The organism is Leucobacter faecis (genome assembly GCF_054456635.2).
The window spans coordinates 1-55359 of the sequence record NZ_JBTJEP020000022.1 but is presented as its reverse complement, the minus strand read 5'-3'; the positions used below and the strand labels follow the sequence as shown (position 1 = coordinate 55359).

48 protein-coding genes are annotated in these 55359 nt (G+C 64.0%); 40 read left to right on the top strand and 8 right to left on the bottom strand.

The genetic code is table 11. The annotated features are described in order from the left end of the window. Positions 1-180 precede the first annotated feature (180 nt). The 6 genes from ACXR2T_RS14190 to mnhG are packed head-to-tail and all read left to right on the top strand — an operon-like array spanning position 181 to position 6504. Positions 181-3066 carry a Na+/H+ antiporter subunit A gene (locus ACXR2T_RS14190; protein WP_458839983.1) on the top strand — a complete coding sequence of 962 codons (2886 nt, stop codon included), beginning with the start codon at positions 181-183 and terminating at the stop codon, positions 3064-3066. Further along, positions 3063-3554 carry a Na(+)/H(+) antiporter subunit C gene (locus tag ACXR2T_RS14185; RefSeq protein ID WP_458815409.1) on the top strand — a complete coding sequence of 164 codons (492 nt, stop codon included), beginning with the start codon at positions 3063-3065 and terminating at the stop codon, positions 3552-3554. The genes ACXR2T_RS14190 and ACXR2T_RS14185 overlap by 4 nt, the downstream gene beginning before the upstream one ends. After that, complete coding sequence (locus tag ACXR2T_RS14180; protein WP_458815411.1) at positions 3551-5200, top strand: Na+/H+ antiporter subunit D; 1650 nt, start codon at positions 3551-3553, stop codon at positions 5198-5200. The genes ACXR2T_RS14185 and ACXR2T_RS14180 overlap by 4 nt, the downstream gene beginning before the upstream one ends. Then, a complete protein-coding gene (locus ACXR2T_RS14175) occupies positions 5197-5805 on the top strand; it encodes a Na+/H+ antiporter subunit E (RefSeq protein ID WP_458815413.1) in 609 nt (202 codons plus the stop codon). The genes ACXR2T_RS14180 and ACXR2T_RS14175 overlap by 4 nt, the downstream gene beginning before the upstream one ends. Further along, positions 5802-6110, top strand: a complete 309-nt coding sequence (locus ACXR2T_RS14170) for an MrpF/PhaF family protein (RefSeq protein ID WP_458815415.1) — start codon at positions 5802-5804, stop codon at positions 6108-6110. The genes ACXR2T_RS14175 and ACXR2T_RS14170 overlap by 4 nt, the downstream gene beginning before the upstream one ends. Then, positions 6103-6504: a monovalent cation/H(+) antiporter subunit G gene (gene mnhG, locus ACXR2T_RS14165; protein ID WP_458815417.1), complete on the top strand. Its 402-nt coding sequence runs from the start codon at positions 6103-6105 to the stop codon at positions 6502-6504. The genes ACXR2T_RS14170 and mnhG overlap by 8 nt, the downstream gene beginning before the upstream one ends. 118 nt (positions 6505-6622) lie before the next feature. On the opposite strand, the gene aceB is transcribed toward mnhG, so the two are convergent. After that, positions 6623-8275, bottom strand: coding sequence for a malate synthase A (aceB, locus tag ACXR2T_RS14160; RefSeq protein WP_458839985.1), 1653 nt, complete (start codon positions 8273-8275; stop codon positions 6623-6625). Between the two features lie 135 nt (positions 8276-8410). On the opposite strand from aceB, the gene ACXR2T_RS14155 reads away from it, so the two are divergent. The 4 genes from ACXR2T_RS14155 (at position 8411) to ACXR2T_RS14140 (ending at position 11881) form a co-directional block, all read left to right on the top strand. Then, the gene (locus ACXR2T_RS14155; RefSeq protein ID WP_458815421.1) at positions 8411-9877 is read left to right on the top strand and encodes a helix-turn-helix domain-containing protein; all 1467 of its coding nucleotides are present in this window, start codon (positions 8411-8413) and stop codon (positions 9875-9877) included. A 143-nt stretch (positions 9878-10020) separates the two neighbouring features. After that, positions 10021-10485, top strand: coding sequence for an FHA domain-containing protein (locus ACXR2T_RS14150; RefSeq protein WP_458815423.1), 465 nt, complete (start codon positions 10021-10023; stop codon positions 10483-10485). A gap of 1 nt (position 10486) precedes the next feature. Next, positions 10487-11161 (top strand): transcriptional regulator FtsR, encoded by a 675-nt coding sequence (gene ftsR, locus ACXR2T_RS14145; protein ID WP_458839987.1) that lies wholly within the window; start codon positions 10487-10489, stop codon positions 11159-11161. Between the two features lie 153 nt (positions 11162-11314). Further along, positions 11315-11881: a MerR family transcriptional regulator gene (locus tag ACXR2T_RS14140; RefSeq protein ID WP_458815427.1), complete on the top strand. Its 567-nt coding sequence runs from the start codon at positions 11315-11317 to the stop codon at positions 11879-11881. Between the two features lie 140 nt (positions 11882-12021). Here the strand turns inward: ACXR2T_RS14140 and ACXR2T_RS14135 are convergent, their stop codons facing one another. Then, positions 12022-12822: a ParA family protein gene (locus ACXR2T_RS14135; protein WP_458815429.1), complete on the bottom strand. Its 801-nt coding sequence runs from the start codon at positions 12820-12822 to the stop codon at positions 12022-12024. Between the two features lie 191 nt (positions 12823-13013). Here ACXR2T_RS14135 and ACXR2T_RS14130 point away from each other — a divergent pair, with 191 nt between their 5' ends. The 4 genes from ACXR2T_RS14130 (at position 13014) to ACXR2T_RS14115 (ending at position 19076) form a co-directional block, all read left to right on the top strand. Next, the gene (locus tag ACXR2T_RS14130) at positions 13014-16412 is read left to right on the top strand and encodes a pyruvate carboxylase (protein ID WP_458815431.1); all 3399 of its coding nucleotides are present in this window, start codon (positions 13014-13016) and stop codon (positions 16410-16412) included. An 18-nt stretch (positions 16413-16430) separates the two neighbouring features. Then, positions 16431-16922 (top strand): peptide deformylase, encoded by a 492-nt coding sequence (gene def, locus ACXR2T_RS14125; protein WP_458815433.1) that lies wholly within the window; start codon positions 16431-16433, stop codon positions 16920-16922. A 132-nt stretch (positions 16923-17054) separates the two neighbouring features. Next, positions 17055-18383 carry a sensor histidine kinase gene (locus tag ACXR2T_RS14120; protein WP_458839989.1) on the top strand — a complete coding sequence of 443 codons (1329 nt, stop codon included), beginning with the start codon at positions 17055-17057 and terminating at the stop codon, positions 18381-18383. A 42-nt stretch (positions 18384-18425) separates the two neighbouring features. Continuing rightward, the gene (locus ACXR2T_RS14115) at positions 18426-19076 is read left to right on the top strand and encodes a LuxR C-terminal-related transcriptional regulator (RefSeq protein WP_489945547.1); all 651 of its coding nucleotides are present in this window, start codon (positions 18426-18428) and stop codon (positions 19074-19076) included. A gap of 21 nt (positions 19077-19097) precedes the next feature. On the opposite strand, the gene ACXR2T_RS14110 is transcribed toward ACXR2T_RS14115, so the two are convergent. After that, positions 19098-20309: a winged helix DNA-binding domain-containing protein gene (locus ACXR2T_RS14110; RefSeq protein ID WP_458839992.1), complete on the bottom strand. Its 1212-nt coding sequence runs from the start codon at positions 20307-20309 to the stop codon at positions 19098-19100. A gap of 50 nt (positions 20310-20359) precedes the next feature. After that, positions 20360-20851, bottom strand: a complete 492-nt coding sequence (locus ACXR2T_RS14105) for a hypothetical protein (RefSeq protein WP_458839993.1) — start codon at positions 20849-20851, stop codon at positions 20360-20362. On the opposite strand from ACXR2T_RS14105, the gene ACXR2T_RS14100 reads away from it, so the two are divergent. Both ACXR2T_RS14100 and ACXR2T_RS14095 read left to right on the top strand, forming a co-directional pair. Further along, on the top strand, positions 20834-21919 hold the full coding sequence (locus tag ACXR2T_RS14100) for a sensor histidine kinase (RefSeq protein WP_458839995.1): 1086 nt from the start codon (positions 20834-20836) through the stop codon (positions 21917-21919). The genes ACXR2T_RS14105 and ACXR2T_RS14100 overlap by 18 nt on opposite strands. Next, complete coding sequence (locus ACXR2T_RS14095) at positions 21916-22536, top strand: response regulator (protein ID WP_458839996.1); 621 nt, start codon at positions 21916-21918, stop codon at positions 22534-22536. The genes ACXR2T_RS14100 and ACXR2T_RS14095 overlap by 4 nt, the downstream gene beginning before the upstream one ends. A 13-nt stretch (positions 22537-22549) precedes the next feature. Here the strand turns inward: ACXR2T_RS14095 and ACXR2T_RS14090 are convergent, their stop codons facing one another. Continuing rightward, complete coding sequence (locus tag ACXR2T_RS14090) at positions 22550-23140, bottom strand: hypothetical protein (RefSeq protein WP_458815441.1); 591 nt, start codon at positions 23138-23140, stop codon at positions 22550-22552. Between the two features lie 5 nt (positions 23141-23145). Next, on the bottom strand, positions 23146-24981 hold the full coding sequence (locus tag ACXR2T_RS14085) for an AMP-dependent synthetase/ligase (RefSeq protein ID WP_458839998.1): 1836 nt from the start codon (positions 24979-24981) through the stop codon (positions 23146-23148). A gap of 147 nt (positions 24982-25128) precedes the next feature. On the opposite strand from ACXR2T_RS14085, the gene ACXR2T_RS14080 reads away from it, so the two are divergent. Then, positions 25129-25812 carry a lysophospholipid acyltransferase family protein gene (locus tag ACXR2T_RS14080; RefSeq protein ID WP_458815445.1) on the top strand — a complete coding sequence of 228 codons (684 nt, stop codon included), beginning with the start codon at positions 25129-25131 and terminating at the stop codon, positions 25810-25812. Between the two features lie 71 nt (positions 25813-25883). After that, positions 25884-27248 (top strand): class II 3-deoxy-7-phosphoheptulonate synthase, encoded by a 1365-nt coding sequence (locus ACXR2T_RS14075; protein ID WP_458815447.1) that lies wholly within the window; start codon positions 25884-25886, stop codon positions 27246-27248. Positions 27249-27277: 29 nt separating this feature from the next. Here the strand turns inward: ACXR2T_RS14075 and pknB are convergent, their stop codons facing one another. After that, complete coding sequence (pknB, locus tag ACXR2T_RS14070; protein ID WP_458840028.1) at positions 27278-29191, bottom strand: Stk1 family PASTA domain-containing Ser/Thr kinase; 1914 nt, start codon at positions 29189-29191, stop codon at positions 27278-27280. Positions 29192-29345: 154 nt separating this feature from the next. On the opposite strand from pknB, the gene ACXR2T_RS14065 reads away from it, so the two are divergent. Continuing rightward, a complete protein-coding gene (locus ACXR2T_RS14065) occupies positions 29346-29693 on the top strand; it encodes an Rv2175c family DNA-binding protein (RefSeq protein WP_458840000.1) in 348 nt (115 codons plus the stop codon). A 467-nt stretch (positions 29694-30160) separates the two neighbouring features. Here ACXR2T_RS14065 and ACXR2T_RS14060 read toward each other — a convergent pair whose 3' ends face one another. Continuing rightward, entirely contained in the window at positions 30161-31258 is a 1098-nt protein-coding gene (locus ACXR2T_RS14060) for a polyprenyl synthetase family protein (RefSeq protein ID WP_458840002.1), read from the bottom strand. A gap of 72 nt (positions 31259-31330) precedes the next feature. On the opposite strand from ACXR2T_RS14060, the gene ACXR2T_RS14055 reads away from it, so the two are divergent. The 21 genes from ACXR2T_RS14055 to dnaE all read left to right on the top strand — a co-directional run bounded on the left by ACXR2T_RS14055 (position 31331) and on the right by dnaE (position 55155). Then, complete coding sequence (locus tag ACXR2T_RS14055) at positions 31331-31720, top strand: SCO2097 family morphological protein (protein WP_458815455.1); 390 nt, start codon at positions 31331-31333, stop codon at positions 31718-31720. Positions 31721-32036: 316 nt separating this feature from the next. Then, positions 32037-32468 (top strand): division/cell wall cluster transcriptional repressor MraZ, encoded by a 432-nt coding sequence (gene mraZ / locus ACXR2T_RS14050; protein ID WP_458840004.1) that lies wholly within the window; start codon positions 32037-32039, stop codon positions 32466-32468. Positions 32469-32479: 11 nt separating this feature from the next. After that, entirely contained in the window at positions 32480-33451 is a 972-nt protein-coding gene (rsmH, locus tag ACXR2T_RS14045) for a 16S rRNA (cytosine(1402)-N(4))-methyltransferase RsmH (RefSeq protein ID WP_458840005.1), read from the top strand. Further along, complete coding sequence (ftsL, locus tag ACXR2T_RS14040; protein WP_458840007.1) at positions 33448-34020, top strand: cell division protein FtsL; 573 nt, start codon at positions 33448-33450, stop codon at positions 34018-34020. Before rsmH ends, ftsL begins: the two co-directional genes overlap by 4 nt. A gap of 24 nt (positions 34021-34044) precedes the next feature. Beyond that, on the top strand, positions 34045-35838 hold the full coding sequence (locus tag ACXR2T_RS14035) for a peptidoglycan D,D-transpeptidase FtsI family protein (RefSeq protein WP_458840009.1): 1794 nt from the start codon (positions 34045-34047) through the stop codon (positions 35836-35838). 26 nt (positions 35839-35864) lie between these two features. Continuing rightward, on the top strand, positions 35865-37424 hold the full coding sequence (locus tag ACXR2T_RS14030) for a Mur ligase family protein (RefSeq protein ID WP_458840011.1): 1560 nt from the start codon (positions 35865-35867) through the stop codon (positions 37422-37424). Continuing rightward, positions 37421-38830 (top strand): UDP-N-acetylmuramoyl-tripeptide--D-alanyl-D-alanine ligase, encoded by a 1410-nt coding sequence (locus ACXR2T_RS14025; RefSeq protein WP_458840012.1) that lies wholly within the window; start codon positions 37421-37423, stop codon positions 38828-38830. The genes ACXR2T_RS14030 and ACXR2T_RS14025 overlap by 4 nt, the downstream gene beginning before the upstream one ends. Further along, a complete protein-coding gene (gene mraY, locus ACXR2T_RS14020; protein ID WP_458815469.1) occupies positions 38827-39912 on the top strand; it encodes a phospho-N-acetylmuramoyl-pentapeptide-transferase in 1086 nt (361 codons plus the stop codon). Before ACXR2T_RS14025 ends, mraY begins: the two co-directional genes overlap by 4 nt. A 56-nt stretch (positions 39913-39968) precedes the next feature. Further along, complete coding sequence (murD, locus tag ACXR2T_RS14015) at positions 39969-41459, top strand: UDP-N-acetylmuramoyl-L-alanine--D-glutamate ligase (RefSeq protein WP_458840014.1); 1491 nt, start codon at positions 39969-39971, stop codon at positions 41457-41459. Between the two features lie 5 nt (positions 41460-41464). Beyond that, positions 41465-42658: a putative lipid II flippase FtsW gene (gene ftsW / locus ACXR2T_RS14010; protein ID WP_458840016.1), complete on the top strand. Its 1194-nt coding sequence runs from the start codon at positions 41465-41467 to the stop codon at positions 42656-42658. A 3-nt stretch (positions 42659-42661) separates the two neighbouring features. Then, positions 42662-43735 (top strand): UDP-N-acetylglucosamine--N-acetylmuramyl-(pentapeptide) pyrophosphoryl-undecaprenol N-acetylglucosamine transferase, encoded by a 1074-nt coding sequence (locus ACXR2T_RS14005; protein ID WP_458840018.1) that lies wholly within the window; start codon positions 42662-42664, stop codon positions 43733-43735. Between the two features lie 113 nt (positions 43736-43848). After that, positions 43849-45285, top strand: coding sequence for a UDP-N-acetylmuramate--L-alanine ligase (gene murC, locus ACXR2T_RS14000; RefSeq protein WP_458840020.1), 1437 nt, complete (start codon positions 43849-43851; stop codon positions 45283-45285). Between the two features lie 74 nt (positions 45286-45359). Continuing rightward, on the top strand, positions 45360-46325 hold the full coding sequence (locus ACXR2T_RS13995) for a cell division protein FtsQ/DivIB (protein WP_458840022.1): 966 nt from the start codon (positions 45360-45362) through the stop codon (positions 46323-46325). Between the two features lie 148 nt (positions 46326-46473). Continuing rightward, positions 46474-47694, top strand: coding sequence for a cell division protein FtsZ (gene ftsZ / locus ACXR2T_RS13990; RefSeq protein WP_458815481.1), 1221 nt, complete (start codon positions 46474-46476; stop codon positions 47692-47694). 6 nt (positions 47695-47700) lie between these two features. Then, the gene (locus tag ACXR2T_RS13985; RefSeq protein ID WP_458840023.1) at positions 47701-48396 is read left to right on the top strand and encodes a YggS family pyridoxal phosphate-dependent enzyme; all 696 of its coding nucleotides are present in this window, start codon (positions 47701-47703) and stop codon (positions 48394-48396) included. A gap of 31 nt (positions 48397-48427) precedes the next feature. Next, the gene (locus tag ACXR2T_RS13980) at positions 48428-48937 is read left to right on the top strand and encodes a cell division protein SepF (protein WP_458815485.1); all 510 of its coding nucleotides are present in this window, start codon (positions 48428-48430) and stop codon (positions 48935-48937) included. 3 nt (positions 48938-48940) lie between these two features. Continuing rightward, positions 48941-49237, top strand: a complete 297-nt coding sequence (locus ACXR2T_RS13975) for a YggT family protein (RefSeq protein WP_458815487.1) — start codon at positions 48941-48943, stop codon at positions 49235-49237. An 82-nt stretch (positions 49238-49319) separates the two neighbouring features. Further along, a complete protein-coding gene (locus ACXR2T_RS13970; RefSeq protein ID WP_458840025.1) occupies positions 49320-50000 on the top strand; it encodes a DivIVA domain-containing protein in 681 nt (226 codons plus the stop codon). A gap of 8 nt (positions 50001-50008) precedes the next feature. Next, positions 50009-50611 (top strand): signal peptidase II, encoded by a 603-nt coding sequence (lspA, locus tag ACXR2T_RS13965; protein ID WP_458815491.1) that lies wholly within the window; start codon positions 50009-50011, stop codon positions 50609-50611. Further along, entirely contained in the window at positions 50598-51515 is a 918-nt protein-coding gene (locus ACXR2T_RS13960; RefSeq protein ID WP_458840026.1) for an RluA family pseudouridine synthase, read from the top strand. Before lspA ends, ACXR2T_RS13960 begins: the two co-directional genes overlap by 14 nt. A gap of 133 nt (positions 51516-51648) precedes the next feature. Further along, positions 51649-55155 (top strand): DNA polymerase III subunit alpha, encoded by a 3507-nt coding sequence (dnaE, locus tag ACXR2T_RS13955; protein WP_458840030.1) that lies wholly within the window; start codon positions 51649-51651, stop codon positions 55153-55155. The last annotated feature ends 204 nt before the right edge of the window (positions 55156-55359 follow it).

The following is a 55359-nucleotide window of genomic DNA, read 5'->3' as shown; positions in this document are numbered from 1 at the left end:
GTGTGGGAGAGTAGGTCACCGCCGGACATCTTTTAGTGGGGGTTGGTTCACAATTGTGTGAGCCAGCCCCCTTTTTTTTATGCCCAAAACCAGGGACATATACAGCCCCAGGAATCTGCCACGCGCTCCCCGATAGGATTGTGGCGGGCCATCTAGATACCTTAAGAAAGTAGGCAGTGCATGGGTGCAATGACCAGCATGCTGCTCGTCGTTGCGCTGTGCGCTATCTGCGTCCACCCTGTGGTGGCACGGCTCGGACCACGATCGTTCCTGCTCCTTGCCACCCTCATGGGCGGAATGTTCAGCTGGGTTTTGGTGCTGAGTATCCCGGTCTTCGGGGGAGACGTACTCACCGAGTATCACGAGTGGATCCCTCAGCTGTCTATGAGCCTCGGGTTCAGGCTAGATCCTGTCGCGGCCGTGTTCGCGCTCCTCGTCACAGGGGCGGGCGCGCTCGTGTTGCTCTACTGTGCGTATTACTTCGAAGCAGGCGAAGCAGGGCTCGCACGGTTCGCCGCCGTGTTCATGGGCTTCACTGTTTCGATGCTGGGGCTCGTGCTCGCGGACGATGTCTATCTGCTCTTCATCTTTTGGGAGGCCACAACGGTCTTCTCCTTTCTGCTCATCGGCCACGTCACGAGGCTTCGAACGGCTAACGCGGCCGCGTTGCAGGCACTCATCGTAACGACGTTTGGCGGCCTGGCAATGCTCGTGGGGCTCGTGCTACTGGTAGCAGAGACGGGAACGAGCTCGCTCGCGGGCATCGTCGAAGCATCGCCCACCGGTGTGACGGCGACGGTAGCGGTATATCTCGTGCTCACGGGAGCGCTTTCTAAGTCAGCGATTTTCCCGTTCCACTTCTGGCTGCCCGGTGCCATGTCAGCCCCCACACCAGTGAGCGCGTATTTGCACGCCGCAGCCATGGTGAAGGCAGGCGTGTACCTGATTGCTCGGCTGGCCCCCGGGATTGCCGACGTGCCAGGCTTCAGGGTGACCCTGGTGTGCCTCGGGGCCATCACCATGATCAGCGGCGGGCTCCGTGCACTGCGCCAGTACGATATCAAGCTGCTGGTTGCGCACGGCACGGTCAGTCAGCTGGGCTTGCTCGTGATGGTGATCGGCATTGGCACCCCGGCCACGACCTTCGCCGGCATCACGCTGCTGCTCGCCCACGCCGCGGCAAAAGCGCCCCTGTTCTTGTCGGTCGGGGTGATCGACCACGCAACCGGCACTCGTGACATGCGTGAGTTGAGCGGGCTAGCACGTTCGATGCCCGTGCTCGCGATCATTTCGGGGGTTGCCGCGGCATCCATGGCCGGGTTCCCACCGTTTGTCGGGTTCGTCGCCAAAGAAGCGGCTTTCACTGAGATGCTCGACGAAGGCCAGGGCAGCAATCTCGCCGTCCTCGCATTCTGGGTCGCGCTCGTCGGCAGCATTCTTACTGTGGCCTACATGGGGCGCTTCTACTGGGGAGCGTTTTGGTCGAAGCCGGGTGTGGCGCCCTCACGCATCGTGCACGCGCAGCACCCGGGCATCTACGTCGCCCCCGCAATTTTTGCGAGCCTCGCGCTGCTGCTTGGGGTCGGCGCACCCTGGTTGGGTGAGGTGTTGAGCATCGGTTGGCCGAGTGACGCGGCGAGTCTTGCGCTCTGGCACGGGTGGACACCGGCTCTTGCGGCCTCAGGCGCTGCGATCGCCCTCGGCCTCGTCATCGCGGTGCTGCTGGCAAAACGCGGCCGCCCGCTACCCGCGCCGCCCGAGCGCTTTACCGCAGCGCACATCTACTGGGTGCTCACCCAGTGGATCGATACGTTGGCCGTTCGCACCACTGCCGTCACACAGCGAGGTTCCCTACCGTTCTACCTCTCCGTGATTCTCATTGTCGCGGCGGGAAGCCTGGGCGGCACCATTCTTTGGGGCCAGGCATGGCCCAACGAGTATGTACTCATGAGCTCACCGGCAGAGCTGCCCATCGCGATCCTCATGATTGTCGCGGCCTGTTTCGCGCTGCGCGCCCGCACACGCTTCCAAGCTGTTGTGCTCGTGGGCGTCACTGGTTATGGCATGGCCGCGCTCTTCGCAACCCACGGTGCACCCGACCTTGCCCTGACGCAGGCGCTTGTCGAAACCGTCACGCTCATTGCGTTCGTGCTCGTGATCCGGCGCCTGCCGCAGCGACTCAACACGCGAGTGAAGCGGCCCGTGCGCTGGGCCCGCGCCGTGATCGGCATCGCGACCGGCCTCACGCTCGGCGCCGCCGCGATCGTCGCACTCGGTGCGCGCGTCGCTGACCCGATCTCCCTAGAGCTACCGGGCCTTGCGTACGCGGGCGGTCACGGCAGCAACGTGGTCAACGTGATGCTCGTTGATATTCGCGGTTGGGACACGATGGGCGAACTCTCTGTTGTGCTCGCCGCGGCCACCGGGGTGGCCTCGCTCGTGTTTCTCAGCACACGCGCTGATCTACGCCCCAAGCTCTCTCGCAAGCAGGCGCGCACCGTCGCCCGCGACAATCTGCGCCGCGTCGCTGATCCTAACGATCCAGCCAGGCGTACGCCGTGGGTGCTTGCGGGCCGAACGCTCGACCCGGCGAACCGTTCGATCCTGCTCGAAGTTGTCGTGCGGCTCATCTTTCACGGTCTCATCATCCTGTCGATCTATCTGCTGCTCACGGGCCACAACTCGCCCGGCGGCGGGTTCGCGGGCGGGCTTGTGGCCGGCCTCGCGCTCGTCGCTCGCTACCTCGCCGGGGGGCGTCACGAACTGAGCGCCACCGTGCCGCTCGACGCTGGCCGTATTTTGGGGGCGGGGCTCGCTATCGCGGTGACAATGGCACTGCTTCCGATGTTCTTTGGCCAGTCGGCGCTCGCCTCTGCCTGGATCGACGTGGACCTCGGCTGGTTCGGCACACTGCCGCTCGTCACATCGACGCTGTTCGATATCGGCGTGTACCTCGTGGTTTTTGGTCTGGTGCTCGATGTGCTGCGCAGCCTCGGCTCAGAGATTGATGAACACGAAGAGCTCGACAAACAGGCGGCCCAGCAAGAGGAGGCGAAGACCCCGTGACCACACCACTCATACTCGTTCTCGTGATGGTGGTGCTGATCTCCTGCGGCATCTACCTCATGCTCGACCGCACCCTCACGCGCATCCTGCTCGGATTCTTGCTGGTGGGTAACGGCGCGAACCTGCTCATTTTTCTGATGTCCGGATCATTTGGCCGAGCACCGATCGTCGGGGGCGGAGAAGAAGGCATGAGCGATCCACTGCCGCAGGCCTTCATTTTGACGGCGATCGTGATCACGTTTGGTGTGAGCGCATTCTTGCTCGCGCTGATTTACCGTTCTTGGCGGCTTGCACAAGACCGCAGCGATACCGTGCGCGATGACGACTCCGATCTCGAGCTGGGCTCGACCGACGCTCTCGCGAGCGACGAGGTGACCGATGAGGACGTGGCCGAGACGCCCGAAACCTCTGACGACACAGAGACCGACGAAGATGCCGAGTTAGGCATCGACGTGGCGAGCCAGCAGACCGGAGGAAACCACGCATGACCGTGCTTGTGCCTTTGATCGTGCTCGTGCCGCTGGCGGCGGCGGCCATCACGCTCGCGCTGCCGGGGCGCAGGCGCACCCAGCAGGGCATCACGCTCGCCGCGCTGATCGCAGCCGTGGGCATCTCGGGCACCCTCATGTGGGTGGTCGATGCCCAGGGCGCACTCGTCATGGAGGTGGGAGGTTGGGCAGCGCCCTTCGGGATCGCGCTCGTCGTCGACCGAGTGGCGGCGCTCATGCTCACGGTGTCGGCCGTGGTACTGCTCGGGGTGTTTCTGTTCTCGATCGGTCAGGGCCTCGCCGACGGCGACGATGAGACGCCCGTTTCGATCTACTATCCGACGTACCTCGTGCTGGGCGCCGGGGTCTTCAACGCGTTCGTCGCGGGTGACCTCTTCAACCTCTACGTCGGCTTCGAGATCCTTCTGGTGGCGAGCTATGTGCTGATCACCCTCGGGGGCACGGCGCAGCGCATTCGTGCTGGCGTCACCTACGTTGTCGTGTCGCTCGTGTCTTCCGTGCTGTTTCTTGCCACGATTGCCCTGATTTATGGTGCTACGGGCACGGTCAACATGGCCCAGCTCACGCTGCGCATCGCTGAGCTGCCGGGCGAAGTGCAGTTGCTTCTCAACCTTGCCCTGCTCATTGCGTTTGGCATTAAGGCAGCAGTGTTTCCGCTGTCCTTCTGGCTGCCCGACTCGTACCCCACGGCTCCTGCGCCCGTGACCGCGGTGTTCGCTGGGCTACTCACGAAAGTGGGCGTGTACGCGATTATTCGCAGCCAAACCCAGCTTTTTCCGCACTCCAGCGTTGACCCATTACTCATGGTGATCGCAGGGCTCACGCTCTTGATCGGCATTCTCGGTGCCGTGTCGCAGCTCGACGTGAAACGACTGCTCTCGTTCACATTGATCAGCCATATCGGGTACATGATCTTTGGTATCAGCATGGCAAACGCCGCCGGATTCGCCGCCACCATCTATTACATCGCGCACCACATTATTGTGCAGACGACGCTGTTCTTGGCAGTGGGACTCATTGAGCGTGAAGGTGGCACGACCTCGCTCGCCGAACTGGGCGGTCTGATGCGTCGCTCGCCGATTATCGCGGTGCTGTTCTTTATTCCAATGCTCAACCTGGGCGGGATCCCGCCGTTTTCTGGCTTCATCGGCAAGATGGGGCTCTTCACTGCCGCGGCAGACCTTGCGACTCCGGGGGCATACTGGCTGATTGGCATCGGGGCGCTCGTATCTTTGTTGACGCTGTATGCGCTCGCACGCGCCTGGGTGCTTGCATTCTGGCGACCGCGCCGCACTTCGGTGGTGCGCGCGGCGGCTCCCTCTACAGAGGCGATGGTGTTACGCGCCCGAGAAGACGCGATGATTGAGAAGTTGCAGGACGCCCCCGACGCTGGCCCGCTGCAGGACCGCAAAGACATTCCTAAGTTGATGCTCACCGCGACGACGGGCATGGTACTTGTCAGCCTTGCGCTGACGGTGTTTGCGGGCCCGCTGTACGCGTATGCGACGCGGGCGGGCGAGACGATGGCGAACCCGGGTAAGCTCGTCTCGATGGTGCTAGGTGATACGCCGGGGCAACTCGGCGGTGGCAGCGGTGACACCGCGCCAGAGGGGAGCAGCGAATGAGCGAGCTGCGTCGCCTCGAGCGCGCTGTGCGCGTGCACGAGCTACCGCTCATGGTGGGCCTCGTGGCGCTGTGGGCGCTCTTGTGGGGCGAGTTCTCGCCGCTGTCGATCGTGAGCGGCGTGATCGTCGCAATCGTCGTGATGCGTCTATTCTATTTGCCGCCGGTCGAACTAGCGGGCAAGTTTAGTCCGTTACATGCGCTGCGCTACCTGGCCTACTTTCTCTGGCACGTGGCGAAGGCGTCATGGCAGGTGGCGTGGCTAGCGGTGCGCCCGGGCCCCACACCGCCCGTCGCCATCATCGGCGTGAAGCTGCGCACCAAGTCAGACTTTATTTTGACTGCGACGGGGCTCACGATTTCGCTGATTCCCGGCTCGTTCGTGGCAGACGTCGACCGGTTCGAATCGGTGCTCTACCTGCACGTGCTCAACACGCCCAGCCAGCACGAGATTACGGCGATGCGCCGTGAGGTGCTGCGCATTGAGCGGCTGCTCGTGCTCACATTTGGTACCGTCGGCGGGCAGACGGCACCTGAAAGCCCGCCCGAAGGCACCCCCGAAGGCACCCCCGAAGTCGAACAGTCACGAGAGGAGCGGAGCGCATGAGCACGACGATGCTGGTCCTCGCGATCACCGCGGGGGTAGGGCTCAGCCTCACCGCCATGATGACGATCGTGCGCATTGTTGCGGGGCCGACGCTGCTCGACCGCATGATCGCTTCAGATGTGTTGCTCACAACACTGATGCTCGCGCTCGGGCTCGATATGGTGGTGCGCGGCCACACGGACTCGATTCCGCTCATGGTGTCGATTGCGGCCACCGCGACCCTCGCCACGATTGTCGTCGCACGCTACGTGCGCAGGCAGCGGGTCACTCCGGTGGCGCCGCCAGCGGGAGGCAGCAATGTTTAGTATCGCGCTTGCCGAACTCGTACCTGACGGCAGCCTCGCCGCCACCATTATGGACCTCACCGCGATGGTGTGCCTCGTGCTCGCGGCCGTACTGTCGGTCGCGGCCGGCATCGGTCTGCTGCGGTTTCCCGATGCACTCACCAGGCTGCACGCCGCCACCAAACCGCAGGTTTTTGGGCTGCTGCTCACGATCGCAGCTGTCGCGCTCGATCAACGCTCATTCGCAACGCTCGCCGCGCTCATTCCCGTCTTCGTCTTTCAGTCACTCACGGCCCCCATCGCGGCCCACATGGTGGGGCGCGCGGCATACCGTGCCGGTCAGGTCGACGAAGAGACCATGGTCATTGACGAACTGGGCCCCGCGATCGACCGCAGCGACTCGCTCTACCGCTGACTCGCGCTTCGGGCTCCGGATCAAGGGCGGGCTGACAGGGCTGTGCCCCGCAACAGTTCAGCCCCCGGCCGCGTGAGAGCGTGACCGGGGGCTGATCAGAGTAACCAGGCGATGGCGGTTACACGTCGACCAGGTACCGGCTGTAACCGGGTACGGTGAGGAAGGTCGGAAACTGGTCGCCCAGCGCCACATCCGTGAAGAGCGCCACCGCATCGTCGAAGTGGTCGCCGGTGAAACGATCGAACCCCGCGACGGCCTCGGTGATCAGTTCGGTCACCCAGCCCGCCGTGATCGCGGTGCCCTCGGCCGTGCACTGATCCTGGTGAATCCACTGCCAAATCTGAGACCGGCTGATCTCAGCGGTCGCCGCGTCCTCCATGAGATTGTCAATAGCGACGGCCCCGTGACCGCGCAACCATGCCTCGATGTAGCGAAGCCCGATCGTCACGTTCTCTCGCACCCCGGCCTCGGTGATGTCCCGGCCGATGCGCACATCGAGTAGTTGCGCAGCGGTGACGTGCACGTCGTTTCGCTGCCGATCAAGCTGGTGGGGGCGGTCGCCGAGCACGGCGTCGAATTCCGACTGCGCGATCCGGATCAAATCGGGGTGAGCGACCCAGGTGCCGTCGAAGCCGTCAGCGGCCTCGCGGCTCTTGTCCGCGCGCACCTTGGTCTCTGCCCGCGCCGTGACCTCGGGATCGCGACGGTTCGGGATGAAGGCGCTCATGCCGCCGATGGCGTGTGCACCGCGGCGGTGGCAGGTCTGCACGAGAAGCTCGGTGTAGGCGCGCATGAAGGGCACCGTCATTGTGACCTCGCTGCGGTCGGGCAAGACGAAGCGGGCGCCGCGGCCGCGATAGTTCTTAATGATCGAAAAGATGTAGTCCCAGCGGCCCGCGTTGAGACCCGCGATGTGATCGCGCAGAACGTAGAGAATCTCTTCCATCTCGAAGGCGGCAGGAAGGGTCTCGATGAGCACGGTGACCCGGATCGTGCCGTGCGCGAGGCCCAGATATTGTTCGGTGAAGGTGAAGATCTCGTCCCACAACTTCGCCTCTTCGCTCGATTCGAGCTTGGCAATGTAGAAGTAGGGGCCCCGGCCGCGGGCGACGAGCTCCCGGGCGTTATGGAAGGCGTATAGGCCGAAGTCGACGAGGCTGGCAGAGGCGGCGCCTGCGCGGCCCTGTGCGTCAACGTAACGCAGATGCTTTTCGACGAGGTGCCACCCGCGGGGGCGCATCACGATGGTCGGCGTGCGTTCGGCGGTGACAGCGTAGTGCTTGCCCTCGGGGCTTGTGTACTCGAGCTGCTCACGAATCGCGTCGAAGAGGGTGAGCTGTCCGCCGATCATGTTCGCCCAAGTGGGGCTTGTGGCGTCCTCTTGGTCTGCGAGCCACACACGGGCTCCAGAGTTCAGGGCGTTAATTGTCATCTTCGGGTCAGTGGGCCCGGTAATTTCAACGCGACGGTCTTCCAAGCCGGGCCCCGCCCCTGCGACCCGCCAGTTCGCGTCTTCGCGAATATGGCGCGTGTCTTCGCGAAACTTGGGGTCGCGGCCGTTGCCGATCTCGTAGCGGCGGCGCTGCCGGTCTGCGAGCCGCTCGTGGCGGACGTTTGCGAATCGCGTGTGCAGTTTAGTGACGAAGGCGAGAGCCTCCGCGCTCAGTATTTCGTCGCTGCGGTCGAACGGCCTGCCGAGAATCTCGATGCGGGGTGTGTGCGCGGGTGCGGCGGTCTGCGTGAAATACGGGGCCGCCTGTGTGATGGTCATGATGTGTCCTTTGTCGTCGTCGTGCCTGGTAATTCCATCTTGGGGTGAGTGCAATAGCAGGGAAGACCTTTTGAGGTGAGAAATTCGCCGGTATTTCTGCTTGCTGAAAATACGCGCGGGTGGCACGATGAACGCATGACATCGCTGCTAGGAGTTCAAGAGCCGGGCGTATCTGACCCGGGGGACGCACTCACGCTGGGCCGTCGCGTGCGTGAACGACGCACGCGACTCGGTATGACGCTCGAGCAGCTGGCCGCTGCCGTCGAGCGTGCACCCTCACAACTGTCGGCGATCGAGAACGGTAAACGTGAGCCGCGACTGCCCCTACTGCGCGCTATCGCTCAGGCCCTTGACTCGACCGTCGATGAGTTGCTGCTCGAAGAAGCCCCGAGCGAGCGGGCTGCGCTTGAGATTGCGGTGGAGCGAGCGCAACGCGGTGCGGTCTTTACCGCACTCGGTCTTGCGCCGATCCGGGTGTCAAAGGCCACAAGTGACGAGACGCTGCGCGCACTTCACGGCCTGCACCAGGAGGTCGAGCGGTTGCACCGTGAGCGGGCGGCTACGCCCGAGGAAGCGCGTCGGGCCAATACCGAACTGCGCCGTGAAATGCGCGTGGCAGGTAACTACTATGCTGACCTCGAACATGCCGCGCAGGGCCTGCTTGAATCAGTGGGCTACTCGAGCGGGCCAGTGTCGCAGCAGGTTGTCTCGAACATCGCAGCCAAGCTCGGCTTCAGTCTGCACTACGTCTCTGACGTGCCGCACTCGACCAGGTCGGTGATTGACCGACGAAACGGACGCATCTATCTCGCCGCGAATGTGCCGTCACGAGATGCACGCGCTCCCGTGCTTCGGGCGCTTGCTGGCGTGGTGTGCGGGCATGAGGAACCTCGTAACTACGGGGACTTCTTGCGGCAGCGTGTTGAAGCGAACTATCTCGCAGGCGCTGTGCTCCTACCCGAGGCGGCCGCGGGGGAGCACCTGCGCACCGCAAAGCGTGAGCGGCACCTTTCGATGGAAGACCTGCGCGACGCGTTTGGTGTGTCATACGAGATGGCAGCCCACCGCTTCACGAACCTGGCGACCGAGAAACTCGACCTGCGCGTGCACTTTATGAAGGCGCACGAATCTGGCACGCTCATTAAGGCCTACGAGAATGACGGCGTCAGGTTTCCCTCGGACGCACTCGGCAACTTTGAGGGTGCTTACGTCTGCCGCAACTGGACCGCGCGCACCGTCTTCGGGCAGCCCGACAGGTTTAATCCCTGGTACCAGTACACAGACATGGCGGCCGGCGGCACATACTGGTGCACCTCTCGCGTCGAGAAGGCTAAAGAGGGCCTGTACTCGGTGAGCGTGGGCGTCAGATTTGAAGACGTCAAATGGTTTCGTGGGCGTGAAACCGGCAACCGCACCGCATCGAACTGCCCCGATGACAGGTGCTGTAGGCGCGCGTCTGAAGAGCTCACCCGCAAGTGGGAGCAGGCGGCGTGGCCTGAAGCCTCGACGCCGACGAGCCTCCTGGCAGCACTGCCGACCGGCACTTTCCCAGGGGTAGACACCAACGAAGTGTATGAGTTCCTTGAGCGCCACGAACCGTAAGCGGTAAAGCCGCCACGCGCGGCCGTACACTTCAAAGCCCGATATTGGGCAGCGAGGTGCGTAAGCAACCCAGGCTGCGATAGCGTAGGGAGTACAACAGGGCGCAAGCCCAACACGTCACGAGTTTGGAAGGTGGGTGGGTTATGAACGCTGAATTTCATCCCCGGCGATCCGACGGCACCGAGGCGCGCGCAACTCAGCAGTTTCGCGATGACCTGGGGGCAATGATTCGAGCCCACGCGACCGATCTTTCCGTTGACGAGCGCGAAGCTGTAGGCGCACTGCCCTCGGGGGCGGCGTTGCTCGTTGTACGTCGCGGCCCCGACCAGGGGGCACGCTTCTTACTTGACCGCGATGTGACGGTGGCGGGGCGGCACCCGGCCGTCGACATCTTTCTCGACGATGTAACAGTGTCGCGCAGGCACGCAGAGTTTCACCGCAGTGGCACGGCGTTTAGCGTCGTCGACCTCGGCTCGCTCAACGGCACGTTCTGCGACGGGGCGCGCATCGATGGCGAGCTTGCGCTCACCGATGGCGCAGAGGTGCAGGTGGGCAAGTACCGTTTCACCTTCTTTGCGTCGCGCTTCGACCTGGGTGAGAGCGCCTAGGGTGGGTTCCCCCAGGGTCGCGCGGTCATCGCAGGAGCTGCTGAGCATCGGTCAGGTGCTCGCGCTGCTTCGCGACGACTTCTCTGACCTCTCGCCCTCGAAGCTGCGGTTTCTCGAGGAGCAGGGATTGGTGCGACCCGAGCGTACGCGGGCTGGCTACCGCAAATTTGGTCAGGTGCACATCGAGCGCCTGCGCATGATCCTTTCGCTGCAGCGCGATCACTACCTGCCGCTCAAAGTCATCGCAGAAGTGCTTGAAGAGATTGATGCGGGCCGCGATCCGGTGATTCCCGGGGCGGCCCGTACCGTGTCGAGTATTTTGACACCGCAGCGGGTGCTCAGCGGCGAAGAGCTGTGCCGAGCTACGGGCGCATCAAGGCGGTTCTTGGGCGAGGCAATCGCGGCGGGCTTACTCCCAGCAGCCGAGGTGTTTCCGCGTGAAGCTGTGACACAGCTGACTTCGCTCATCCACCTGGCAGAGAGCGGCATCACCCCGCAGCATTTGCGCGCCCTGCGGGTGGCGGCTGAACGTGAGGCAGAGCTCATTTCGCACGCTGTTGCCGCGCGTGGCGTCAAGAGCGCCACTCCGCGCGGTGTCGAAGACTCACTGGAGCTCGCAGAGCACCTTGATACCGTGCGTTCCGGCGTGTTGCGACGCCGATTTGGCTCCGCGTAAACGACCGCTTGCCGCGGCATGTCAACGAAGCTCGGAGGGGTCGCGCCGACACGCTCAAAATGGTGTGTGTCGGTCGTTGATCTCGGGCCCAAGGGTCGGTAGCGTTGTGTGAGTTCGGGGCCGCTCGGTTGCCGATTCGATGAGAGGAACGTGATGGAGAACTCTGAGCCGCGCGATACGCACGCGCAGCAGGGCTCGAGCGCGCCTGAGCTTCTCTTTGACGACGGTCTACCGCGCCCCAAGGCGAGTGGCTACAAAGGCAACACCGCGGCGCGTGCTGCGGGCATCAGCTACCGACAACTCGATTATTGGGCGCGCACTGGGCTCGTTGAGCCGACCGTGCGCGGAGCCAAAGGATCGGGTTCACAAAGGCTCTATGGGTTCCGCGACATCCTCGTACTGAAACTCGTGAAGCGCCTGCTCGACACGGGCATTTCGCTGCAGCAGATTCGCACGGCCATTGCGCAACTACACGAGGCCGGCGTGCACGATCTATCGCAGACGACCCTCATGAGTGACGGGGCGAGTGTCTACCTGTGTACCTCGAGCGATGAGGTGATCGACCTCGTAAGTCGTGGCCAGGGCGTATTTGGTATCGCGGTCGGTAAAGTGCTGCGAGAGGTCGAATCATCGCTTATCGACATGGACGAGCACCGGGAGCCGGGCGAGCAACTCGACGAACTCGCACACCGTCGCACGAGCAAACAAAAGTCTTCGTAGCATTACTGGCCATGCGTGGCCACCGAGGCGATGCCTGCTGTCTTAGAAATCTGTTCTTGCGTAACCGCTGCAACGCTAAAGCGCCGCGTCCCCTCTCTGGGGACGCGGCGCTTTAGTGTTGTTTCGCGCGGCGGTGCGCGTTACTTCTCAGCGTTCATGTTTGCAGAGCGCAGTACTCGATCCAGGATCGTGTCGAAGTTGGCGGCCATCTCTTGTGAGGCCTCACCCGGCCACATGTGCACGGGCTTCGCAGCGCCGGTAGCCTGCTGCAGCGCAGAACGCTCGGGGAGCTGAGGGCTCAACACGAGCGGTCCAAACATTTCACGCAGCTCGCGAATGCGGAACTGGTGCTCGGGGGACTGCGGCTGCGTGCGGTTGATCAAAATCCCGAGTGGCTGCAGGCGCGGGCTCACGCCCCGCCTAATCTCCTCGATCGATCGAAGGGCGCGGTCGGTTGCCGCGACGGCGAACAGGCTGGGCTCTGCGACCACGAGTACGCGGTCGCTCGCGGCCCACGCGGTGCGCGTGAGGGCGTTGAGGGACGGTGCGCAGTCGATGAGCACGAGGTCGTACTCGCTCTCGAGAATCGCGAGCGCCTCCTCAAGCTTCCAGATGTCTCGCGTTGAAGGATGGGGGCCGTCGAAGTTAATCGACGTGGGGCTGCCGACCATGAGGTCGATGACGCCGCCCTCGTGGTAGTCGTTCCAGCCGCTGTGCGCGATCGCCGCACGCACGGTCTTCTCCTTGGGGCCTTCGAGGACGTCAGCGACGTTGGCAAAGCCCTCGGGGTTGACGGCCAGGCCGGTTGAAACGTCAGACTGCGGGTCGAAGTCAACGACGAGGGTCCGCAGTCCGCGAGAGAACGCGGCCGAGGCGAGGCCAAGCGTCACAGTGGTCTTGCCGACGCCGCCCTTTAGGGAACTCACACTCAAAACATGCACGTGACGATTCTAGTCGATCCGGTTCGCGCAGGTGCCGCAGAATCTGCGGCGTGGCCCAGGATTTGTCGTGCGGCACCCCCAAGGAGAGCGTAGATGCCGACGAAACTGGGGGAAGCATGTATCTTGATATCGAACAAGTTCTAGGGCCTGGGCAGCCACTAAACGCGTTATTAACAGAGGGGTTTTACCGTATGTTCAAGAAGGTGCTTGTTGCGAACCGAGGCGAAATCGCGATCCGTGCGTTCCGTGCGGCGCACGAACTCGGCGCGCTCACCGTGGCGGTGTTTCCGTACGAAGATCGAAATTCGCTGCATCGACTCAAAGCCGACGAGGCGTACCTCATTGGTGAGGTGGGGCACCCTGTGCGGGCGTACCTCAACGTGTCTGAGATTATTCGCGTAGCGAAAGAGTCGGGCGCCGACGCGATCTACCCCGGCTACGGTTTTCTCTCTGAGAACCCCGAGCTTGCGGCCGCGGCAGACGAGGCTGGCATCAGGTTCATTGGGCCCGGTCGCCTCGCCCTCGAAATGGCGGGCAACAAGGTGGCCGCGAAGGAGCACGCGATCGCTGCGGGCGTGCCGGTGCTGGCCTCGACCCCACCATCGCAAGACCTCGACGCCCTCATCGCAGGTGCCCGCGAGATCGGGTTTCCGGTCTTTGCGAAGGCGGTTGCCGGCGGCGGCGGCCGAGGCATGCGACGTGTAGAACGCGAAGAAGACCTTCGTGAAGCGCTTGTCAGCGCAATGCACGAGGCCGACAACGCGTTCGGTGATGCGACGATGTTCATTGAGCAGGCCGTGTTGCGCCCGCGCCACATCGAGGTGCAGGTGTTGGCAGACAAGACCGGCGCGACCGTGCACCTGTTTGAGCGCGACTGCTCGGTGCAGCGCCGCCACCAGAAGGTTGTTGAGATCGCCCCGGCGCCCAATCTTGACCAGGCCACGCGCGACGCCCTCACCCGCGACGCCGTCGCGTTCGCCAAGTCGATCGGTTACGAGAACGCGGGCACTGTCGAGTTCTTGCTCGATACCGAGGGGGAGCGCCGCGGCGAGCACGTGTTCATCGAGATGAACCCTCGCATTCAGGTCGAACACACGGTGACTGAAGAGGTCACTGACGTTGATCTCGTACGCGCGCAGATGCTCATCGCATCGGGCTCGACGCTCGAAGAGCTCGAGCTCACACAGGATCGCATCAAGCTGCGCGGCGCGGCGCTGCAGTGCCGCATCACGACCGAAGATCCTGCTAACGGGTTTCGTCCAGATCTGGGCCGGATCACGGCCTACCGTTCACCGGGCGGCGGTGGCGTGCGACTCGACGGCGGCACGATCGACGTGGGCGCGCAGATCAGCCCGCACTTCGACTCGATGCTCGCGAAGCTCACCTGCCGCGGCCGCACCTTCCGTGACGCTGTCGCCCGTGAACAGCGCGCGCTCGCCGAGTTTCGTATTCGCGGCGTCTCCACCAATATTCCGTTCCTGCAGGCCGTGCTCGCAGACCCCGACTTTCAAGCGGGTGACGTGTCGACCGCGTTTATCGAGGAGCGCCCCGAGCTGCTCGCGATGAACAAGCCGAAAGACCGTGCAACGAGGCTCCTGCAGCACGTTGCCAACGTCACGGTGAACCAGCCCAACGGCGCGCGCCCCGGGCACATCGATCCGGCGTCGAAGCTGCCGAGCATTGACCCGAGCGAGCCCCTGCCCGCGGGGGCTCGTCAGAAGCTGATCGAGCTGGGACCAGACGCGTACGCGAAGGCGCTGCGCGAACAGAAGGCGCTCGCTGTCACCGAAACAACGTTCCGTGACGCGCATCAGTCGCTGCTCGCCACACGTGTGCGCACCCGCGACCTCGCTCGCATCGCGCCGTATGTTGCGCGCATGACCCCCGAGCTGTGGTCGGTTGAGGCCTGGGGTGGCGCGACCTACGACGTGGCGCTGCGGTTTCTCGGCGAAGACCCGTGGGAGCGACTCGCTACGCTGCGCGAGGCGATGCCGAACATTCCGATTCAGATGCTGCTGCGCGGACAGAACACCGTGGGATACACGCCGTACCCGGCGAGCGTCGCCCGCGGTTTCGTTGCCGAGGCAGCACAAACCGGTGTCGACGTGTTTCGCATCTTCGACGCGCTCAATGACGTAAACCAGATGCGCGTCGCGATTGACGCGGTGCGCGAAACGGGCACGGCGGTCGCCGAGGTGGCGATGGCGTACACGGGTAACCTCGCGAGCCCCGGCGAGACGAAGTACACGCTCGACTACTACCTGCGGCTTGCCGACGAGATTGTCGAAGCTGGTGCGCACGTGCTCGCGATTAAAGACATGGCGGGGCTGCTGCGTCCGCAGGCTGCCGCGACCCTCGTCGCCGCGCTGCGCGAGCGTTTTGACCTGCCCGTGCACCTGCACACGCACGACACACCGGGTGGCCAGCTCGCGACGCTGCTTGCAGCGTCACAGGCCGGCGTCGACGCGGTCGATGTTGCCTCAGCGCCCATGTCGGGCACCACGAGCCAGCCATCGATGTCGGCGCTCGTGGCTGCGCTCGCCGACACCGACCGCGACACCGGCATCTCACAAGACTCCGTGTACGCGCTCGAGCCCTACTGGGACGCGGTGCGCGCGCTGTACAAGCCGTTCGAATCGGGGCTGCCTTCGCCCACCGGCCGCGTGTACACTCACGAGATTCCTGGCGGGCAGCTGTCGAACCTGCGCCAGCAGGCGATCGCCCTGGGACTGTCTGAGAACTTTGAGAAGATCGAAGACATGTATGCGGCGGCCGACCGCATTCTGGGACGTATCCCCAAGGTGACGCCGTCGTCGAAGGTGGTGGGCGACCTCGCGCTGCACCTTGCGGCGGTCGATGCCGACCCGGCCGACTTCGAAGCGAACCCGGGCAGCTACGACGTACCCGACTCGGTGGTCGGTTTTCTTGCTGGCGAGTTGGGCGAGATTCCGGGCGGCTGGCCCGAGCCGTTTAGGTCGAAGGTGCTCGCGGGCAAGAACGTGAAGCCCGAGGTTGCGGCTCTGAGCCCCGAGGATGAAGCCCTCCTGGCGACGCCGGGCGAAACTCGGCAGGCCGCGCTCAACAGGCTGCTGTTTCCGGTCCCCACTAAGCAGTACGAAGAGTCGCGCGAGAAGTTTGGCAACCTCTCGGTGCTCGATACCTCGGACTACCTGTACGGGCTCGAAGCAGGAGTCGAGCGGGTCTTTGACCTGTCGCGCGGTGTCAGCCTCTACGTGGGGCTCGAAGCGATCGGTGCCGCCGACGATAAGGGCGTGCGCACGGTGATGGTGCGGCTCAACGGCCAGCTACGCCAGGTGTTTGTGAAAGACGACTCGGTCGCCGTGCAGACGCCAGTGGCTGAGAAAGCTGATCGCACCCTTCCCGGCCACACGGCCGCGCCATTCTCGGGCACTGTCACTGTCAACGTCGCGGCGGGCGACGAGGTCGAAGCCGGGCAGCCGATCGCCACGATCGAAGCGATGAAGATGGAGGCGCCCATCACCGCGCAGGTGTCGGGTAAGGTCGAGCGCCTCGTGTTCACGGGCACCCGCGCGGTCGAATCGGGTGACCTCATCGCCGTGATCGGTTAGGCGCTAAGCTCGTAAGCTATGGCAATTCGAGAAATTCGACTGTTCGGTGATCCGGTGCTGCGCACAGTGTGCGAGCCAATTGAGACCATCGATGACGGAGTGCGAGCCCTCGTGGCTGACCTGTGCGACACCGTCGCATTTGACGGTCGTGCGGGGCTCGCCGCCACCCAGATTGGGTACCGGGAGCGGGCGTTTAGCCTGCACATTGACGGCCGGGTGAGCTACGTGCTCAACCCCGAGATCGTCGCGCTCGACGGTGACCCGGTCGCCACGGGGGAGGGATGCCTCTCGGTGCCCGACCTGTGGTTTGAGGTGATGCGCTACCCGCGGGCGACCGTGCGCGGCATCGATCTTGACGGCCGCGAGGTTGTGATCTCGGGGTCGGGTCTACTCGCGCAAGCCCTGCAACACGAGTGCGACCACCTCGACGGCAAACTATACATTTCGCGCCTTGACCGCGAAACTCGCGGCGAGGCGATGCGGCAGATTCGCACCTCGAGCTGGTTCTAAGCTCGGGGTAGGCGCACGGCAACGCTTGACCGCAACAACGCTGCACCACGAAGGCGCCCGGGGGATAACCCCCGGGCGCCTTCGTGGGCTCACAGGATTCACAGCCCCGGCTGCGGCGAAGAGAATTGAAGTATGAACGATACCCCTGCACGGCCACCCTTCATTCTCGACCTTTGGCGACGTTTGCCGCGCGAGATGGGCTACCTCCTCGCCGGCCTACCTATCGCGGTTGCGGGCCTCGCAGTCTTCACGACCCTGGTGTCGCTGGGCTTGTCGCTCGTCGTGTTCACGATCGGACTGTTTGTGCTCGTGGGCGCGCTGCTCGCTGCGCGCGGGTTCGGTCGATTTGAACGGGTACGCCTCGCTTGGGCCGGGAGGCCTGCGATTGCCGAGCCGGTGTGGCCTGTGGCAGACCCCCAGCGGGGGCTCATGTGGCGCGCGCTCACCCCGCTGCGTGACGGCGCATCGTGGCGGTATCTGATGCACGCATGGCTCGTGCAACCCATCATTGGGATCGTGAGCTGGAGTGTTACGGTGACCTGGCTTGCGCTCGGACTGGGTGGGGCGAGCTACTGGTTTTGGGTGCGCTTCATTCCCATGACCGGCGAGAACATTGTGCTTCACCGTGTCGTGGTCGATTTCATCGCGCCGGGAAATCAGTGGGGCACTGACCCGGCGCTGGGCGAGAACGTGTTCTTCGCGATTGTCGGCGTGATTGCTCTCTTGGTGCTGCCGCTCATCACGCGCGGTCTCACCCTCGTACACTGGGGCGCCGCGGTCGCGCTGCTTAGCCCCGGTCGGGCAGCGCTGCTGCGAGAGGAAGTGGCGACGCTCGCAGCAGAGCGCGGGGCGGCGGTGCAGGCCGAGGATCGCTCGCTGCGTAGGCTCGAGCGCGACATTCACGATGGCCCGCAGCAGCGGCTGGTGCGGCTCCAGATGGATCTCGCGGCAGCAGAGCGCAGACTCGCACGTGACCCGCAAGCGGCGGGTGAGATGCTCGCCGAAGCGCGCACCCAAGCACACGATGCGCTCGAGGAGCTGCGGGCGCTGTCTCGCGGCTTCGCCCCGCCCATCTTGCAGGATCGTGGCCTGGCGGCGGGCCTGAGGTCTCTGGCCGAGCGCAGCCCCATTCCCGTGACGCTCACAGTCGCGTTCGACGAAAGCACAGAGTTTGCACCCGAAATTGAACGCAGCGTCTACTTCGTCGCGGCAGAACTGCTCACGAACGCGGCCAAACACTCGGGCGCACAGTCGGTGTCAGTGAGCGCCGCTGCGCCAGGGGGTGCCGAGCTGGTGCTGCGCGTGCAAGATACGGGTGTCGGCGGGGCGGCGCTTCGTGACGGGCACGGTCTCGCTGGCATTGCAGAGCGCCTGCACGGCCTGCAGGGGTACTTCGAATTTGACAGCCCGGTGGGCGGCCCCACGACCGTCACCGCGCGCGTGCCACTCGCTGCGCGATAACGTAGACGGGTGCGCTCTGACTTTCCACCACCGCTTCGGCTCGTGATAGCTGAAGACTCGCTGCTGCTGCGCGAGGGGCTCGTGCGCTTGTTTCGCGAAGCCGGGTGCGAGGTTGTGGGTGTCTACGGCGACGCCGTCTCCCTGCTTGACGAGCTCGACTCGACGAGCCCAGAGCTCGTGGTGTTTGACGTGCGCATGCCGCCCACATTTCGCGATGAGGGTGTGCAGGCGGCGCTCACGCTGCGAGAGCGTGCCCCGCACATCGGGATTCTGCTGCTCAGCCAGTACGTTGAAGGCAGCTACACGCGCGAGCTCGTCGCAGCGAGCCCGGGTGATGGTGTGACGGGCGGCCTGGGTTATCTCCTCAAGGACCGCGTAGCGTCGCTCGATGAGCTTGAAGATGCGGTCGCTCGAGTGCGTGCGGGAGGAACCGTGCTGGATCCCCAGGTAGTGCGCGAGATGCTCACACAACGGGCGCACCCGCTTGCGAGCCTGACCCCGCGCGAACGCGAGGTGCTGGGGCTCATGGCCGAGGGGCGCACGAACGCTGGCATCGCCGAACGGCTGTTCGTGGGCACCGGCGCGGTCGAAAAACACGTCACATCGGTGTTTCAGAAGCTCGGGCTGCAGGGCTCGGGCGCCGAACATCGGCGGGTGCTCGCTGTTCTCGCGTACCTGCAGAACACGCCCTAGCTTGATGCTTGAGCGGGCTGACTAGCTGACCACGACGCTCGGCTCGAGATAGCCATGAAACTGCGCCCAGCGCGCGGCTGGCCCCGCGAGCTCTTCGCTCCGGATCGCGCAGCCCGGCATGGGCTCCGCGACAATGCGGCCCGCGGCGGCAGCGGCCTTCGGGGCCGTGTCGCGGCGCCAGGTGCCCTCGACGACCCCGCCCCTGGTTACCGTGGCGCGAAACACTCCGTTGCGGCCGGGCACGATCAGGTCAAAGTGTGCGGGGTCGAGCTGTGGGGCGCGGTCGGTATACCCAAGGAGGTGCTCGTCGAATGCGGGAAGCAGCAGGCTGCTGGTGCTGGTGCTGGTGCTGGTGCTGGAGCCTGCGCCCGAACTCGTGCCCACTGCGTCGCCCAGCAGTTTCGCGCCGCACCAGAACGACGCGGGGGAATCCACGACTTCGACCTGCTGCAGGGCCCCAGCCCCCACTGCGAGCGCTAACCCGCGTTTGCTGTCGCCCATCGTGAGGCCCGCCCACCAGGCCAAGTCTTTCGCTGTAATCGGGCCACGGGCGGTCGCGTACCGGGCCGCGAGCTCGCCGAACGCTTCGTCGCCGCTCAGCTGCCGGGGTGCGGTGATCCAGTCGTCTGCGAGCACGATGAGTGGCTCGTTCGAGAGCTCTTCGCATGTGACGCCCGCACGCGACACAGGCCCTAACACTGCGAGACCGGTTTGGCACAGCCACCACACGAGGTGGTACCGCCAGTTACTTTGCCACTCGATCCCGGCCGCCGTCCAATACGCCGATAGCTCGTCGCGGGTGAGCCTTGCGCCACCCGCGAGTGCGGCGAGCGACACTTCAACGACGCGCTCGAGCGTGGCATCGTCGAGCCCGAGAAAGGCGCGCCGCTTCGCTGCTCCGCGCAACACCCGCTCCGAGGTGAGCGCTTGTACCCATCCGATGTCTTCTGCCGCGATCACGTGCACGGTGCTGCGCATCGGCCACGACCTGACGAGCAACCCCTCATCGAACGCGGTATGCACGTCAGCAACACTCGTACCGGGTGCCCGCACACCGAGCGCCCAGCGCGAAGAGGGCCAATCCTGTCCCTGTAGTGCGAGCATGTGCCGCGTGACCGCGGCGATGTGCTGCGACCCGCTGGGCTGACCGGGATCCGGATGCGCGGGTTGCGAAAGCAGCTGCGCACGCATGCGCAGCTGCAGGAGCTCGGACGACGTGAGTGCGGCGGTCATGCCGCAAGTGTATGCGTCGATCCGAGCGCGGCATACAACACGTCGGCAGATTAGCCGACGACCGTGACTCCGAGCGCCGCCAGCGTGCCAAACACGGTGCCCCACAGAATGATTGAGATGACCTGCCACAGGATCACCGTGTTCTTTGAAGCGCCAAACGACACCATGGCGGCCGACGTGATCTGGCTCGGCAGCAGCAGCTGGCCCAGCAGACTCACCCCGGGAACACCCCAGCGGTCGAAGCGTTCGCGCAGCTTCTCGCGGCGTGGCGACAGCGGCTTCGCGTCGGCCGGCAGGCTGGCCCCCACACGAGCCTGGACTCTGGCACGCACTTTGTGCGAGCTCAGCACGAACGCGAGCATCGATACGATGTTGCCGACGATCGCGGCGGCCACCGCCACGATGGGGTTGATGCCCGCGATCACGCCGATGGCCGAGCCGAAGTAGGAGTCGACGAACGGAACGGCCGAGATGAGCAGTACACCGAACCACTGGAAGAACTCGGGAAGCGAAGTGGTGAAGTGGTGCAGAGCGTCAATCATGATGCGCCTTTCGAAGGGTGGGGGGCGACCTGGGCGTTCACGCTCGGTTCTATCGTGTTCTTCTTCGTCGTGATCGACGCCCTGCTCGTTCTCGAGCTCACCGCAGCGTACCGGGCCACGGGCAGCACGGCAGCGCTGGCGCTGCTGCTGGCAACCATCGTCGCGTCGGCGGTACAGATTCGATTCTGCTGGTTCCTTCGTCTACAGGCTGAACCTCGAAACGCTTGGGTTGCCGCGTTGCTCGCCCCCGCGACACTCGCCTGGGGTCTCGGCTTCACACAGACTGCCTCGAGCCTGCTGGCAGTAATACCGCTCTGGCTCGCCTGCGCACTCTTGACCAGTTTTGCCCCAAAACCTCGTCAGTGGCTCCTCATTGCGCTCGCTGCAGTGATCGCCCTCATACCGACCGCGGTGCACTGGCCCGCCGGCTTCACCGTTCCCGCCAATACGTACGGCAGTAACCTGTGGCTGGTAGCCGTGTACTCGGCCGCAATGCCGTTCATGCTGCGCGCGAGTCTGTGGTGGTGGGGCGTGGTGACGAGGCTCGCCGAGCGCATGCTCGACATTGATCCTGCGGCGGCCGCCGAGCAGGTCGAAGAGATCCGATTGATCGCCAAGCAGGCGCTCGAAGAGACTCCCTCACTTGTGGCCGGGCTGCGTGAGGTGGCGCTGGAGGACGAGCTCGAGAACGCGCGCGACGTGCTCAGTCTCGCGGGCACCGAATGCGCACTGCAACGGGCGACGGTCCCGGCTGACCCGCGTGTGCAGCGGGCCCTAGCATTCACGGTGCGCGAGGGCACCACGAACATTCTGCGTCATAGCAACGCCACGCGCGCCGCGATCACGCTGCGGCACACGGGCGGGGCATGCGAGCTCGAGCTCACAAACAACGGCGCGACGGGATCCGGATCAGCCACCGTGGGGTCGGGCCTCGCCGGGCTCAGAAGCCGCGTTGAGGAGCTCGGCGGCACGCTGAGCCACGAGCTGCAGGCCGAAGAGTTTAGTCTGCGCGTGCGGGTGCCAGCCCGTGCAATGAACGCTTCAACGATCGGAGGAGTGGCCGCATGAACGACCAGACGACCAAGATTCGGCTGCTCATCGCCGACGATGAACACTTGATCCGAGGGGCGTTAGAAGCACTGCTCGGGCTCGAGCCCGACATCGAGGTGGTGGCGAGCGCCGACAACGGGGTGACGGCGACCGAATTGGCGCGAGCAGTGCAGCCCGATATCTGCCTGCTCGACCTCGAAATGCCGCAGGCCGATGGACTCGACGCAGCCCAAGCGATTCTCGCGCACGGCAGCCCGCGCATCATCATTGTGACGCGGCACGCACGACCCGGGGTGCTACGCCGTGCGCTCGCCGCGAAGGTCGCGGGCTTTGTGCCGAAGTCGACACCCGCGGGGGAGTTAGCGAATGTGATTCGCGACGTCGCCGCGGGTAAACGCTACATTGACCCCGAGATCGCGGCGGCGGCGCTCACGGCAGAACGATGCCCGCTTACCGACCGCGAGCTCGACGCGCTGCGTTCGAGCAGGGCGACCAACAGCGTGCAGGAGGTCGCCGAGCAGTTGTTTCTTTCGCCCGGCACCGTGCGCAACTACCTCTCGTCTGCCATGGCAAAACTCGGGGCGAGCTCGCGGCACGAGGCCGCCGACACGGCGTGGCAGCAGGGCTGGATCTAGCGCCGGGGCCTACTTAATCTATGAGGCGGTACTTACCGTCAGATTCGAAGACGCTGCCGTCTTCGCGTGTGATCTTCACGCTCGTACCGAGGTCCTCGCCCGCGAGGAAACGCTCTTCGTAGGTGTGCGCCTTGTCCAGGAGTTCCTGGAGCTGCGCCGAGCTGCCACCAAACCGCGATGCAGACTTGAGGTCGGTGAGCGCGAATAGGAACGCGCCCGTGTATGCGGGGTCGACCTGTTCGCCGCCTGGGACGAGGTCGTAGATCGTACCGTCGCGCTGTGCCGCGAGATACGAGTCGGCGAGCGACTGGATTTGGGCCGCAATATCGCGCGAAGACTCCGAGTTCGGCTCTTGGCCCGACCGCGATCCCGAGTCTGCGTGCGGCTTGAAGCTCCCGTTCGGCGGTGCGGGGTGAAGCTTTGGTGGCTCGACAGTCTCGGGTGAGGGGACGGGTTTAGGGCCCGCGGTGAGCACGCCCTGCGCCTGCGACGTCAACCAGACGAGCGATCCCGCGAACGCAAGCAACAGCACGAGTGAGAGCACACCGCCAGCTACCGCGACGGGAATAACCCACCGCGGTAGCTGGCGCTCAGACGATTGCACGTGACCTATCGCTGGCGGTGCAGGTTGGTTGCCTCGGTCTGCGGGTTATCGCCGTAGAGCTCAGCAATTTCGGTCGAAAAGTCGCGCAGAATGTTGTCTCGGCGAATGCTCATCTTGGGAGTCAGGTGACCGTTCGCCTCGGTGAACTCGAGCGGCAAGATCACGAACTTGCGAATCGACTCTGCACGGGAAACGTAACGGTTGCCGGCATCGATTGCCGCCTGCACCTCGGCGAGCACCTTCGGGTGCTTTGCCGCCTCGGCAAGCGTCATCTGCGGGTCCTCGCCCGCGTTGTTGAGCCACACCGGCAGCATCTCTGCGTCGAGGGTCACGAGCGCTGAAATAAACGGCTTCTGGTCGCCCACGACCACGACCTGGCCGATCACCGTGTTCGACCGGATCGGGTCCTCGAGAGCTGCGGGGGCGACGTTCTTGCCGCCGGCCGTGACGATGATTTCTTTCTTACGTCCGGTGATCGACAGGTAGCCGTCGTCGTCGAGCGTGCCAAGATCTCCCGTCGCAAAGAACCCGTCTTCAGTGAACGACTCTTTCGTGGCGGTCGGGTTGTTCCAGTACTCCTTGAACACGTCGATGCCCTTGACCTGAATCTCACCGTCCTCGGCAATGCGCACGGTGTGGCCGGGTAGGGCGGGGCCGACGGTGCCGATCTTGAACTTGTCGGGCAGGTTTACCGTGACTGGCGCGGTCGTCTCGGTCAGGCCGTAGCCCTCGAGAATCTTGACTCCGAGGCTGCGGTAGAAGTGTCCGAGGTAGTGGCTGAGGGGCGCCGAACCCGACACCGCATACTTCACACGGCCGCCGAGCTTTTCGCGCAGCTTCGAATACACGAGCTTGTCGAACAACTTGAACTGCAGCCCCAGCATGAAGGGCACATTGCCAGCATCGAGCGCCTCAGAGTGCGCGACTGCGACCTTCGCGGCCTTGCGGAAGATCTTGCCCTTACCCTCGGCCTCCGTGTTCTGCTCGGCTGAGTTGTACACCTTCTCGAACACGCGCGGAACAGCAAGCAAGAACGAGGGTTTGAATGACCCAAGCGCGGGCAGCAGCTTCGAGGTGTCACCCTGGTGGCCCACACGCACCCCGGCGTGCACCGCGAGCACCGAAATGAACCGCGCAAACACGTGCGCCAGCGTCACAAACAGCAGCGTCGATGAGCCTGGCTGCTGCACCACCTCGTCGAGCGCACCCGCAGCATTGCGTGAGAGATCGACGAAGTTTGAATGGGTGAGTACGCAGCCCTTGGGGCGGCCCGTCGAACCAGAAGTGTAGATAATGGTCGCCATATCACTGCCGACGGCGAGCGACCGGCGTCGCTCGATCTCTTCGTCGGTGACCTCGGCGCCGGTCGCACGCAACTCGTCCAGTGCGCCGGTATCGAGTCGCCACGACTTTTGCATTGCCGCGACATCGCCGCGGATCTCCTCGAAACGCTGCGCGTGCTCAGCCGTCTCGGTAATCATCGCGCTGGCGCCCGAGTCTTCAAGGATCCAGTGGATCTGCAGGGGCGATGACGTCTCATATACGGGCACCATGATCGCGCCCGCATAAAACAGCGCAAAGTCAACAAGCGTCCATTCGAACCGTGTGGTGCACATGAAAGCGACTCGATCGCCGGGCTCGACGCCCGCCGCGGCAAACCCCTTTGCGAGCGCGATGACGTCGCGGTGAAAGTCACGCGCAGAAAGATCCCGCCAGCCTTCGCCCTGGGGGACGGCAAAGAGCGGGCGATCGGGCGTCTTTGCCACGCGCTGCTCGAGCAGGTCGGTGATGTTATCTTCTGGGATGGCGGGGACAAGGACGGGGGTTTCCGACTGTTTCACGGCAGCTCCTTTGATACCTTCTACAGGTCTTAGGCGGGCGGCGACAGATGCCGCGCATGTGATTCCAGAGTATACGCGCCGCCGCCTATACCGCTGAAGCAACGCGGCTCGGCTATTCTTAGGAGTCGACGAGAGGAAGCTCACCCCGTGCTCTACTGGATTTTCAAGCACCTGATTATTGGGCCACTCTTGAAGACGGTCTATCGCCCCTGGGTCGAGGGCAGCGAGAATATCCCCGCTACGGGTCCCGTGATTCTGGTGGGCAATCACCTCTCGGTGATCGACTCGTTCTTCATGCCCGTGATGGTCGACCGCCGCGTCTATTTCCTGGCAAAAAGTGACTACTTTACGGGTAAAGGCCTCAAAGGTTGGCTCGTGAAGAACTTTATGCTCGGAGTGGGGCAGCTTCCCATCGACCGCTCGGGGGGCAAAGCGTCTGAAGCCTCGCTCACGACCGGCCTATCGGTGCTGGACCGCGGCGATGTGCTCGGAATCTACCCCGAGGGCACGCGCAGTCCCGACGCGCAGCTGTATCGGGGTCGCACGGGCGTTGCGCGCCTCGTGCTCGAATCGGGCGCCACGGTCGTGCCGGTCGTGATGATCGACACTGAGAAAGCAATGCCTATCGGGGTCAAGATCCCTCGCATACGCCGGATCGGCACGGTGATTGGTAAGCCGCTCGATTTCAGCAGATTCAGCGGAATGAGCGCCGACCGGTTCGTGCTGCGCAGCGTGACCGACGAGATCATGATCGAGATTCAAAAACTCAGCGGCCAGAAGTACGCCGATGTGTACGCGTCCAGCGTACGCGCGCGGGCCCAACAGACATAACCCAAGTAGTAGGCTGGACGAGGCGTGGCAAGTAATTGCCGCGCCTTTTCCACAACGTAGAGGATTCACACATGACGAGCCAAGCCACAAAAACTGCTGAACAGGTATTTGCCGAGCTTGATGCGTATCGCTCACTTGAGGCAAAGCAGCAGCCCAGTTGGCTTGATCCGGAGGCAGCGCGTGCCGCGTCGGCCGAACTAGCCACCCAGCCCCCGCTTGTTTTTGCGGGCGAAGCTGACCAGCTGCGCGAGCGCCTTGCCGCCGCCGCCCGCGGCGAAGCCTTTCTGCTGCAGGGAGGTGACTGCGCAGAGACGTTCGCCGCGGCCACCGCAGATAAGATCCGTGACCGGGTGAAGACGATCCTGCAGATGGCGGTCGTGCTGACGTACGGCGCGTCGATGCCCGTGATCAAGGTCGGGCGCATGGCGGGTCAGTTCGCCAAGCCGCGCTCAAGCGACACCGAGACTCGCGAGGGCGTTACGCTGCCCGCCTACCGTGGCGACATCGTGAACGGTTACGACTTCACTCCCGAGTCGCGCCAGCCCAACCCCGATCGGCTCGTGCAGGGCTATCACGTGTCGGCGTCGACGCTCAACCTGATTCGTGCGTTCACGCAAGGGGGCTTTGCCGACCTGCGCCAGGTGCACGAGTGGAACAAGGGTTTCGTGTCGAACCCCGCGAACCGTCGTTACGAGTCGCTCGCGGCAGAGATCGATCGCGCGCTCAAGTTCATGGACGCGTGCGGTGTTGACCACTCGGCGCTCACCTCGACTGAGTTCTACGTGAGTCACGAGGCGCTGTTGCTCGACTACGAGCGCCCGATGGCGCGCATCGACTCGCGCACCGGCAACCTGTACGACACTTCGGGGCACATGCTCTGGATCGGTGAGCGCACTCGTGACATTGACGGCGCGCACGTCGAGTTCCTGTCGCACGTGCATAACCCGATCGGCGTGAAGCTCGGGCCGACGACCCAGGTTGATGATGCGCTACGCCTCATCGACAAGCTCGACCCCGAGCGCACGCCGGGTAGGCTCACATTCATTACGCGCATGGGCGCTGGCAAGATTCGCGATGTGCTACCGGGCCTCCTCGAGGGCGTGCGCGACGCTGGGGCAACCCCGCTGTGGGTGACCGATCCGATGCACGGTAATGGCATCACGACGGCCAACGGCTACAAGTCACGCCGGTTCGACGATGTAATGAACGAGCTGATGGGCTTCTTCGAAGCACACCGCGAGGTGGGCACGTTCCCGGGTGGCATCCACGTCGAGCTCACCGGTGATGACGTCACCGAGTGCCTTGGCGGCTCCGAGAACATCGACGAGGAGGCGCTCGAGAACCGCTACGAGTCGCTGTGTGATCCGCGTCTCAACCACATGCAGTCGCTCGAGCTTGCCTTCCAGGTGTCTGAGGAACTCAAGCAGCGGCACTAAGAAGCGGCGAGGCACGATCTCGCTGTGCGCTACAGCGAGATCGTGCTCTTCACCCTGATCTCGGTGCCGGCAGGAACCTCGGTGCCGCTGGCGGGGTCGGTTCCCGTGGCCTTTGCCAGGTTACGCAGTGCATCAGGCACGAGCGTTGTCGGTTCGAAGCCTGCTGCGACGAGAGCGTCCATGGCCTCCTGGAGCGCCATGCCCGCTACGTCTGGCACGGCAAACAACTCAGGTCCGATCGAGACTACAAAGCCGACCGCGTCGCCGGGGCGCACAGGATCGGTAGAGAGCACAAGGTCGAGCACAGTACCGGCCGGAGCCTCAGCGTCATGCACTTCTTGCCTGAGTTCTCCGCTCAGCACCAGATCAGCCTTCTTTACCTTCTTGGTGGCCTCGGCCTCGGTGAGGCCGGTGACACTCGGTAGCGCGCCGAGCGATACGACGACGTCGATTACGGCCTGCTCAGAGTATGTATCGCCGACCGGTTCGCCGTCAGCGCCGAGCGCAGCGAGCACGGTTCCTTTCGCGACGTCAGAGAACCGTTCCTCGGCCACCCCACCAAACTTGAAGTGTGCGCCTGTGATCTCGGCCTTTGCATCCTTCTGTGAGAGCCCCACGATGGTGGGCACGGGCAGTTGGGCAGGCCCGGTGGACTGGCACAGCTGCACGCTTGTGCCCCGGTTCACCCGCGATCCGGCCGCTGGGTCTGTGCTCACAGCGAGACCGGCTTCGACCTCGAGGCTTGAACAGTCGATGACCTCGCCGGTCAGAGACACCTCGCCCAGCAGCATCAGCGCATCGTCTACGCTCTCGCCCGCGACGAGCGGCACAGTCGCCTGCGAGCCCGGGCCCTGGCCAAACCACCAACCTGTGCCACCAGCAATCACGATGGCCGCCGCGGCGATCGCCGCGATCGTGCGCCCTCGTCGTTTGCGCAGGTGGGCGGCGTGGGCCGCTCGGTCAATCGGGGTGAGGTCAGCTGTTGGCGGCGTGGGCGGCGGTAACGCCGGTTCTTCGAGCGCGCCCAGCTGCGCTTCGGTCAGCACGGCGGTTGACGGTGTGAACGTCGTAGTGGGTGCCAGATCGGGCAGCACAGTCGTGCCCGCGTGCGCCGCCATGAGCTGCGCCGTGCCGTTCGCGATGCTGCGCAGGTGCACGAGGGCCGCGCCAGCGTCGAGCGGGCGCGCGGTGGGTTCACGTTGCGTGAGCCAGCGCACAAAATCGTCGAGTTCGGGCGTCGATTCACGGCTCACAAGGGACGGAGTAGGCACGTCAGAGTGGGCGTGCTGGTAGGCAATCTGCATGGGCTGCTCACCCGTGAAAGGCTGCACGCCCGTGAGCATTTCGTACACCATGATGCCAAAGGCATAGAGGTCGCTGCGGGCGTCTGCAATGCCGCGGGTGACGAGTTCGGGGGAGAGGTACGCGATGGTACCGAGAAGTGCCTGCCCCGTGGTCGTGTTCGCGCTGACGGCTCGAGCCAGGCCGAAGTCGCCGAGTTTGATGCGGCCATCATCGGCGAGCATGACGTTCTCGGGCTTCAAATCACGGTGCACGATGCCCGCTTGGTGCGCAGCTGAGAGACCAGCGAGAATCGCTTCACCGATCTCGAGAGTCTGCTCTCGTGTGAGCGACCGCTGCTGTTTCAACAGGTCTCGCAGTGTAATGCTCGGCAGGTACTCCATGACGAGGTAGTTGCGGCCAGAGTCGTAGCCCTGGTCAAACACATTCACCAGGTTGGGGTGTGCGAGACCCGCTGCGCTACGCGCCTCTTGGTCGAAACGGCGACGAAAGTTCTCGTCCTCGGCCAGGTGCTCATGCATGACCTTGACCGCAACCCGGCGTTCAAGTCGCAGATCGTTTGCGAGGTACACCATCGCCATGCCGCCGCGGGCAATACGCGACCGAATCGCGTAACGGCCGTCGAGCGTGTGCCCGATCATCGGGTCGGTAGGCGCTTGGGTCACCCCAAGAGTCTACGAAACATTCTTGGGCACGCGCCCGTCGCACGCCGTAAGCGAAGCGAAATCGCCCAGGGCCCCGCAATTTGCGGCCTGCCGATTGCGCCCGCCTCCGTGCGGTGGCAGAGTTAGGGGCGTGTCACACAGCAACGCTTCAGAATCCGAACTGCTCACTATCGCCGACCTGGTGGAGCGCTTTGACGCATCACCGGGTCGCATTCACCGCATGATCGAAGACCACCAGCTCGCTACCGTGCGCGTTGACGGTGCACTGCGGATCCCCGCAGAGTTCGTGCAGGGCAACCAGCCGCTGCCCGCACTGCGCGGCACGCTGCTCGTGCTGCTCGACGCAGGGTTTGCTAACGATGAAGCCGTTGACTGGCTCATGACCGTCAACGACGAGCTCGGCGAACGGCCCATCGACTCGCTGTTGCGCGGCAATAAGGCGGCAGTGCGGCGGGCGACGCAGGGGCTCGCTTTCTAGCGCTCTTCGATCCGGATCACGCACCGGGCCCGCATGCCGGGCCCGGTGCGTTGTTTATTTGTGCAGCTGCAGAGCTGCGCCGTGCCGCGCGCTCGGCCAACCCCGGATACAGAAATATGCGCGACTACTTCCGCTTAAGCCTGCGCCAGAAACGGAACTAGTCGCGCATATTTTACTTTCGTCACGCGGTGGCGCTCGTGGACACGTGCCCCGTCGACTGGCCTGGCATTCACACGCCACTACCATGTCCACCCATGCCTGCGCGCCGATGATTGACCGAGGCGACAATATTTAGGTGGTCACCAATTAGGTCGACGCGGCGGGCGACGCAGGGGCTCGCTTTCTAGCGCTCTTCGAGCCGGATCACGCACCGGGCCCGCATGCCGGGCCCGGTGCGTTGTTTATTTGTGCAGCTGCAGAGCTGCGCGTGATGATGAACTGCGCGGGGTTTATGAGCTGCGCTGGGCTTATGAGCTGCGCTGTGCCGCGCGCTGGGCCAACTGCGTCAGTAGATGCGCCGCATCGGGCCGCAGCGGCGAGTCCTGCAGAGCGGCCGAGGCGCGCTCCACATTGCGCGCGATCATTGTTTCGAGTTCTTCCACAGCGCCGCTGTCGGCGATTGTGCGCTGTAGCATGTGCACCTCTTCGGCATCGAGCTCGGTGCCGAGCATGTCGTCGAAGATGTTGCGCTGCGTTTGGGGCAGAGTATCTCGGGTGAGAGTTACGAGCACCGTGCGCTTGCCCTCAATGAGGTCATCGCCCGCAGGCTTGCCCGTGACCTGTTCGTCACCGAACACGCCCAAGAGGTCGTCGCGCAGCTGAAACGCCACACCGATGGGCAGCCCAAAAGCAGCGAGGGCGCTCTCTTGCGAAGCGTCTGCCCCGGCGAGGGCCGCGCCCACGAGCAACGGCGCCTCGACGCTGTACTTGGCCGACTTGTACACGAGGACCCGTGTTGAACGCTCGAGCTGCTCGTTGTGCGCCGCAAAAAGAGGCTGCTGCTCTTCGAGTACATCGAGGTACTGTCCGAGCGCTACCTCGCTGCGCATGCGGTTAAAGTGCGCGCGAGCTTGATCGCCGCGGTCGCGGTCGACGGCGGCGCAAGCCGCCTGCATGAGCTCGTCAGCCCACGATTGCAGTAGGTCGCCCACGAGCAGCGCCGAGGCGACTCCAAAGTGGTCTGCGTCCCCTCGTAGCCCTTCGCGGCGGTGCAGCGCAGCGAAACTGCGATGCGTCGCCGCGCGGCCACGGCGCGTATCTGAACGATCAATGATGTCATCGTGAATCAGTGCTGCCGCGTGAAACAGTTCGAGCGCGCAGGCAGCGTCGAGCAGCGCACCGAACTCATCGTCGATCTCACCCGCCACATTGAGATGACGCACCGCGCGATATCCGAGAATCGCGAACTGTGCGCGAAAGCGTTTGCCTCCCTGCAGAAACTGGGTCACCTCATCGAGCACCGCACTGGTGTCGGGCCCGAGGGGGGCTAAGGCATCACGGTGCCGCCCCAGCGTGTCGTTGATGCGCTCCTGAAGAAGCCCTGCGAGTCGAGTCGTTTCGTCCACGCAACTAGCCTACTTCGAGGCGGGCCGCGTAGACTGTGCATAGAAAGTATTGGAACGGTCGGGAGGGTCGTCATGGCGCTGTCAGAACACGAGCAGCGACTGCTTGACGAGATGGAGCGTGGGCTCTATCAAAGCGAGGCCGACGTTATGCAAACGGTCTCAGGCAGTCGTCGCCGAGTAAATTATCGTTCGCTGGTGCTGGGTATCATCCTGGCGCTGGTCGGCATTGGAGTGCTGGTGGGCGGCGTGGCCGCTCAGCAGTTGTGGCTCGGCCTTATTGGGTTCGCTGCAATGCTCGGTGGTGTGTTGTTGATGTTTACACCGGGTAAAGCAGACGTCCCCGAGCCCGGCGAGAATGCGTCGGGGCATTCTGGCGGCCAGCGCAAGGAGCGCACTCCGCGCGAATCGTTTAGCGACCGCATGGAGCGTCGCTGGGACGAGCGCATGGAAGGCGACCGCTAGGTAGTTCTCGCCTCAAGTTTATTGGGCCGTGGTGCATCGCACCACGGCCCTTTTTCTTGCCCAAAAGTTTCGCGTGACACGCAGTGCAGGCGCAGGCACAGCAAATCCCCTCCACTCGGCTCCCTTTCGGGGGTATGCGCGTGGTGCGGCGCATAAACACGCGGATTTGGTGTGCCCTGAAATGGCGCGGTCGCGGGGGAACTGGTGGTGACCCCGGTGCGATTTCGCAATATCAAACAGGAATTGGTGAAGTTTGGCGTGAAGTGGATGAAAGTGGAGTAGTCTGTGAAACCAAGTCGAGCTGAGGGGAGATTCCGTGCTTCTAGGAACCTTCACGCCCAGGCTCGACGAGAAAGGGCGGCTGATTTTGCCCGCCAAGTTCCGCGGCAAGCTCGCCGAAGGCCTCGTGATCACACGCGGCCAAGAGCGTTGCCTGTACGTGTTCAGCGAGAGTGATTTTGCTGAGATGCACGAGCGTGTGCGCCTCGCCCCCGTGTCGTCTAAACAGGTACGCGATTACATGCGCGTCTTTCTGTCTGGCGCACACGCGGAGGCCCCAGACAAACAGCACCGGGTGACGATCCCGCAGGCCCTGCGTGAATACGCCGGGCTCGAGCGTGAACTCGCTGTTATTGGTGCGGGCTCCCGCGCAGAGATTTGGGACGCGCAGGCCTGGCAGCGGTACTTGACTGAGCAAGAAGCGGCGTTTGCGGCAATCGAGGAGGAGGTGATTCCGGGACTGTTCTAGCCCGGGACCACATGACTACACACGAAACTAGGGACCCGAGTGCGTTGCACACCCCCGTGCTACTCGAGCGCTGCCTCGAGCTTTTGGCCCCGGCGGCCGCGCGCGAGGGGGCCGTCGTCGTAGACGCCACGCTCGGCATGGGCGGCCACAGCGAGGCGCTGCTTGAAGCGAATCCAGGCCTGACCGTGATCGGCCTCGACCGCGACACCGAGGCACTCGGGCTCGCGGGCGAGCGTCTCAAACGGTTCGGTGACCGCGCGATCCGGGTGCACGCGGTGTATGACGAGATCGCCGAAGCGATCGCGGGCGTGGGCCACCCCAAGATTGACGGAGTGCTGTTTGACCTCGGAGTGTCGTCGCTGCAGCTTGACGACGCCGAGCGCGGCTTCGCGTACGCGCAAGACGCGCCGCTCGACATGCGCATGGACCAGACACTCGGCGAAACCGCGGCCGACGTGCTCGCGAGCGCGAGCGAGGGGCGGTTGCGCGCGATCTTCGAGCGGTACGGCGAAGAACCCCTCGCGGGCCGCTACGCACGCGCGATCATCGCTGCGCGCGCGGACGCGCCGCTGTTGCGCAGCGGCCAGCTGGTCGACGTGCTGCAGCAAGCGACGCCCGCGGCGGTACGCGACCAACGACACCCTGCAAAGCGGGTGTTCCAGGCGCTCCGGATCGAGGTCAACGGCGAACTGAGTGTGCTCGAGCGCGCGATCCCCGCGGCGCTTGACGCCTTGACCGTTGGCGGCCGGGCGGTCATCATGTCGTACCAGTCGCTGGAGGACCGCGCCATCAAGCGTGAACTCGCCAAGCGAAGCAAATCAACCGCACCAGCAGGGCTGCCGGTGGAGCTGCCAGAGCACCGCCCGGAGTTTAAGCTGCTCACTCGCGGTGCTGAGCTCGCGAGCGATGCAGAGAAAGAGCGCAACCCGCGCGCTATTCCCGTGCGGCTGCGCGCCTCTGAACGCCTACGGGACACGCGATGAGTGCGCAGACTTCACCCATCTACAACGCCCCGCTTCGGCGGCCTCACTGGGAGGGAGAGCGCGAACGACAAGACCACCTGCGTCTTGCGCCGAGCGTGCGGCGCAAGATCGGTCGTAGCCCGGTTGTGGCGTCGCTCGTGGCAGTGGGCATCGTGCTCGCAATTTTCGCAACGCAGCTGGGGCTCAGTATCGCAATTTCGCAGGGGGCGTACGAGGCACGTGCGCTCGAAGTCGAGCAGCGTGACCTGGGCCGCGTCGAACGCGTGCTGTCCCAGAACGTGGGCAAGCTCTCGTCACCGCAGAACCTCGCAGAAAACGCGGCAGGGCTTGGCATGGTGCAAAATGCGAGGCCTGCCACGCTGCGTCTGAGCGATGGCGTCGTACTCGGCACGCTGGAGTCGGTCACAAGCGACCCACGCGGCAACATCATTCCCAATGCAACGCTCGAGTCAATGCCCGTGGTCGATGCAGCGGGACTGCTCGTGCCGCGCGCCGCGAGCGCGCAGTCAGCGCCAAACCAACCCCCCGTTCGGTGGAAGGGCAAACTGCCCGCCCCGAACACCCATTAAGCGTCACGTGATGGGAGCCACGGAATGTTGATCTTGCGCGGTACCGGGCTGCGCCGCACGGCCGCCCTCTTCATCGTGGTGGTGATGAGCCTGCTGTTTCTCGTGCGGCTCGTTGATGTGCAGGTGGTGTCGGCCGCCGCACTCAACAGTGATGCCCTTGAAAAGCGGGCCGTACCCGTCACCGTGCCGAGTTTGCGCGGCGACATTGTCGACCGCAACGGCATGGTGCTTGCCACCACAGACGAGCGCTACGATGTGCAGCTGTCGCCCAAGAACACGACGCTCTACGGCGGCAAGTTTTGGGGACCCGACCTCGAACGCGGTGCGGGCACAGTTGAAGTCACGACCGAAGAGGCGTACGCGCAGATCGGTGAGGTCACCGGGCAATCCGTCGCCGAGATTCGGAAGATCGTGGACGATGCCCTCGAAGAAGACCCGAAGTCTGACTTCGCGTACGTCAAGCGCTCGATTGACCTCGAGCAGCTCAATAAGCTCAAAGCGCTCAGCATTCCGTGGCTCACCTTCGACTATCACCACAAACGCACGTACCCCAACGGAGCGATCGCCGGTAACGTCATCGGGTTCTCGGGCATGGACGAGGTAGCGCAGGCGGGTGTTGAGCTCTCACAAGAGGAGTGCCTGACGGGCGTTGACGGTATGGAGACGTATGAGCGTAGCGCAGACGGGGTGGCGCTGCCGGGCAGCGTGGTTGTTGAACGTAAAGCGGTCAACGGAGGCACCGTCGAACTCACGATCGACCGAGATCTGCAGTGGGAAGCGCAGCAGAGCATTAACGCACAGGTGCAAGATGTAGCGGCCGCCTGGGGGCTGCTCGTCATCATGAACGTGAAGACCGGCGAACTTGTCGCGGTCGCCGAGGACGGCTCTGTCGACCCCAACGACGTGGACGCGTCTGACCCGGCAAAACTCAACGCGCGCTCGTTTGTTGCCCCCTATGAGCCAGGTTCGACCTTCAAGATGATCACGGCGGCCGCGCTCATCGACCAAGGCCTCGCTACCCCCGCGACGCAGAACCTCACCCCCGATTACCTGGAGCCCGAGGCCGGCGTGCGGTTTGGCGACTCCTTCAACCACGAGCCCATGCAGTGGACTCTTGCGGGTATTTTGACGCAGTCCTCAAACGTGGGCACGGCGATGCTCGGTACGCAGTTGGACGCAGAACTTCGCTACGACTACCTGCAGAAATTTGGCATTGGTGTGGCGACAGAAGCGGGGCTGCCGCTTGAAGACTCGGGCCTGCTCTACCCGGCCGATCAGTGGGACCGACAAACCTCTTACAACACCACCTTTGGGCAGGGGCTGTCGTCCACCATCGTGCAGACAGCGAGCGCATACCAGGCGATCGCGAACGGCGGCACACGTGTGCCGCCTACGCTCGTAAAGAGCTGCACCGGTGCTGACGGCGATGTCACCACGCCCGAGCACGGCGACCCAGTAACTGCTGTGGGAGAGGACACCGCCAATCAGGTGATGGCCATGCTCGAAACGGTTGTCGCCGAGGGCTGGTTCCACGACATCGTGTCGATTCCCGGGTACCGGATCGCAGGCAAGACGGGTACCGCCGAGCAGTCAGATGGTCAGGGCGGGTACCGCGGGGACTACGTGCACAGCTTCGCTGGTGTCTTCCCTGCCGAGGATCCCCAGTACGTCGCGGTAACATCGATTGCGTACCCTACGGCAGGTGACGGAGGTGTCGCGGCACTCACCGCGTTTCGCGAGGCCGCCGAGGCCACGATCCGTACCTTCCAGATCCCGCCGTCTACGGGGGAGTTCACCCCACTCCCCACGGAGTATTGATTTCAGCCTGCAGGAGGCACCACCCCGTGAGTAATGCGCTCAGCATCCGTCCGCACGATCCATCGCCCGTTCCGCTCGCGGAGCTGGCCCGCAGATTCGAGCTGCGCGGCGCGACCCCCGAGACCCTCACTGATATCGCAGATGCCTATGTGACGGGTGTGTCATTGAACTCGCGAGACGTACGCAAGGGCGACCTGTATATCGGCATGCCAGGCGCGAACAGGCACGGCGCTGAATTCGCCAGCGCCGCTGCAGACAGTGGCGCGGCCGCTATGCTCACCGACGCGCGTGGCGCCGAACTTGCGGCGGGCGTGTCCCTGCCCGTCCTCGTGACTGACGTGCACCCGCGTAGCGTGATGGGCGAAATCTCGGCCGCGGTGTATGGCACCGACCAGTTTCCTGGGCTCCTGTGCGGCATCACTGGCACGAACGGCAAAACGAGCGTCGTGTACGTGCTCGCAGAGCTGATGCGCGCTGCGGGCCTCGTGCCCGGCCTGAGTTCAACCGCAGAGCGCCGCGTGGGCGACGAGGTAATCCCCGCCGACCTCACGAGCCCTGAATCGTGTGAACTGCACGGGCTGCTCGCGCGCATGGCCGAGCGCAGCGTCGAGGCGGTCGCCATTGAGGTGTCGGCGCAGGCCGTGGTGCGACACCGGCTTGATGGCGTGCACTTCGACGTAGTCGCGTTTAACAATTTCTCGCAGGATCACCTCGACGAGTTCGGTGACCTCGAGACTTACTTTGCGGCCAAGCTCGCGCTCTTCACCCCCGAGCATGCAACGCGTGGTGTGGTGGTCGTTGATTCACCCTACGGTCAGCGGATCGCGCGCGAATCGCAGATTCCGGTGACACGACTCGCGACCGAATTTGGGCAACAGGCCGACTGGCACCTCGCCGTCACCAGGCAAACGCTCGATGCGGTGTCGTTCGTGTTGCAGGGGCCAGAGGGTGCCCACTTTAGAGGCAGCGTGCCGTTGTTTGGCAAGTTCATGGCAGAGAACGCGGCGATTTCGCTGATCATGCTGCACGAAGCGGGGATCCCGCTCGCACAGATCGAGGCGGGTCTCGAGCGAGGCCGGATCCCGGTGTATATTCCGGGCCGCCTCGAGGAGATGACAACACCCGACACGACGGGGCCTCGATTCTTCGTCGACTACGGTCACACTCCGGGCTCATTCGAAGCGATGCTGGAGGCACTCGCTGAGGTCGCGCCGGGCAAAGTGATCTTTATGTTTGGTGCAGACGGCGACCGCGACACCACGAAGCGCGAAGAAATGGGTCGCATCGCGGCTGCGGGGTCAGACACGTTGATCGTGTGCGATTACCACCCGCGTTCTGAGCCGCCCGAGGCCATTCGCGCCCAGCTCATCGCGGGCGCGAAGGCTGCGCACCACGCAACAGTGATTGAGGAGGGCGATCCGCGCAAGGCCGTGCGTCTCGCCATTTCGCTTGCGGAGCCGGGTGACGTTATCCTGTATGCCGGTCCCGGACACGAGGACTATCAAGAAGTCGCGGGCCAAAAGCTTCCCTATTCAGCCCGCGACGAGGTACGCGCGGCGCTCCGCGAGGCAGGACTTCTCAAGTGATTGAACTCACCCTCCAGGAGGTTGCTGACGCAACGCGCGGGCGACTGATCGTTGGCACCAGCGGTGCCACCGGCGCCACAACCGTGCGCGGCGAGTCACAGACTGACTCGCGCGAGGTCACTCCGGGCAACATTTTCTTTGCCCGCCGGGGCGAAGAAACCGACGGGCACCTGTTTGCGGCTGGGGCCGTCGACGCGGGCGCAGCGCTGCTCATCGTTGAACGAGAAATCGATGCGCGAGTGCCGCAGATCGTCGTTACCGACGCCACCGATGCGCTCGGCGCGCTCGCGACCGAGGTTGTGCGCCGGGTACGCGCAAGCGACGACCTCAAGATCGTCGGCATCACCGGCTCCAACGGTAAAACCACCACCAAGAACCTTGTGGCGGCGATGGCCGAGCTCGTTGGCACGACGGTCGCCTCGGCGAAGTCGTTCAACAACGAGGTCGGCGGGCCGCTCACGATGCTGCGCGTGCAGCACGACACCCGCACACTGGTCGCCGAAATGGGCGCCAGCGGCGAGGGCGAGATCGCACGGCTCACCGCGATGGCACCGCCCCACATTGGCGTTGTGCTGTCTGTGGGGCTCGCGCACGCCGGCGAGTTTGGTGGCATTGAAACCACCTTCCGCACCAAGAGCGAGATGGTGCGAGACCTGCCCGAGACTGCGGTCGCGGTGCTCAACCGAGACGACGCCCGGGTAGCGAAGATGGCAGACCTGACGGCAGCGCGCGTGCGCTGGTTTGGCCGTCACCCCGAAGCAGAAGTGCGTGCGAGCGATGTAGATTCGTCGGCCGAGGGCACGCGCTTCACGCTGAACTATGCGGGTGAGAGCGTGCCCGTACACTTCCGCGTGCTCGGCGAGCATCACGTGATGAACGCGTTGGCCGCCGCGGCCGTGGGCATTGAACTGGGTTTGACACTCACGCAGATCGTGGGTGTGCTCGAAGCGGCGACGCTCGCGGCGCCCGGCCGCATGGAGGTGCTCGGGGGGCGCGACGGCATCACGATCATCAACGATGCCTACAACGCGAGCCCCGACTCGATGAGCGCCGCGCTGCGCACACTCGCCCAGGTGCGCAAGCCCGAGGGGCGCACCGTCGCCGTGCTCGGTGCAATGAGCGAACTCGGCGAGTTCACCATCCAGGAGCACATTCAGGTGGGACTGCAGGCCGTGCGCCTGCGCATTTCTGAGCTCGTCGTCGTGGGCAAAGAGGCCAGGCACCTGCACATCAGCGCCATCAACGAGGGCTCCTGGGACGGCGAGAGCGTGTTCTTTGAAACCCAAGACGAGGCCTACGAATACCTCACGCAGACGCTACGCGCGCACGACACCGTGATGGTCAAATCTTCAAACGCCGCGGGCCTACAGCGTCTCGGTGACCGACTCGGGGAGGCCTACGCATGATCGCGTTGCTCATTGCTGGCGGTTTCTCGCTGCTCTATTCGCTGCTATTGACGCCGCTGTTTGTGCGCGGTTTCAATAGGCTCCGTTGGGGGCAGCCGATTCGCGTCGACGGGCCGAAGGACCACGAGGTGAAGCGCGGCACGCCCACGATGGGCGGGCTGATCTTCTTGTCGGGCACCGTGATCGCGTACTTCGTGGGCAAACTGGTGATGGGGGAGACCCCAACGCCGTCGGCGCTGTTGGTGCTGCTCATGGCGGTGGGCGCAGGCCTCGTCGGGTTTATCGACGACTTTATGAAGACGCGCCAGCAGCAGTCGGCGGGGCTCGGCGGCTGGGCCAAGGTTGCGGGCCAGATCGCGATCGCAGTCTCGTTCGCCATGCTTGGCCTGCAGTTCGCAAACGAGAACGGGCTCACCCCCGCCTCAACGCACATCTCTATCTTCAGAGACCTGCCGTTTGACTTCATGATCTTCGGCCCCATCGCGGGCATCATCTTGTTCATCATCTGGGTGATGGTCATCGTAACGGCCACCACCAACGCTGTGAACGTCACAGACGGCCTCGACGGCCTCGCGGCTGGCGCCGCCATCTTCGCCTTCGGCTCCTACCTCGTGATTGGCTTCTGGCAGGCGGCGCAGGCCTGCGCCGCGACCGCCAACGAAGCGGGCTGCTACGACGTGCGTGACCCCATGGATCTCGCGGTCGTCGCGGCCGCGTTTCTCGGCGGCCTGGCCGGCTTCCTGTGGTGGAACACGAACCCGGCCCAGGTCTTCATGGGTGACACCGGATCAATGGGCATCGGCGGCGCGATCGCCGCGCTCGCGATTCTCACCCACACCGAGCTGCTGCTGCTGCTCATCGGCGGTCTTTTCATCATCGAGACCGGATCAGTGATTCTGCAGCGCATCTACTTCAAGATCACGAAGGGCAAGCGCATCTTCTTGATGAGCCCCATTCATCACCACTTCGAGCTCAAAGGCTGGGCCGAGGTGACGGTGGTCGTACGGTTCTGGCTCATTGCCGGGCTGTTTGTCGTGGTGGGCGTGGGCGCCTTCTACGGTGAGTGGCTGTTGCAGCAGTAGCAACAGTTGCAACGACCGATATCGCAGCGAACCAAGTTTCATCGACGGAGCAAGACATGACCGAACACACTTCATCCTCAGTGAACGCGGCGCACCGCGTCGCGCAGCTGTCAAGCTGGCATCACGACTGGAGCGGCCTGCGGGTCGCGGTGCTCGGCCTCGGTGTAACGGGCTTCTCGGTGGCTGACACCCTGGTGGAGCTGGGGGCGCGGGTGCGCGTGGTCTACGGCAGCCCTGATCCGGAGAGAGAGCGATTGCTCGATGTGATCGGAGCCGAGCGATTCACGGCAGCGGGCAATGATGAGCAGCTCGCGGACTTGCGCGCGTTCGCACCCGAGCTCGTGGTCGTGTCGCCCGGGTACCGCCCCGATCATCCGCTCACCACGTGGGCGGCCGAACAGGGCGTGCCGGTGTGGGGCGACATCGAGCTGGGATGGCGACTTCGTGACAAGACGCCGCGCGTCGCCGACTGGATCTGCATCACCGGCACAAACGGCAAGACGACTACCACCCAGCTCACGGCGCACATGCTGCAGGCGGCTGGCCTGCGGGTAACACCCGCGGGCAACATCGGCACGCCGATCCTCGATGCGCTGCGCGATCCGCAGGGGTACGACGTACTCGTGGTCGAGCTGTCGAGCTTTCAGCTTGAACGGCTGGGCGAGATCTCACCCTACGCGAGCGCATGCCTCAACTTTGCCGACGACCACCTCGACTGGCACGGCAGCGCGGAGGCTTACTGGGCCGCGAAAGCGCGCGTGTACGAGCACACTCAGGTCGCATGCGTCTACAACCGCATCGACGAAGCGACCGTGCGCATGGTCGAGGGCGCCGACGTGATCGAGGGCGCGCGCGCCATCAGCTTCGGCCTCGACGCACCGCCACCCAGCGGGTTCGGTGTGGTCGACGGGCTGCTGATCGACCGCGGATTTCATGCCGAGCGGCACTCGGAGGCCTTCGAACTGGTGACGCTCGAAGAGCTGGCGGGGCGGGGCATCGCCCAGCCACACATGGTGCAAAATGTGCTTGCCGCGAGCGCACTCGCGCGGGCACGCGGCGTCGAACCGGCTGAGATCGCGAGCGCGATCTTGAGCTTCGTGCCGGATCAGCACCGTGCCGAGCAGCTCGGCGCGATCGGCGGGGTTCAGTTCGTTGACGATTCGAAGGCAACAAATGCGCACGCGGCAGACGCGTCGTTGCGCGCGCTCGATGGTGTCGTCTGGATCGTAGGCGGGCTGCTGAAGGGCGTCGATATTGAGGCTCTCGTCGCGACACACGCTAATCGTCTGCGCGGGGCCGTGGTGATCGGTAAAGACCGCGGCGTCGTGCGCGCAGCGCTTGCCCGGCATCTGGGGGACAAGCCCGTCGTTGAAATCGTCGAAGACTCAGGCGACCCGGTGATGGTGGCCGCTGTGCAGGCCGCCGCCGAGATGGCGCAGCCCGGCGATACCGTGCTGCTCGCACCCGCGGCAGCATCCATGGACCAGTTCAGCGACTACGCCGCGCGCGGCCGCAGCTTCCAAGCCGCGGTGCGAGCGCTGGGATAATAGCCGTGCCCGCGACGAGCAGCGCCGGGAGCTGGCGAGCGCGCATACACCTGGGTGCCGCCCTCAAACCGGGCTCCGACCGCACGGTGGCGGCGCTGTACGGCATCACGCTGTTGCTCGTGGGCATCGGCCTGATCATGGTGCTCTCGTCATCGTCGATCACGTCGTACCTGAGCGACCAGGGTTTCTTTGGCGGGTTCTGGCGTCAGGCGACCTTCACCATCATCGGGCTGCCGCTGATGCTCATCGCGGCCGCCATGCCTGTCGCCTTCTGGAAGAAGTGGGCGTGGGGGTTTTTAGGCCTCGGCATCGCGCTGCAGCTCTTGGTGTTCACGCCCCTGGGCATCGAAGAATACGGCAACCGCAACTGGATTCAGATCGGTGCCATCAACGCACAGCCATCTGAAGCGCTCAAGCTCGCCCTAGTTGTGTGGATCGGCGCGGTGTTGCTGCGCAAAGAAAAGCTGCTGGGCAACATGTGGCACGAGCTGATCCCGGTCGTGTTGCCCGGCGCGATCGTTGCGCTGGGCGTCGTGCTCCTGGGGCACGACCTCGGCACCGTGATCATCATGGCTGCGCTCGTCATCGGTGCCATGTACTTTGGTGGCGTGAGCGGCAAGAGCTTGGGCGTCGTCTCGGGGTTGGGGCTCTTAGGCGTGCTGCTGTTCGTTGTCACCAGCAGCAACCGTATGGCGCGCCTGTTCGAACACGCTGGCGGCAGCGAAGATTACAGCGGTCTCGGCTGGCAGGCGACCCACGGCCTGTGGGCGCTCGCGGGCGGCGGTCTCTTCGGGGTCGGGCTTGGTAATTCGAAGGCCAAATGGTCCTGGCTACCGGCCGCAGACAACGACTATATTTTTGCGATCATCGGTGAGGAACTCGGGCTCATCGGTGCGCTGCTCGTCATCGCACTGTTCGTTGTGCTCACCGTCGTGATGCTGCGCGTGATCTCTCGGGCCAGGGATCGCTTCGGTAAGGCAGTGGTCGGCGGCGTGCTCGTATGGATCGTGGGCCAGGCCTTCGTCAACATCGGCGTGGTGATCGGTATTTTCCCGGTGCTCGGTGTGCCCCTCCCGCTCATTAGCGCGGGTGGCACCGCCCTCATCGCCTGCCTCCTCGCAATAGGCGTCGTCATATCGATTGCCCGCGACGGTGCGGCTTACCAGCAAGAACTCGCCCAGATGAACGGAAGGAAATAGGTCATGACGAACTACCTGCTCGCGGGCGGTGGCACCGCAGGCCACGTCAACCCCCTGCTCGCGCTCGCAGACCTCATTCGCGCGACCGAGCCAGACGCGACCATCACCGTGCTTGGCACGCGCGAGGGGCTCGAAGCGCGGCTCGTGCCCGAGCGCGGCTACGAGCTCGTGACGATCGAACGCCTGCCCTTCCCGCGCCGACCCAATGCGGCCGCGCTCAAGTTTCCGGGCCGCTTCGCGCGTGCAGTGAGGCAGACTCGTGCGCTCATCAGGGACCGCAAGATCGACGTGATTGTTGGCTTTGGCGGGTACGCTGCGGCCCCCGCATATCGCGCGGGCGCAAAGGAGCGCACCCCCATCGTGATCCACGAGGCCAACGCCAAACCCGGCCTCGCGAACAAGCTGGGGGCGCGAGCGACCAGATTCGTGGGCGTGACCTTCCCAGGCACTCCGATCCGGCACGCGCGCGTGACCGGCATGCCGCTGCGACCCGAAATCACGGGTCTTGACCGTGCAAGCCTCGCCGCGAGCGCGCGCGAACACTTTGGGCTTGAACCGGGCACGCGCACGCTGCTTGTCACGGGTGGGTCGCTCGGCGCGCGCGCCATCAATGAGGGCATCTCAGGATCGGCTGAGGCGATTACCGCGGCTGGCGTGCAGGTGCTGCACATCTGGGGCGGGCTCACCGAGGTGCAGGATCCGGGTGTTCAGGGGTACAGCGTGCTCGAATACTGCGACCGCATGGATCTGGCTCTCGCAGCCTGCGACCTCGCTGTGTCGCGCGCCGGATCAACGACCGTGAGTGAACTGGCCGGACTCGGCGTGCCTGCCGTGTTCGTGCCCTATAGCCACGGTAACGGTGAGCAGCGGTTCAACGCCGCGAGCGTGGTGCACGCCGGTGGCGCGCTGCTTGTGGAAGACGGTGTGCTTGGACCCGACTGGGTCAGGGGCACCCTGCTGCCGCTGATCACGGACGACGCGCGGCTCGCCGAGATGTCGAAGCGCGCTCGCGGCGCTGGCTCACTCGACGGAACTGAGCGGTTGCTCGCGCTCGTACACGAGGCAGCGCGCAGCTGAGCTGAGGTTCGAGCGTAGCCGCGCCGCCGAGCTCACGAATCTGACAGAGAGCGGGCAGAATCGCGAGCTCGGCGCGGTACGCTGGAGTGTCAGCTGACCCGCTAGGAGCGCACATGATCTACCCCGATCTCGAAATGGAAATCCCCGACAACCTTGGTCGGGTGCACTTCGTTGGGATCGGGGGCTCGGGCATGAGCGGTATTGCCCGCATGCTGCACCAGGCCGGTGTCACCGTCACGGGCTCGGATCGAAGCGCCAACTACTCGACCGAGGCGCTCGAGGCTATCGGCATCAAAGTGTTCATCGGTCACGCGGCCGAGCATGTGGGCGACGCAGACACGCTGGTCGTTACCGGCGCGCTGTGGCAAGACAACCCCGAGTACCAGTACGCGCTCGCACACGGGCTACCCGTGCTGCACCGATCGCAAGCGCTCGCGTGGCTTGCGCGGGGCAAGCGCGTCGTCTCGGTCGCGGGCGCACACGGTAAAACGACCTCAACGGGCCTCGTCGTGACGGGATTGCTCGGCGCAGGCGCCGATCCCTCGTTCGTCAACGGCGGCATCATCGAGAGCCTCGGCGTCTCGGCCGCCCCGGGGTCAGACGAGCTATTCGTGATCGAGGCAGATGAGTCAGACAAGTCTTTCTTGCTGTATGACACCTCGATCGCGCTCATCACCAACGTAGACCCCGAGCACCTCGACTTCTACGGATCGCGCGAGGCGTTCATGCAGGCGTTTGTCGATTTCGCGTTGGCAGCGCGTGAACAGATCGTCATCTCGAGCGACGACCCGGGGGCCCTTGAAGTGCTTGACGCGCTGCGCCAGACAGACGCCCATGCCCACGTGCGTACCTTCGGCGAAGACCCGGCGGCAGACGTGCGGCTACTCGACGTTGACGACTCGGGCCCGGTTAAATTCACCGTTGAACTCAAGAACGGTCACGGCGAGCTCGAACAGCACAGCGCGCAGCTGTCGGTGTACGGCAAGTACAACGCCGTCAACGCGGTGGGCGCACTCGCTGTACTCACCGGCCTGGGATTTGATGCGGGAGAAGCGCTTGCCGCGATCGCGCAGTTCGGTGGCACGAAGCGACGATTCGAGTTTCACGCCGACGTCGCGGGCGTACGCGTGTACGACGACTACGCGCACCACCCGACCGAGGTTGCTGCACTGCTGGAGTCGGCGCGAGCAGTCGTGGGGGAGGGCCGCCTCATTGCGATCCACCAGCCCCACCTCTACAGCCGCACGAGTCTGTTTCACCGTGAGTTTGCCGAAGCCCTCGAAACATGGGCAGACCACACGGTCGTACTCGCGGTTGATGGCGCGCGCGAGGATCCCGTGGAAGGCGTGACCGGCGCACTCGTTTCGAACGATTTCACTGACCCGGGCCGCGTCGCGTACGTGCCAGAGTGGGCTGACGCTGCCGAGTATCTCGCACGTATCGCTCGCCCCGGTGACGTGATGGTGACTATGAGCTGTGGATCTGTCTACCGCATCATTCCACAGGTCGTAGACGCGTTGCGCGCACGATTCGAGCCCGAGGGCGTGTGAAACGCCCGGGCGGGTTTGATCGAGAACCCGAACCGCCCCTTGCGCCGACGTCGAGGGAGGAACACGACGCGCCGGTGACCGAGGGGGGCACCGTCGACGAGTCGACGCACGCTGAGACGGCCGCTGGTGCGCCCCCGGAGTCGCCGCTCCAGGGCGACCGCGCTGACGGCGGGAAAACGACCCCTGGGGTTGTTGCGACGGTGACGGGGGACGTACGTACGGGAGTCTCGCGCGCGCTGACCTGGGTAGGTGTCGGGGCACCGAAGGATCCGGTGCGTGCCGCCGATAGGCGCCTGCGCCAGGCCGCGCGCGCCAGACGCCGCAGTGAGCGTCGAGAACGTCGCCGTTTCGCCGATCAACTGCGCAAGCAGCGCCGTGGCCTGCTCGTCGCGGGAGGAACTATTGCGGCACTCGCACTGTTTGTTGCCCTCTGCGCGTTTACGCCGTTGACCGCGGTGCGTGACGTGCAGGTTTCAGGGGCGGCGGCAGTGCCCGAGGCTGACCTGCATCGCGCGCTCTCACGGTTTGAAGGTGTCCCGCTCGCTCTCGTCGACGACGGCGAGGTGCACGCTGCGCTCGAGGTGTTTCCGCTCATCCAGCGGTACAAGGTGGAGCGTGTTCCGCCGCATACCCTGCGCGTACAGGTAGAGGAACGGCTGCCCGTCATCGCTATTGAGAGTGACGGCGGGTTTGATCACTTCGACGCTGCCGGGGTAAAAGTGGGGGTGAGTGAGGGCGCCACCGAGGGCGTGCCCGTTGGTCAGGGCGCGATTAGCGATCTCGCCTCGCCCGCGTTCGGCGAGGCCGCGCGCATCATTCGTGACATACCCACCGACCTGCGGGCTCAGGTGAGCACCGTCGAAGCGTCAGGGCCGCAAGACATCACATTGATCTTGACAAGCGGCCTGCGCGTGGCGTGGGGTGATGACACGCACACGGCACGCAAGGCGGTCGTGCTGCAGACAATGCTGGGCGCGCTGGGCGATCGCCCGCTCGAGCTCATAGATGTGTCGTCCCCAGACGCACCCGTGTTTCGGTAACCGACTACATGAATTCGCGCATAATGTCGGATGGCGCGGCGTGTCTGATGCATGTGGGCCTGTAAAACCCCTAGCGTTAGGCCAGAAACGTATACAGCTATACTAACTTTTAACTTCAGGTAGAGGTTGAAGGTTGGAGGGGATTCACGTGGCAGCGAACCAGAACTACCTCGCGGTGATCAAGGTCGTCGGTGTGGGCGGCGGCGGCGTGAATGCCGTCAATCGGATGATCGAGCTCGGCCTGCGCGGGGTCGAGTTCATCGCCGTAAACACTGACGCCCAAGCGCTCCTTGCGAGCGACGCCGACGTGAAGCTTGATGTCGGCCGTGAGCTCACGCGCGGGCTTGGCGCGGGCGCCGACCCCGAGGTGGGTCGTCGCGCTGCTGAGGACCACGCCGAGGAGATCGAGGAGGCGCTAGCTGGCGCCGACATGGTGTTCGTTACGGCGGGCGAGGGTGGCGGTACCGGCACTGGTGCCGCACCCGTTGTGGCGCGCATTGCAAAGTCGATCGGGGCGCTCACGATTGGTGTGGTGACCAGGCCGTTTAGCTTTGAGGGTAAGCGTCGCGCGGCGCAGGCCGACGCTGGCGTGCACACGCTGCGCGAAGCGGTCGACACGCTCATCGTTGTGCCGAATGACCGGCTGCTCGACATCAGTGAGCCCGGCATTAGCATGATCGAGGCATTCGCGGCGGCCGACCAGGTGCTCCTGGCGGGCGTGTCTGGCATCACTGACCTCATCACCACGCCGGGTCTCATCAACCTCGACTTTGCCGACGTGAAGTCAGTGATGCAGGGGGCCGGGTCTGCCCTGATGGGTATCGGCTCGGCGCGGGGCGCGGATCGCGCGATCAAGGCTGCTGAGCTTGCGGTCGCCTCACCCCTACTCGAAGCTTCCGTTGAAGGAGCCCACGGAGTGCTCTTGTCCATCCAGGGCTCCTCGAACCTCGCGCTGAGCGAGATATATGAAGCCTCGACGCTCGTGCAAGACGTCGTGCACCCCGAGGCCAACATCATTTTCGGCACGGTCATCGACGACACGCTCGGGGACGAAGTGCGTGTGACCGTGATCGCTGCCGGCTTTGACGACGACGGCTCGCCCACACCCGCGGTCGTGCCCGAACGCGGGCGTCGCGGTAGTCACGTGGAGCGGCTTGAAGACGTGCCAGCTCCCGTCGCTTCAGAGGCTACCGGGCTCGGTTTTCCCGGCTTCAAAACCACGCCGCAGCGCGAAGCTGAGAACCGAGCGCCTGCCACGGGTCAGTTCGGTGAGGTGCTTTCGAACCCCCCGGTTGAAGCGCAGCTCCCTGATCCGGCCTTCGACGGCGACGATGATGATGACCTCGACATCCCCGAGTTTCTGCGGTAAAAGGCGATGACAGAGGTGGCTTCACCCGCGTACCCGGGGTTGGGCAACAGGTTAGCGCTGATCCGGAGCGAGATCGCAGGCGCGTGCCGCGATGCCGGGCGCGCGCCCGAGAGCACCACGCTCATTGTGGTGACCAAGTTTCACCCGGCGAGCCTCGTTCGTGAGCTCGCCGGGCTCGGCGTGCACGACGTTGGCGAGAACAGGCACCAAGAGGCGCAAGATAAGGCCGCGGAGCTCGCAGATCTCGATCTGAACTGGCACTTTATTGGACAGCTGCAGACCAAGAAGGCTCGGCAGGCCGCCCGGTATGCCAGCGCAATCCATTCGATTGATCGAGAACGGCTCGTTGACGCGCTCGCGCAGGGCGACCGGGTGATCGACGCGTTCGTGCAGGTCAACCTCACCGATGATCCGGGACGAGGGGGCGTTGCCCCCGCCGAGCTCGAGCGACTCGCCGAGCGAGTGCTGGAGGCCCCGGCCCTGCGCCTTCGCGGCGTGATGGCGGTCGCGCCGCTTGAAGAATCGCCCGAGAGTGCATTTACACGCCTTGCCAAATACTCAGAGCGGGTGCGGGCACTCGCGCCCGAGGCGACCGACATCTCTGCGGGAATGACGCACGATTTTGCCGCGGCGATCGCGGCCGGGGCGACACACCTGCGCATCGGCAGCGCAATCACAGGCAAACGACCAGAGCACCTGTAGTCTCGTACCATCGCACCGTTGGGAGATAACGATGAGCAACCCACTAAAGAAGACCATGGTGTTCCTGGGCCTCGCTGAGGAGGACCTCGAGGGGCAGCAGGCAACGACGACACCGTCTCGGCCTGAAAAGGTGACGAGTGCTGCGTCGTCCTCGACGACGTCTGCTGCCGAGCCTGCTCGTGCGGCGCAACCCAAGGCTGCCGCGGTGACCCCGCTGCGGCGTGTGACACCCGCCCGGCAGGCTGCGCCGCAGCCCATGAGTGAGATCTTCACGATGCGTCCCACGGCGTACAGTGACGCTACAGTCATTGCCGAGAACTTTCGCGAGGGTGTGCCGGTGATCATGAACCTCTCTGCGATGCCCGATGGCGATGCGAAGCGGCTCATTGACTTTGCGAGCGGCCTCACGCTTGGGCTCCACGGCAGCATCGAGCGGGTCACCAGCAAGGTGTTCTTGCTGACGCCAGAGCACATTGAAATTGCGGGCGAGGACTCTGTGCGCGATGAGAGTGGCTCCTTCTTCGTTACTCCGACGGCGTAACAGGTGGAGGTTGTTTTCGCGATCGGCACGGTTCTGCGGCTGGCGATTCGGCTCTTTATTATTGTGCTGTGGGCGAGACTCATCATCGACTGGGTGATGATTTTTAGCCGCAACTTTCGTCCGCGCGGTGCGGTCGCTGTACTGGTTGAGCTGGTCTACAGTGCGACAGACCCGCCCATCAAGATGTTTCGTAAACTCCTGCCACCCATCAGGCTGGGCCAGGTGTCCATCGACCTGGGCTGGATCCTCACGCTCGTAAGCTGCTGGATTCTGCTCGCCATCATTCCCGGCTTCGCATAGCGCGCCGTGCACAAACGGTGCGTTATTTGCTAGCGTAGCTTGTAGACCACGCGGGTGGTCCCGAATCGAAAGAGACGTAACCATGGCCTTGACTCCAGAAGATGTCGTGAATCAGAAATTCACGATCACCAAGTTTCGTGACGGCTACGATCTGGATCAGGTCGATGACTTTCTCGACCAGATTGTCGAAATGCTGCGCGAGCACGACGAAGAGAAGACCGCGCTCAAGCAAGAGATCGATGAGCTGACAGCGAAGCTCGCCGCATGCGAAGCTGGCGCTGGCGTCCCTGCCGCTGACGTGTCAGAGCAGACGATTGTCGTTGAGGCCCCTGCGCCTGCTCCTGTGCCGGAGCCCGCCCCTGCTGCCGAGCCCGCGCCGGTTGTCGCAGCGGCTGGTGGTACGCAGCCCGACGCGATCAAGTCGAGCGCTATGCTGCAGCTCGCGCTCGAGCTGCACGACAAGCACGTGCACGAGGGTGAGACGACCCGCGATCGCCTCATCAACGAGGCCGAGAACAAGCGTGATCAGATGATCAACGACGCAGAGCGTACCGCGAAGCAGCTGGTGCAGGACGCCCAGGAGCAGCGTGCAGAAGAGCTGCGCATTCTTGGTGACGAGCGCAGCGACCTGCAGTTCAAGATCAAGGATCTGCGCCAGTTCGAAGGCGAGTACCGTTCGACGCTGCGCTCGTACATTCAGTCGCAGCTGCGCGGACTCGACGGTTCGCCCGAGCCCTCGGGCGCTCCCGAGGGTCTCCAGTAGTACCCCGGGTGAGCACGTCTCAAACGACTGCGCGGTCTCGCCGCGGGTGGCACGTTCCCGTGCTGCTCGCGGCGATTGCCGCGCTCGTGCTTACGGTCGACCAGGTCGCGAAGAACTGGGTCGTCGCACACCTCGTTGAGGGGCAAACTGTGCCCGTCCTGGGTGACTTTTTGCGCTGGCACTTTGTGCGCAACCCCGGCGCCGCATTTTCGATGGCCAGCGGCTCGACCTGGATCTTTACGATCTTGGCGGTCGCTGTCGTCGTCGTGATCTTGTGGCAGCTGCGACGGCTACGGTCGTGGCCCTGGGCGGTCTTTTTGGGGCTTCTGCTCGGTGGTGTGCTCGGTAACCTCACCGATCGTCTCACCCGCGAGCCAGGCTTTCCAGAGGGCCACGTGATTGATTTCATCTCAACACCGTGGATGTGGCTGGGTTTTCCAGAGGCTATCTACAACATTGCAGACATCGCGATTGTCAGCGGAATGGTGTTGTTCGTCGTGATTACACTGATCGGTCTGCCGATCGACGGGACCGGGCGACATGGTGGCGCAGGTCAAGCTGATGAGGCCGCTGAGGGCGACCCTCAAGAAGGATCGAATGCAACACCGTAGTCTCCCTGTTCCCGATGGTCTGGCGGGCGTTCGCGTTGACGCAGCGCTCGCGAAACTGATGGGCTTCTCACGCAGTTTTGCTGTCGAAATAGTGCAGGCGGGTGGCGTGCTGCTTGACGGCCGCGCGCTCGCAAAATCTGATCGACTCTCGGCGGGCTCATGGCTTGAAGTGTCGTGGGAAGAGAAGCGCGGCCCAGAAATAGTGCCCGTGCACCTCCCAGAGCTCGGCATTATTCACGACGATGAAGACATCGTCGTGATTGATAAGCCCGCCGGCGTGGCCGCCCACCCCTCACTCGGGTGGGAAGGGCCCACCGTGCTTGGGGCACTCGCGGGCGCGGGTTTTCGGATCGCTACCTCTGGTCCTCCCGAGCGACAGGGGATTGTGCACAGGCTCGACGCAGGCACGAGCGGGCTCATGGTGGTTGCCAAGAGTGAGCGCGCATACTCCGATCTCAAGCGTGCGTTCAAAGCGCGCGAGGTGGACAAGATTTACCACACGGTAGTTCAGGGACACCCTGATCCGTTTGCGGGCACCATTGAAGGTGCCATCGGCCGGCACCCCGGCCACGAATGGAAGTTCGCTGTTACGAGCGACGGTAAGCCATCAGTCACCCACTACCAAACGCTTGAAGCGTTTCCGTATGCGACCCTCCTCGAAGTGCAACTTGAAACGGGCCGCACCCACCAGATTCGCGTGCACATGTCAGCGCAGCGGCACCCGTGCGTGGGGGACTCGATGTATGGGGCCGACCCGACCCTGACCGAACGGCTGGGGCTCACGCGCCAGTGGCTGCACGCTATGCGGCTCGGGTTTAGGCACCCGGGTACGGGGCTGCTCGTCGAATACGAAAGCGTGTACCCAGCTGACCTTCAGCACGCACTCGACGTTCTCGCTGTGTGAGGCCCGCGCGGGCGTAAAGCGTACCGCGTAACTCCAGCGCCGCCGCGGTACCCTTGAGGGTAATGGCGAGAGGGGCCCGATAGTGGCGGTTGATGACGGCTTCGTGCACCTGCACGTGCACAGCGAGTATTCGATGCTTGACGGAGCGGCCCGTGTCGGCCCGCTCATGAAAGCGACCGCGGAGCAGGGTATGACGGCGGTGGCCGTGACCGATCACGGTAACACTTTCGGTGCGTTCGACTTCTGGCGCACGGCTCGCGACAACGGTGTGAAGCCGATTATCGGCATCGAGGCCTACCTCACGCCGGGCACACACCGCAGCGATCGGAGCCGGGTGCGCTGGGGTTCGGGCGGCGGCGACGACGTTTCGGGCGGCGGCGCGTACACCCACATGACGCTGCTCAGCGAGACGACCGCCGGAATGCACAACCTGTTTCGGCTATCGAGCCTGTCGTCCATCGAGGGGCAGTACTTCAAGCCGCGCATGGACCGCGAACTGTTACAAACATACGGTAAGGGGCTCATCGCCACGACCGGCTGCCCGTCGGGTGAGATCCAAACTCGCATTCGCTTGGGTCAGCTAAAAGAGGCGCGCGAGGCCGCGGCAGACTTTCAAGACATCTTCGGCAAAGAGAACTTCTTCTGTGAACTGATGGATCACGGACTCGATATCGAGCGCCGTGTCAAGCTCGATCTTCTCGAGATCGCGAAAGACCTGAAGATTCCGCTCGTGGCGACGAACGATCTGCACTACGTCCACGAGGCAGACGCCGAGGCACATTCGGCGCTGCTGTGCGTGCAGTCGGGTTCGAGACTCGACGACCCCAACCGATTCCAGTTCAGTGGATCCGGATACTACCTGAAGAGCGCCGCAGAGATGCGGCACATCTTTCGCGAGCTGCCCGAGGCCTGTGACAACACGCTGCTGATTGCCGAGCGCTGCGACGTCGAGTTCAACACCAAAGCAAACTACATGCCGCACTATCCCGTGCCGCAGGGCGAATCAGAGGACAGCTGGTTCGTGAAAGAGGTCGAGAGCGGGCTGCACTACCGCTACCCCGGGGGGATCCCCGACGCGGTGCGCAAACAAGCCGAGTACGAGATCGGGGTCATCACGCAGATGGGCTTCCCCGGCTACTTCCTCGTCGTGGCCGACTTCATCAACTGGTCTAAGAACAATGGGATCCGGGTGGGCCCGGGCCGCGGTTCAGGCGCCGGATCGATGGTCGCTTACGCCATGCGCATCACCGACCTCGACCCGCTGCAACACGGGCTCATCTTCGAGCGGTTCTTGAATCCCGACCGCGTGTCCATGCCCGACTTCGATGTCGACTTCGATGATCGCCGTCGCGGCGAGGTCATCAAGTACGTGACCGAGAAGTACGGCGACGAGCGCGTGGCTCAAATTGTCACGTACGGCACGATTAAATCGAAACAGGCGCTCAAGGACGCCTCGCGCGTACTGGGCTTCCCGTTCGGTATGGGTGAGAAGCTGACAAAGGCGATGCCGCCCGCTGTCATGGCGAAAGACATTCCACTCTCGGGCATCACCGACCCGAAGCATGCCCGATACAAAGAAGCGGCCGAGTTTCGTGCCGTGATCGACACCGACGCCGAGGCAAAGCAGGTGTACGAGACGGCGCTCGGACTCGAGGGGCTGAAGCGTCAGTGGGGCGTGCACGCCGCTGGCGTGATCATGTCGAGCGACCCACTGATCGACATCATCCCGCTCATGAAGCGTGAGCAAGACGGCCAGATCGTGACCCAGTTTGATTACCCGACCTGTGAGGGACTCGGGCTCATCAAGATGGACTTCTTGGGCTTGCGTAACCTCACGATTATCTCTGATGCGCTCGAGAACATTCGCCTCAACCGCGGTGAAGAGCTCGACCTCGAGAGGCTTGAACTCGACGACACCGCATCGTATGAGCTGCTGGCCCGTGGTGACACGCTGGGCGTGTTTCAGCTCGATGGTGGCCCCATGCGAGGCCTTCTGCGTCTCATGAAGCCCGATAACTTTGAAGATATCTCGGCAGTGCTCGCGCTGTATCGTCCCGGCCCGATGGGCGCGGACTCGCACACCAATTATGCGCTGCGCAAAAACGGGCTGCAGCCCATCACCCCGATTCACCCTGAACTCGAGGAACCGCTCAAAGATGTGCTGAGCACAACCTATGGCCTCATCATCTACCAAGAGCAGGTGATGTCGATCGCGCAGAAGGTCGCGGGATTCTCACTGGGCCAGGCAGACATTTTGCGCCGCGCCATGGGCAAAAAGAAGAAGTCTGAGCTCGACAAACAGTATGCGGGCTTCAGCGGGGGCATGCGCGAGCGCGGCTTCTCGGATCCAGCGATCAAAGCGCTGTGGGACATTCTGCTGCCCTTCTCTGACTACGCCTTTAACAAGGCCCACTCGGCCGCCTATGGCGTGGTGAGCTACTGGACGGCCTACCTGAAAGCGCACTACCCGGCCGAGTACATGGCGGCGCTTCTGACGAGCGTGGGGGATTCGAAAGACAAGCTTGCGCTGTACCTCAACGAGTGCCGCCACATGGGTATCAAAGTACTGCCACCCGCGGTGAATGACTCGTTTGCTGACTTCTCGGCGGTGGGCTCAGACATTCGGTTCGGCCTGGGCGCGATTCGTAACGTGGGTGGCCACGTCGTCGAAGCGATTCGTACCGCCCGAGAAAAAGACGGTGCGTTCGAGAGCTTCCATGACTTTCTCAAGAAGGTTGCGATCCCGGCTCTCAACAAGCGCACCATTGAGTCGCTTATTAAGGCCGGGGCTTTCGACGGCCTCGGGGGCACCAGGCGCGCGCTCGTCGAGATCCACGAGACCGCGATTGAGAGCGCAGTCAAAGAAAAGCGCGACGCCGAAAAGGGTAACGTCGGGTTTGACTTCGACAGCCTCTTCGCAGAGGTGGCTGAAGAGCAGGGTGAACCGGAGCCGGTGTCGCAGGTACCAGATCGACCCGAATGGACGAAGAAGGACAAGCTCGCCTTCGAACGCGAAATGCTGGGGCTGTACGTATCGGATCACCCGTTGCGCGGCCTTGAACAGGCGATCTCAAAGGAAGCTTCAGCGACCGTTGCACAGATTACCAACCCCGACGCGATGGCGGGGATGGACGGCGAAATTGTGACAGTGGCGGGGTTGCTTACCAGCGTGGAACACCGCACCGCCAAGTCTGGCAATCTGTACGGCATGGCGACGGTCGAAGACTTCTCGGGTGAGATCCAAGCGCTGTTTATGGGTAAGTCTTACCAAGAGTTTGGGAATTTGCTGCAGGCCGACACCATTGTGGCGCTGCGAGGCAAGCTCAAGGCCCGCGACGACGGCATGTCCATGCATGCCTACGGGGTAAAGCCGATTGACGCGGTGGTACAAGACGACGCGACGACTCTAACGCTGACACTGTCAGACACGAAGGCCACTGAGGAATTGATGGAGGAGCTCAAACGAACCCTGGGGCGCCACCGCGGCGACAGTGAGGTGCGGCTCAACCTACTCACCGCCACGGCGGTGCGCGTGTTCGAAGTGCCGCTGCAGGTGCGGGTGTCAGCTGACCTGTTTGGTGAACTCAAGGGGCTGCTCGGCCCGCGCTGTCTGCTGCCACTCGAGGAGCTCATCGCGTAGCGGCTTCGGTGTGAGGGTACGGCGGTATCATCCTGCGCGGAGCGAGCTTGCGGCGGACCCTCCTGTCATCCTGCGCGGAGCGAGTTTGCGACGCACCCACCCGGTCATCCTGGGTACTCCCCTCCCTGTCATCCTGATATGGAGATCGATTTGTCAAGTGGGCAGGGGAAAACGCCGCCAGACTGGCTGCCTAGCGGCGTTTCA

What these genes read in the sequence shown, in the direction of transcription:
- ACXR2T_RS14190 (WP_458839983.1), top strand. Translation starts at nt 181, where the DNA reads ATGGGTGCAATGACCAGCATGCTGCTCGTCGTTGCGCTGTGCGCTATC.
- ACXR2T_RS14180 (WP_458815411.1), top strand. Translation starts at nt 3,551, where the DNA reads ATGACCGTGCTTGTGCCTTTGATCGTGCTCGTGCCGCTGGCGGCGGCG.
- ACXR2T_RS14175 (WP_458815413.1), top strand. Translation starts at nt 5,197, where the DNA reads ATGAGCGAGCTGCGTCGCCTCGAGCGCGCTGTGCGCGTGCACGAGCTA.
- ACXR2T_RS14170 (WP_458815415.1), top strand. Translation starts at nt 5,802, where the DNA reads ATGAGCACGACGATGCTGGTCCTCGCGATCACCGCGGGGGTAGGGCTC.
- mnhG (WP_458815417.1), top strand. Translation starts at nt 6,103, where the DNA reads ATGTTTAGTATCGCGCTTGCCGAACTCGTACCTGACGGCAGCCTCGCC.
- aceB (WP_458839985.1), bottom strand. Translation starts at nt 8,275, where the DNA reads ATGACCATCACACAGGCGGCCCCGTATTTCACGCAGACCGCCGCACCC.
- ACXR2T_RS14155 (WP_458815421.1), top strand. Translation starts at nt 8,411, where the DNA reads ATGACATCGCTGCTAGGAGTTCAAGAGCCGGGCGTATCTGACCCGGGG.
- ACXR2T_RS14150 (WP_458815423.1), top strand. Translation starts at nt 10,021, where the DNA reads ATGAACGCTGAATTTCATCCCCGGCGATCCGACGGCACCGAGGCGCGC.
- ACXR2T_RS14140 (WP_458815427.1), top strand. Translation starts at nt 11,315, where the DNA reads ATGGAGAACTCTGAGCCGCGCGATACGCACGCGCAGCAGGGCTCGAGC.
- ACXR2T_RS14130 (WP_458815431.1), top strand. Translation starts at nt 13,014, where the DNA reads ATGTTCAAGAAGGTGCTTGTTGCGAACCGAGGCGAAATCGCGATCCGT.
- def (WP_458815433.1), top strand. Translation starts at nt 16,431, where the DNA reads ATGGCAATTCGAGAAATTCGACTGTTCGGTGATCCGGTGCTGCGCACA.
- ACXR2T_RS14120 (WP_458839989.1), top strand. Translation starts at nt 17,055, where the DNA reads ATGAACGATACCCCTGCACGGCCACCCTTCATTCTCGACCTTTGGCGA.
- ACXR2T_RS14110 (WP_458839992.1), bottom strand. Translation starts at nt 20,309, where the DNA reads ATGACCGCCGCACTCACGTCGTCCGAGCTCCTGCAGCTGCGCATGCGT.
- ACXR2T_RS14105 (WP_458839993.1), bottom strand. Translation starts at nt 20,851, where the DNA reads ATGATTGACGCTCTGCACCACTTCACCACTTCGCTTCCCGAGTTCTTC.
- ACXR2T_RS14095 (WP_458839996.1), top strand. Translation starts at nt 21,916, where the DNA reads ATGAACGACCAGACGACCAAGATTCGGCTGCTCATCGCCGACGATGAA.
- ACXR2T_RS14075 (WP_458815447.1), top strand. Translation starts at nt 25,884, where the DNA reads ATGACGAGCCAAGCCACAAAAACTGCTGAACAGGTATTTGCCGAGCTT.
- pknB (WP_458840028.1), bottom strand. Translation starts at nt 29,191, where the DNA reads ATGATCGGGCACACGCTCGACGGCCGTTACGCGATTCGGTCGCGTATT.
- ACXR2T_RS14055 (WP_458815455.1), top strand. Translation starts at nt 31,331, where the DNA reads ATGGCGCTGTCAGAACACGAGCAGCGACTGCTTGACGAGATGGAGCGT.
- rsmH (WP_458840005.1), top strand. Translation starts at nt 32,480, where the DNA reads ATGACTACACACGAAACTAGGGACCCGAGTGCGTTGCACACCCCCGTG.
- ftsL (WP_458840007.1), top strand. Translation starts at nt 33,448, where the DNA reads ATGAGTGCGCAGACTTCACCCATCTACAACGCCCCGCTTCGGCGGCCT.
- ACXR2T_RS14035 (WP_458840009.1), top strand. Translation starts at nt 34,045, where the DNA reads ATGTTGATCTTGCGCGGTACCGGGCTGCGCCGCACGGCCGCCCTCTTC.
- mraY (WP_458815469.1), top strand. Translation starts at nt 38,827, where the DNA reads ATGATCGCGTTGCTCATTGCTGGCGGTTTCTCGCTGCTCTATTCGCTG.
- murD (WP_458840014.1), top strand. Translation starts at nt 39,969, where the DNA reads ATGACCGAACACACTTCATCCTCAGTGAACGCGGCGCACCGCGTCGCG.
- ACXR2T_RS14005 (WP_458840018.1), top strand. Translation starts at nt 42,662, where the DNA reads ATGACGAACTACCTGCTCGCGGGCGGTGGCACCGCAGGCCACGTCAAC.
- murC (WP_458840020.1), top strand. Translation starts at nt 43,849, where the DNA reads ATGATCTACCCCGATCTCGAAATGGAAATCCCCGACAACCTTGGTCGG.
- ACXR2T_RS13985 (WP_458840023.1), top strand. Translation starts at nt 47,701, where the DNA reads ATGACAGAGGTGGCTTCACCCGCGTACCCGGGGTTGGGCAACAGGTTA.
- ACXR2T_RS13980 (WP_458815485.1), top strand. Translation starts at nt 48,428, where the DNA reads ATGAGCAACCCACTAAAGAAGACCATGGTGTTCCTGGGCCTCGCTGAG.
- ACXR2T_RS13970 (WP_458840025.1), top strand. Translation starts at nt 49,320, where the DNA reads ATGGCCTTGACTCCAGAAGATGTCGTGAATCAGAAATTCACGATCACC.
- ACXR2T_RS13960 (WP_458840026.1), top strand. Translation starts at nt 50,598, where the DNA reads ATGCAACACCGTAGTCTCCCTGTTCCCGATGGTCTGGCGGGCGTTCGC.
- dnaE (WP_458840030.1), top strand. Translation starts at nt 51,649, where the DNA reads ATGCTTGACGGAGCGGCCCGTGTCGGCCCGCTCATGAAAGCGACCGCG.